A 41,974-nucleotide genomic window follows, 5' to 3' on the forward strand; every position below is an offset into this window, starting at 1 on the left:
ATTATTAGCAACAGTTGCACCTCTATCCACACAAAACTTAGGCGACCCAAATTTTTTAGCAGATTATGGTGTCAGATATGCCTATTCAACTGGTGCAATGGCAGGTGGAATTGCCTCAGAAGAAATGATAATTGCCCTCGGAAAAGCGAAAATTCTCGGTTCCTTTGGTGCAGGTGGTTTACCTCCAGAAAGACTCGAAGCCGCAATTAATTGTATCCAAACAGCATTACCTAACGAACCTTACGCATTTAATTTAATTCATAGTCCGAACGAACCAGCTATTGAACGTCGTGCTGTTGATTTGTATCTAAAATATGGGGTGCGAGTTGTTGAAGCATCAGCATTTTTAGATTTAACTCCTAATATTGTTTATTACCGAGTTGCTGGATTAGGATTAAATTCGAGTAATGAAATTGAAATTAAAAATAAAGTAATTGCTAAGGTTTCTCGTCGAGAAGTAGCAAGTAAATTTCTCCAACCAGCACCACAACGTTTACTCAAACAACTGATTGATCAAGGCTTAATTACCGAGTTTCAAGCATCATTAGCTGAGAAAGTACCAATGGCTGATGATATTACCGTAGAAGCAGATTCCGGTGGTCATACTGATAATAGACCATTGGTATCTTTGCTACCTTCAATGTTAGCTTTACGTGATGAAATTCAGACACAATATAACTATAAAAAACCAATTCGTGTTGGTGTTGCCGGTGGAATTGCGGAACCGCGATCGGCATTAGCTGGATTTATGATGGGTGCAGCATATATAGTTACTGGTTCAATTAATCAATCCTGTATAGAATCAGGGAGTTGCGAACATACTAAACAACTACTTGCACAGGCAGAAATGGCTGATGTCATGATGGCACCTGCGGCAGATATGTTTGAAATGGGAGTCAAATTACAAGTTTTAAAACGTGGGACAATGTTCCCGATGCGGGCGCAAAAATTGTATGAATTATATCGAGCATATGACTCCATAGAAGCGATTCCCTTAGCAGAACGTGAAAAGTTAGAAAAACAGGTTTTTCGTAAGACTATTGCTGAAGTTTGGGAAGGGACAGTAACATATTTATCACAGAGGAACCCAGAAAAATTAGCTAAAGCTGTTAATAATCCCAAATTCAAAATGGCTTTAATTTTTAGATGGTATTTAGGATTATCTTCACGATGGTCTAACTCTGGTGAAAAAGGGCGTGAAGTGGATTATCAAATTTGGTGTGGTCCAGCAATGGGTGGTTTTAATGACTGGGTACGCGGCTCATATTTAGCAGAACCCAAAAATCGCCGTGTTGTGGATGTTGCAAATCAGATTATGAATGGTTCAGCCTATTTATACCGAATTCAAAGTTTAAAAATTCAAGGCTTACAAGTTCATGGATTTTATTCTCAGTATTATCCAACAAGTTCGACTTTATAATTGGTGAAGCTAGAATTTACAATTTGGAGGTCAGAAGCATTAATAATATTTTTCTGACTTCTCAAGTCTCTCAAAGTAATCAAGTTTTGCAATGATACTTGTAGCCAATAAAGTTGTGAAGATATTCAAATATTGAATTGCGATCGCAGAAAAAATTCTAAGGTATTCATTCCTAATTACTATTTAATTAAAATTACTTAATTAGCTAGTATGCCTTAGCGGAAATAACGTCAATATTTATCTTGCTTGCAGACTTGAAGATAAATAAATTATTCCTTTGCATTTTGTACTCAAAATAATTCCTGATTAGCTTACATTTTAGAGGTAGGTAAATGATAGTTCCTAAAAAATTAGAGACAGCCGAAGATATTCAAGAGTGGATGGTGAAAAAGCTTGCTGAGTTACTAGCAGTTGAACCGGATACAATTGATGTTCAACAACCTTTAGAAAGTTATGGTTTAGATTCATCACGAGCAATGGTTTTAGTGACACAAGCCGAAAAAATGCTTGGTGTAGAAGTGTCTCCTGTATTGTTATGGCACTATCCAACTATTGAAGCTTTAGCACAACGTTTAGCTGAAGATTGTGAAGAAAATACATCCGAAGTTCAAGATACAAATGCTGCCAGTAAATCTAGTCCAACATTGAATTTACAAGCAGAAGCCGTTCTTGATCCTAGAATTTATCCAGCTTCATCTTATTTTGCTTTTACTTCTACACCCGATAATGTATTTCTAACAGGTGCAACTGGGTTTTTAGGGGCATTCATTATTTATGAATTATTAAAGCAGACAAATGCAGATGTTTACTGCTTAGTACGTGCTGCAAATCTTCATGCTGGCAAAAATAAAGTCAAAAATAATTTAGAAAAATATGGAATTTGGGAAGATAGTTTTGAATCTAGAATTATCCCCATTTTAGGTGATTTGTCGCAGCCACTTTTAGGTATTAGTCAAGAAGCTTTTGAAATGCTGGCTGCAAATATGGATGCTGTCTATCACAGTGCTGCCACATTGAATTATGTGTACCCTTATTCAGCCCTCAAAGCTGCAAATGTTTTGGGTACTCAAGAGGTTTTACGGTTGGCAAGTATGATTAAAGTAAAACCCATGCATTATGTTTCCAGCGTTGCGGTGTTTGAATCTCCTGCCTATGCAGGTAAAGTTGTCAAAGAAGATGATGATTTTAACCATTGGGAAGGAATTTTCCTCGGTTATTCACAGACTAAATGGGTAGCTGAAAAGCTAGTAAAAATAGCTGGAGAAAGAGGACTGCCAATTACTATTCATCGCCCTCCGTTAATTTCTGGACATAGCGAAACTGGGGTTGGCAATACTGATGATTTTATTAATTTGATGGTTAAAGGTTGCCTGCAAATAGGAACTTTCCCTGATGTAGATTACATGATGGATATGTCTCCTGTGGATTATGTGAGTAAATCAATTGTTCATCTATCACTACAAAAAGAATCTCTAGGTAAAGCTTTTAATTTACAACATCCACAACCTGTTCCATTAAAAGAATTGGTAAATTGGGTAAGTAAATTTGGTTTTGCAGTAGAAGTTATTCCCTATGAAGAATGGCAAAATCAGTTAGTTAATATCAGTTCTCCTGACAATCCTCTATACACATTACGACCATTTTTACTCGAACGTTGGTCAAAAGAACAAATCACAATTCCTGATTTATATTTGAAGGCAAAACGACCATTTATTAGCTGTGATGCGACACTTAAAGCACTAGCGGGTAGTAATATTGTCTGTCCACCTATTGACTCGAAGTTGTTTATGGTATATTCAGCTTTCTTAATTGAGTCTGGTTTTATTCAGATGAGTTAGGAGTACATAAAAATCGGGAAAAGAGGAAAATATTTGATTTTGATGTTTTTCCTCATCCCCTAAAAAAGTAATCATCTGTAAATTCTGAACAAATTATTGATCATATACCCGACTTCTAGTAAAAGTTGGGTATTTTTGTTTGAAGATTTACAACTGTTATATATTCTTTGTTGATTTCTCAAATATAGAAAATAAATGAAAATAAATAAAAATAATTTTAGCTATCGCCAATTTTTTTCCCTTTCATCAAAATCTTCGATCCAACTTGTTGTTTCTGTTTCTTGTGTTTGTTCTTGCTCTTTTACTCTGTTTAATTTATTTATCTTTCTACTTGGATATCTATTGAATATTTTCACGAGATATTGTGCAAGTTTTTGAGTACGACAAAAAATCATCTTAATCATTATTTTTTGGGTCTGGTATTTTCAGCAATTATTCATATTGCACAATATAATTCAAGATTATCAATTCGTAAATTGCTTCACTGGTATCAAGAAAGACATTGTTGCACATGATGTAATTCTTAAAAAATAGAAATTTTGGGAAGGCACAGTAAATTTACGCACAAAATAAAAATGTAACAAAATATAAAGTCATGAGAGTTCTGGCAATTCCGAAATATTTTCATCCACCTACTTACCTCCTTCCCCCTTTTACTCCTACTATGTCTATGTCTTGATAAATGTATAAATATGCCTCAGATTTACGTAAACCCAGTTAGCGGGGATGATGCTGCTGCTGGTACTCAACAAGCACCATTTAAAACGATCGCAAAAGCTCTACAACAAGCTAGTGCGGGTTTGACGATTCAACTTGCGGATGGTAATTACAATAGCCAAACTGGGGAAAAATTCCCTTTATTAATTCCTGGGGGAGTCAACTTAGTTGGTAACGAAAGTAACAAAGGAAGTAACGTGATTATTGAGGGTAGCGGCGAATTCCTCAGCCGCACCTTTGCCCGCCAAAATGTGACAATTCTCATGGGAAGTGGTGCGGAGTTGCGGGGTGTAACCGTAAGTAATCCAGCCACCAGGGGTACGGGAATTTGGATTGAATCAACCACTCCTTTGGTTGCTAATTGCAGATTAAATAAATGTAAGCGGGAGGGAATATTTATTACTGGTGAAGCTAACCCCCTAATTCGTGATAATATTTGTACAGAGAATGCCGCCAATGGAATTGCGATCGCAAAAAATGCTAAGGGTGATATTCGCAATAATGAATGTTTTCAAACGGGTTTTGGTATTGTCATCAGCGACACTTCATCACCAAGCTTAAATGGCAACAAAATCTATGAAAATCGTTCTGGGTTGGTTATTTCTAACGATGCGCGTCCTATCCTACGGAATAATATTAGCGAAAGAAATACTCAAGATGGGATGACTGTGATTGCGAATGCATTGCCTGATATTGGTATCATAGATAGTCCTGGTGGCAATATTTTTCGCAACAATGGGCAATTTGATGTGCAAAATGCTGGTGTGAATAAATTAATTTCGGTAGGAAACCAAGTCGAAGCAGCAAAATGCAAAGGTAATATTGAATTTATCGGGAATCAAGCGCCAACACCAACACCCGTACCAATTCCAGTTCCCCAACCTAACCCAACACCAACTCCACCGGAACCTATACCAGCACCAACACCAACCCCAGTACCTATACCCGTACCCGTACCCGTACCCGTACCAGCACCTAGCGAATTAACAGATATTAGCGGACATTGGGCAGAAGCATTTATTCAAGAATTGAATAGATTGGGCATCATCGCAGGCTTTAAGGATAGGACATTCAAACCGAATGCAACCATGACGAGGGCGCAATATGCTGCTTTACTAGTTAAAGCTTTTAACCCACAAGCAAAACGTCAAAGTATCAAATTTAAAGACGTTCCTGATAACTTCTGGGCTAATCAAGTTATCCAACAAGCGTACCAAGGACAATTCCTCTCTGGCTATCCAAATGGTAATTTCCGTCCCAACGAAAATATTCAACGGGTGCAAATTATAGTATCCCTCGTCAATGGACTGGGACTAACTGCTAATGCGGTAAAGTCATTAAAAAGTTTTGATGATCAAGGAAATATACCTGACTATGCCAAAGATGAAGTAGCAATAGCTACTGACAGTAGAATTGTTGTTAATTACCCCAATATTAAGCAAATCAACCCCACTCGCGAAGCTACACGCGCAGAAGTGACGGCAATGGTGTATCAATCTTTAGTAAATGCAGGTCGTGTAGCGGCGATAAACTCGCCTTATATTGCTTAGTGGATAATTTTGGTAAGGATTTTTGAGAAGCCGTATCCTCGCCTTTGAGCAGAAGTCGGGGATATGATATCAAGTCCTGTGAACCAGTTATTATTAATTTTTCTTGCATTGGTTTTATCGTCAAATCTTTTGATTGAGATGGAAATAAATGATACTTAATCAGATGTGCAAAGGTAAAATATATAACCATAGCTAGATGATTTTTTATCGAGTTCTTTGCGATAGGTTATGTATAAAGTAAACCTTAAAACCAAAGAAACCCGGTTTCTTAGATTTAAGTATCGAGCATCATCTGACTTTTTGATGAGAAACCGAGTTTCTCCCTGCGCGACTATCCTTAATATTTACTTTATAAATGATCTCTAAGTAAAATTTAAAGTATATTTAATCTATAAATCAAAAGATTAATTGTATATATCAATACATACAATTTTTGTTTTTCGTTACCAAAGAATGTTAAAAAAATGCGTATATTTTCTTCCTCTGTCTGAAATCAGGAGAATATCTATTGAAGCAAAAGTTACACAATGTTTAAATCACCAAGTTTTTTAACCACCAGGGTATAAGTATGACTACAAATCGAATTGTGTTTGTACAAAATAGTGTAATTAAGCAACAACCTATTGACTCCAGCCAATTACCAAGCAACCAGCGCCAAGACATACCTGCTGGTACCACCTTAGTGTTGCAATCCTACAGCATTCCTCCAGGTAGTAACAACCACTATAAAATTAGTCTTGATGATATTCAATTCAAAGGTTTGAGTAACTGGTTTGCATTTGCAAATCACGTACAAATAATTCAAGAACCAATTGTTCCGGAAACATCCGTCGAAGCAGTTATCGCCAAGCAAACCGATAAAACTACAGCCCAAATCAACGTCAACCGCAACACCTTAGGAACTCAACAAGGGTTTTTAAAACTTGTTTTCAATGTTGATACATTTATTAAACGCGCACCAGTTGATTCTCAGACTCTTAACGAACAATCTAAACAACTAATTCCCGCAGGTACAGAATTGATTCTAGCTACAAGTCTGCCGGATAATAACAATATAGTCAAATTTCCAATTCAAAGTAATCATGTAAAGTTCAATCTTTTCAATGTGGAAATCAAAGGTTTTTCGCAAGATTGGTATGCATTTATCAAGCATGTTGGGATTCAAAGGGTTGGATAGTATATTTTTTGATTTTTGATTCATTAATTGTTGTATATTCAGTTGTATTGTAGAGACTTTACATATAATGTCTCTACATATTTTTTATGATTATTTTTAGGATTGTGATGTAGTATTCTTAGCTCAATTAACTGATGATTAAACTTTCTCTAAACCGCTATTTCTCCCCATCTTCGCGTCTATTTTATCCTCATTATTTATCCTAATTATTAAGACGAATCTGATATTACTTACCCTTTTCCACCAGTAAATGTCACACTTTGAATAAAATAACGATTGAAGAATGCATAAATACCCAAGGCTGGTATAGTAAATATCATCGATGCAGCCATAATATAATTCCAAAAGCTGATATATTGACCTTTGAAAGTGTTTAAACCTAATGGTAAGGTAAACATTTCTGGGTCGAACAAAATTACTACAGGTAATAAAAAGTTATTCCAACTACCCATAAATACAAATACCGCTTGTGCTGCTAATGCTGGTTTTGCTAGCGGTAAAACTATACGTCTAAAAATACCAAATTGCGTTAATCCATCTAAAGCTGCTGCTTCCTCTAGCTCTTTAGGAAAATTGACAAAAAATTGCCGCATCATAAATATAAATGTTGCATTTACCATACTAGGAATTATCATTCCTTGGTAAGAATTTAACCAGCCAAAGGTTTTTAAAATTAGGAATGTGGGAATAAGTGTAATTTGTGCGGGTACTGCTAAAACTGTGAGAATAAGCAAAAACCAAAATCGCTTACCTGCAAAGCGTAATCTCGCCAGTGCATAACCTGCCATTGTGTTAAATAACAGGTTTAAAGCTGTGACACTAACAGCAATAATTATGCTATTAAAGAGCCAACGTAAAAACAATGGTTCTTGGAGAAATATTTGTTTGTAGTTATCAAGAGTAAAGTTTTTGGGGAAAAAATTCGATTCTCCGCTAGAAATTTCTGCGAGGGTTTTAAATGAGGCTGAAAGTGCCCAAAGAAAAGGAATAACGGTTATCACTGCGTAGAGTGTAAGCAGTGTATATAGTAGTATTTTCCAGATGGATAAATTACGAGGAGACATTTTACTATTTTAGAAATTTTATCAATATTTTGTCTCAATCAAGAAGCTTTATTATCTAGTAATTGGTGTTTACTAACTTGTATCTAATAACTATTGAATTACTTGCTCTTTTACCCAAGCTCTAAATGCTCGCATGACTTTATTTCTACCTTCAATCTTGGACTGCTCCAAATATTGTGGAATTACTTCGATAAGTGGAAGATTAGGAAATATTTGACTAAATTTAGATTCTACATATATACCATGCTGTAAAATATTAATTTGTAATTTACCTTTGACAAATCTCCATAATTCCGGTACTCCTAATGTTTGGTAAATACTTTTATGTGTACGAGATGTAACATCAATTTCTAGTGCTAAATCTGGAGGAGGAACTGTATTTAAGTCAATTCTATTTTTATCCCTCATGATAGATTCATTTTGAATGTAGAAACAATTATCAGGTTCTATCCCCTGACTCATCGATTCATTTTTAAATGTAGTGGAACCTAATGATAAAAATTCTATGTCAAGTTCTTCCAAAAGCACTTTGATAAAATCGCTAATATTTTCTTTACTCCGCTCGTGTTCAGGTAGTGGTGTCATAATTTCTAACATCCCTCTGCTATAAGCTACCCTTGCAGCACGTTTTTCTCCTAATTCTTCAAGAATTGTTTCAAATTCCTCCCAGCTAACATTTCTTAATAAAACTCGATGCCCTGGTGGTATCTCTAAACGGTTTAATTCAAGCAACATATTTCAATCCTTGGTGACTAGTTAATAATTATTGATACCACATCAATAATTTTTAGATATACTTGCCTATCTATGCAAAGTATTAAAGTAAAGTTACACTTTTTCACCGAAAAATCGACGTTGAATCAAAGTTGTGGTAATAATTATAATAGCTAGGAGAAATGCGATCGCAGCTCCATAACCCATTTGTAAGTTCCGAAATACCGCTTGGTATATCAGTAAAACTACTGTGAGAGTGGCATTATTTGGACCACCATTACCGTTAGAAAAAATGTAAGATTGGTCAAATAATTGAAATGTACCAATAATTCCCATTGCTAAGACGAAAAATGTCACCGGGCGCAACATTGGAATAGTAATATATATTAGCTGTTGCCACGGATTTGCCCCATCTAATTCGGCAGCTTCATAAAGCGATCGCGAAATATCCTGCAAAGCTGCTAAATAAATTACCATAAAAAATGGCGCAGTTGACCAGATATTCATTAGCATAATACCTTTGAGGGCAACACTAGGGTCGCCTAACCAGTTGTAAGTAGGTAATCCCAAAAAGGCAAGGAAATTATTTAATAATCCGTTACTGTTATATATCCACATGAAAATCAGCGTTAACACTGCTGAAGATGTAACAGTTGGTAAAAAATAAAGAATTCGCCACCAATTTTTCCCACGAATACCAGAGTTTAGCGTCACTGCTAAAATTAATGCCAAAATTGTTTGTGATGGTACCACAATCACCACATATTCAATTGTATTTCGCAACGCAATCCAAACGCGATCGTCTTCTAGCAAATGGCTAAAATTGCGAAACCCAACAAACTCGTATTCAATGCCGCCCAGTAAGCGAACTTTATGTAGTGACAAAAATACGGCGTAAAGAATGGGTAATACAACAAATATTCCCAGCACCAAAATAGTTGGTAGCATAAAACCGTAGGCAGTCAAATTTTCGCCCAGATGCAACTTGGCATTTCTTCGCCATCTTCTTGCTTCAACCACAGTTAACCTCCACACCCACCACGCACTCGATTAGCTATGAGGAAGGTAAGGTGCATGATTATCTATCCTACTCCTTTTGATAGAGGGATTGCAGGTAAATTATAGAAAGAGAAGTCAGAATAACCCGGATGAAATTTTCAAGCTGGATTCTGACTTCTGAATTTTCAATTCTATTTTGATAATAGGGATTATGGATTTCGATATGCTTGAATGAAAGTTTTCACAGAATTTCCGCAGAGACTCATCATTGCATCACGACGAATATGTTTATTTCTAACTTCAGTAATTAATTGAATTTCTAAAGTTTGATTTAACTCCAACATTTTTTGGCTGGGAACTGACTGTAAAGCTTTTTGAAGATTTTGCTGTCCATAATTAATCTCCGGACTAATTTCTAGCTGATGTACTAATTCTGTCACACTAACTCCAGCAGCAGCAGCTAATACCAGGGGCTGTGCCGATGCGCGAATAGTATCTATTTCATAGATTGTAAACAATGTTGATGCTAGCTTGACTTGCGAATAAAGGGACATGGCAACTTCTGATGATATTCCTGCTGTTGCGGCAAGTTTGCTATTAACACCCTTTCGCAACGAACAGAACTTAGATTCACTAATGGCATGTTTTGCCATCTTTTTTTTATCACCTCTCCAAGAAGAATCATTCAAAAAGCGCTGTCCCCACTCTCTACCATCTTCAATTGCTAAAGTCACCGTTTGTCTAATTACCTGCAACCTGATACCCGAATCGAAATTCATACAATTTAAAGTTGATATATCAAAAAAAATGAGCTTATGAGCTTATAATTCCCATTAAAGTGAATAAAATTAACGCCGCTTTAATTATTTATTTTTCTTGACTTTTATAGAAGTATCTAATATCAAGTTTGTGTAAAGTATGTTTCATTTTCCGAAACTGGGCTGACAAGTTTTGTAGGGAAAGGCTAAGTTAGTTTTGATGAATGGCGCTTCCTTGCAGCTATGGTAAAAGAATTAGCAATTCGCACTACAGGACTCATTAAGCAGTTTGACAGACATGTAGCTGTCAACGACATTGATTTGGAAATCGAAGCCGGTGAAGTTTATGGATTGATAGGTCCGAATGGTGCTGGTAAAACAACGTTAATTCGGATGTTAGCAGCAGCAGAAGAACCAACTGTTGGTGAAATCTTTATCAATGGCGATCGCCTTTTGCGCGATAAGAGTAATCCTACTCTCAAACGCCGTCTAGGATATCTACCCGACGACTATCCTTTATATGATGAACTCACGGTTTGGGATTATCTCGATTACTTTGCGCGACTATATAAGTTACGCGAACCTCGACGTACCCAAAGGCTACACGAAGTTTTAGAACTGATTCAGCTAGGGAACAAGCGTAATAGTTTGATTTCTACCCTTTCACGAGGGATGAAACAACGTTTAAGTTTGGCAAGGACTATTATTCATGAACCGATAGTATTGTTGTTAGATGAACCTGTTTCTGGTCTTGATCCGATTGCTCGGATGCAGTTCCGCGAAATAATTAAGGTACTCCAAGAAGCGGGAATGACGATTATAATTTCTTCCCATGTACTCAGCGATTTGGCAGAACTTTGTACATCTGTAGGAATTATGGAGCTTGGTTGTTTAGTGGAAAGCACTTCACTACAGCAACTTTACCAGCGTCTTTCGCGTCAGCAAATAGAGATTTCAACTCTAGGAAAAATTGATGAGCTATTAGGCGAATTGAAAAATAATTCGTTGGTTGATGAGTGGGAAATTCTGCCCACAAAAGATAAGATTCGGGTGAATTTTTCGGGAACACAGGAAGATTGTGCGGACTTATTACGAAGTTTGGTAAGTGCTGGAGTCCCATTGACTAATTTCCATTGTACTCAGGAAGATTTGGAAGCAATTTTCTTGAAATTAGGTCACAAACAAGCATCTTAATTTCATGCTGAATATCCAATCGCTGTTAAAAATTAGATGTTTTGGAGACTTAAATTAATGATGGGGAGTGTTTTTGAAAAAATAGGCGATCGCAATCCGCAATTTGTTCGAGAGGTCAAAGGTCGCCTCAAAACTTTCTCGATTGCGTTAACGTTTTTTCTGTCGTTATTGATGCAATTTTTGGTATATATCAGTAATCAAAGGTTTGATGATTCATTACAGCAGAATGTGAGTAATTGGGGAGGGATTTTCGCCTCTATCAATCTATTTTTGATTTTTTCTCTATTAGTTTGTGGTACTTATCAAATAATTAGTGACATATCTAGAGAAGAACATCGGGGAACATTAAATTTTATTCGTCTGAGTCCACAGTCAGAAGTGAGCATATTGACTGGGAAAATTTTGGGAGTACCAATTTTACTGTACTTATTTATTGCGATCGCTATTCCTTTTCATTTTGTTTCTGGAATTATTGCGGGGATTTCATTCTTTAATATTTTGGGTTTTTATATTATCTTAGCTAGCTGTGCTTGTTTTGTTTTCAGTGCTGCGACTTTATTGAGTTTAATGACACAAAATATATCATCAAATTCACAAGGATTTGTTGCTTGGTTAGCTAGTGCGATCGTTCTGGGAGTTTTAATATTTTCTTACTCTATTTCTGAATCCAATATCTCTCTAAATCATGCATTCGCTTGGTTATTGATTTTAAGCCCATTTGGCATAGATAACTATCTCATGGGTGATTTGGCTAATAATATAGCGACGATAGAGTTGAAACAATTACAGTTTTTCCAGATTCCAGTTGGTATAAATCCTCTAGTTTTAATTAGCATTTATTTAGTAAATTATGCTTTTTGGACTTGTAGTATATGGCACAGCATAAAACGCATATTTCGCAATCAAAATACAACAGGATTTAGTAAAAATTATAGTTATTTTTTTGTTGCAACATTACAGGTTTTATTGTGGGGATTCACTCTCCAAAATCAAAATTTTGAATCTAACTTTGATTACTCTAAAATCAGTCACCAAATACAACAAAATATACCCTTCTTTTTCTTGCTAAACTTAATGTTGGTGTATTGGTTGATGCGGCTTCTATCACCCCAACGTCAAGATATTTTAGATTGGTCACGATACCGCCATTTAAATCGACAGTATTATCAGGGTGAAAAACATTCTCTACTGAAAGATTTATTACTAGGAGAAAAAAGTCCTTCGCAAGTTGCGATCGCAATTAATTTACTATTGATAATAGCTCCATTTATTATTTACATAATTAACTCCCTATTTTTTGAGATTGATAAAATTGACAATCTTAATTTGAACATTCATCATATTAACCCATCCAAGTCATTACTCGCGATCGGTTGTTTTTTCGTTCTCACAATCATCTATGCGACAATTTATCAGCGATTAGCAATACTCCCAATTTCGCAACCCTTTTCCTTGGCAATGAGAAGTATTCTATTGTTAAATTTTATTCCCAGTTGTATTTTAATGATGATGAAAATTGACCCTAGTCAAAATCCAATTCCTTGGCTATTTTCTACTTTTCCCTGGTTTGGATTCAGCGCTAGTATTCCCATAATTTTTATTGCATTTTTGAGTGAAATTATGATTTTAGTTATTTGTAATCTGGAATTTATGAACTGGATTAGAAGAGTTGGTAGTTCCTCGACTAAGAAACTATCCACAGCATCAGGGTAATTGGCAAGTGATTAAAAATAAAAACGTTGATTTTGAATTAATTATATTCTTTGGAGATTTAAATCAATGATGGGGAGTATTTTTGATAAGATAGGCGACTGGAACCCGCAATTTATCCGGGAAATCAAAGGTCGTCTCAAACTATTTCCAGTTTTGGTGACTGCGGGTATATCTTTACTCGGTCAAATTGTTATATTCTTGATTCAATTAGGACAATATCCAGAAAGTAAATACCCAATCACTGCTCAATATTGTTTACTGGGTAAGGATTATCAGAAGCAGTTAAATGACTTATATAAAGTAGGAGATAAAATCCAAAAGCAAGTTTACTATTTCAGTAGTAAAGCGAATTTTGATTTAGAAAAGCTAAATGCAGCAAAAGAACAATTGAAATTAACTCAAGCAGAACAGAAGCGAGTTAATGATGTTATGTATGGTGGCAAATTTTTCTGCCCTATAGACAAAATTGATTACCAAGATTGGTGGCGTGACCATTGGGAATATATTTTTCTTTCTCTTAGCGTTATTTTTGTGTTTGCTTTGTTGGTTGGTGGCACTTATTTATTAATTAACAACCTTGCACAAGAAGAACGTCGCAGTACATTGAACTTTATTCGCCTCAGTCCTCAATCGGAAACGAGTATTTTGACTGGAAAAATTCTCGGTGTACCAATTTTAGTTTATCTATTTACAACTTTAGCAATTCCTTTACATGTTGTGTCTGGGAAAGCTGCGGGAATTGCATTTAGCCATATTTTCAGCTTCTACGTTATTCTCATTGGTAGTTGTATTTTCTTCTTTAGTGCAGCGCTACTATTTACTTTAAGCACAAAATTTCTAGGCGGATTTCAACCTTGGTTGGGTAGTGGTGCAGTTTTAGTTTTCTTGATGTTTACATTGACACTATCATCGTCAAGATTCTATCCAAACCATGGAGCAATATGGTTCACGATGTTCAGCCCCATATTCGCAGTTGAACATTTATTTCCCAACTTATTTGGTCGTTCATATTACAATTCCTCTTACAACTCCTCTTTACCATTCTTTGCTAATTTACAATTTTTTCACATTCCCGTCGGCTCTAGTTTAATTGGTTTAGTTGCGACTCATCTGGCGAACTTTGGCTTGTGGACTTATGGGATTTGGCAAGGACTCGAACGTCGTTTTCGCAATCCCAATACAGCAATAATTAGTAAATTTCAAAGTTATTGGTTAGTTGCGGGCTTACAAGTTTTACTCTGGGGATTTACGCTGCAAAAAAGCGATAACTATTACCCACCGTCGTATCTTGGTAAACATTCATATTACGAACTCAATTACCAAATCACTACTAATTTGCCGATTTTGCTCGCCTTTAACTTAGCCTTACTATTTGGGTTAATGTTAATTTTGTCACCACAACGTCAAGTAATTCAAGATTGGGCAAGATATCGTCATCATGGTGGTTCGGGTCGCCAAGGTTGGCAACATAGTCTATTTGGAGATTTATTATTAGGTGAAAAAAGTCCTTCCTTAGTGGCGATCGCCTTCAATTTAATTATCATGCTTGTCCCCGTTGCTACTTGGGTACTCCTGGCAATCAATTTGAATAGTCGTCAAAATAATATTTTAGATTGGCTCATTAATGATGCTGGCAGATTTAAAGTGTTTGTGGGCTTGGCAATGTTTTTTACCATAATGATGATTAATGCTACTATCACCCAGCGAATGCTGATCTTGAAAACCTCTAAGCGTTATTTTTGGGCAGTTGGTACTGTTGGTGCTGTGATGTTTTTGCCGCCAATAATATTGACAATGATCAACTTAACTCCACAAAAAAATGCTCTTCCTTGGTTAATGTCAATATTCCCCTGGGCTGGTTTACAAAATGCTAGTACAGCGATTGTTTTAACCGTATTTGTGTTTGAAGTCGCTATCTTAACTGGGTTAATTTTCTTACTGACTAAGAAAATCCAAAATGAAGGAGCCAGTGAGACGAAAGCGATGGGTAATTAAATACAATTACTCTCCAAAAGTCCCTAAATAAAAATTTACAGGAATCTAGGTATAAAATTCTAGATTCCTGTATTTTATGTAGAAATGAATTCAGTTAACTCAGATTAATGCAGATGCAAATTACTCAATCAATAATAATTCTTGCATCATAGTTTGAAAGCGAATATCATGGCGAATATCATCAAAATCAGCTTCAGTTTTGATCATTTGATAATATTGATTGGGACTACGCTGAATGGCTTGGCGTAAACATATTACCACCTGCTGAATATCTCCTTGCAGTGCATAGCAACAAGCTTTATTATACCAAGCAGAATCATCATCAGGTTTTAACTTCAATGCCTGCTCAAAAGAGGCGATCGCATTTTCATAATTGCCTAATTCATAGGATACCCAGCCATGACTATACCAAGCAGACTCATCATTGGGATTGAATTTTAAGACAATATTATAGCAAGCTAAAGCGTCTTCGTAACGTTGCAAATGTTCTAAAACATTACCGCGATTGTACCAGGCAAAATCATCCAAATAGTTAATTCTTAAAGCATTATCAAAACACATTAGTGCTTCTTCATACTGCTCCAGTTTGTCACACAAAACTGCACCGAGACTTAGCCAAGCATTTTGATAATTTGGCTTGATTTTCAATGCCTGTTGATATGCATTTATGGCTGCATCATAATACCCCAAATCGGTAAAATTATCTGCGCGATCGCACCAAACTAGATGTTCATTTACCTCGCTTGATAAAACTTGAAATTCACAAGCCAGTAAATCTTGTTCTTCGCCAGCATTAAGCATAAATTTCCACCCCAAGAGTTAATCCGCCTTAAAACTTGGTCAATATTGTTAACTTCAAATTTCCCCGATAGTTTCCGGAGCTTTTGACTTTGTCTTCTTTGAATATTTAAAGTTGATGGATATTATGTCGCCATTGCTGCACTTGAAACTGTATTTCTTTTGACAAGTATTTATCAAACTGTGGATAAATTGGCAACCTTGGTACTAGTTCCCAACCCTGAGTTGCTAAATCTTTTTTTAAGATTTCTGCCTGGGGATGGGAATAATCGGGATTTACTTCATCTTTAGGTGAAATCCCGCCTAAATCAGTTGCTCCAGCTTCTAAGCAGGCTATTAACCACTCTTGATTAGTAACTAAGTTAGGTGGTATTTGAATGACAATTTCTGTAGGTAAAATTTCCCGTGCTTTGGCGATGACTTTGGGCAATTCTAGTGGGTTAAATACTGATGAATGATAACTTTCCTGGCTGCCTGGACTGTAGGGTTGTAAGATAACTTCTTGAATATGATGGTAGCGTTTGTGTATCCGAGAAATCGCTTCTAAAGTATCTTCGCGATCGCTTTCTGTTTCGCCAATGCCGAGTAAAATACCTGTTGTAAAAGGTACTTGTAACTCACCTGCCCATTGTAATTGTTGTAACCTAGTTTCTGGTAACTTACTTGGTGCGTATTTGTGTACATTCTCTGACAATTTTGGGGTTATTTGTTCCAGCATTAAACCCATGGAGACATTAACTTGTTTCAGGGTTCGCATTTCCTCAAAACTCAGAATACCCGCATTCGTATGCGGCAAAAAGCCCATTTTTAGGGCTAATTCGCACAAATTATAAATAAGTTGAAACCACTCTTGACGGCGCGAGGAATGAGGGTGTACTTCTCCACTAAGTATGAGAATTTCACAGACTTGATGTTGATTTTTTTGATGCTGATTTTGTAAGTTTTGCAGTATATTTTCTGCCGCAGATAAGCTTATCCAAGGACTTTTTCCGGGTTCCGCACGAAAATTACAATAAGTACAGCGATTAAAACATTCGTAAGTCGGGACAATAGTGTAAGCAGGACTGTAGGTAATATACATAGATAATTGGCAATTTATAATACTCTGCTTTGCGTCTACCGCCTGATTTTGTTTACTGGGAAGAATCTCTCCCCAGTAAGTGGGCTAGCTCTATGCCCATTGCCCCAATTCTATATCTTGCTGTTTAGCGTAGATATTTTTCAAATGCTTTTTGACAGTGTTAATTGTAATATAAAGTTGTTCGGCAATTTCTCTATAAGAAAAATTTGCACGACGTAGCAACCATACTTCAGTTTCGCGCTCGGTTAAACCAAATTTCTTTGCATCTCTAATAGCCATATTTTGGCTAGACTCATTACAATCTTCAAGAGTCACAATTATATAGTTATTCTCGTTGTCATCAATTTGCAGCCATCGCGCCCGAATTCTCACTTTAATTGATTTGTTATCTACCTCAAGTTCCATAAAAATTTTTTCATGGGGGAAAAGTTCGCGGCTTTCAATCAAAGACTCGCAAACCTGCCAAATTTCTCTGGGGATAGCGTTTTCTTTGTTTTCGGGTGATAATTGCCAGCACATTTCGCGAGCGCATTCATTGGTATGAAGTAATTCACCTTCAGATGTGAGGATTAAAATACCATCAACGAAGCTTTCAATTACTGCCTGCAATAATTCAATTTGCGGAAATGGTAGCAATTTTTTACCATCAATATAGTTATGATCAGATTGCTTCTCAAAAATACTACTTTTGGTAGATTCTATTTTATTTTGATTATTATACGGGAATGGGAACATAATTTATCTCCTTTCAGACTGAACGTTTAGGACTAAATATTTCGGACTAAATATTTCGATAATGAGAAAAATAATTAATCAGAACTCAGATAGCTGCATTGTCTGTGCAGTTAATATGTAGCTGCAATGAGTAGCTGGTAACTTTTCCAACTATCTAGAAGCAGATTTAGGTGTAATGAATTTTGCGGAATTGGTCTGAAGTAGGGTGAAGTTTTGAGTAGTCGAGGAAAACAAGTCTGCGATTATGCATCTACCCAAGCATCTCACCAGTATCGAGCAATTCTTCCCTCCAGAAGAACAGCGCAAATATGTTTTGCAATTACAAGGAAAGGTTGGTTTAACACGTCGTCGGGCTGAATATTTTGTCAAACTATGGGCTTACTTGCTGCTCAAACAACAATACGAACTAGGTAAGCAGCCGAAATTACCCTTGACTCAACTCGATTTACCAGAAGGTTTTGTGGCTTGTACCCATCGAGAAGCCCAAGAACTCTTTTACAGTGAATCAGAACGAGGAAGCGATCGCGCCGCAGGTATGATGATTGATAAGCTGGTTGGTTTGGGTTTAATCGAAAAAAATTTTGATGGCAATAATATTTGTATTAAAGTACGTTGGCGACAACCACTTGTGCATCTGTCAAACCCGGAAATCACAGGCAAAAACTCCGAAACACTTCAACTAATTCCCGACGCATTTAATCCGAGAATCGACACCATACCCGTTGCTAGTTTCCTGGCTCATTATTACAACTGGATTAATAAGAAAAATACTATTGTTCCCCACCGCATTGCCCGCATTTTACGTACCTGGGCGAATCAATACCCGGCGGGAATGCGCGTACTCCGACATCCCGATACCCAAAATGCCGTCGCCTTCTATATTCTTTACCCTGTAGCTGCCGAATCAGAAGAGAATTTCTTTTTGCCTCCAGGAAAAAGTTTATATTTGAATACAGATGTAGAAATTGACCCAATTAAAATGGCGCAACCTGGGGATAGCTCATGCACCTCCCTACATGTGCGCGGTTGGCAAATCGATTTTCCCTACAAAAACCAAAACAGCATTCAACAATTATTAACAGATGCCAAGAAAACTTTAGATGTAGTGCAAAAGGACTTTCCCAACCTTTGCGACATTTATACTTTACCCATGCATCCAGCAGATCAACAGCTAGCATCCGCACTCGGCTTTCAAAATACTACCCCAGATCAAATGCGATCGCTTTGCTGGATGTATATTGCCCTCGACAAGTTTGTTTCAGTGGATATTGAGCGAGCGATGTCAAGCCTGAAATTTGAGTGAGGCATTCCCCGACTTGTGGAAAAATCGGGGATATGAAGATTAATAATTAGGGTGAACTAATCTATTTGTATGGATGTGGGACTACTGCCACCACTTGAACCGGGTGCGGTAAAAGCTAGGGATTTGCGGTATTGTGCATATAGGCGATCGCGCCAAGCAAAAAAGATGTCGTAATCGGGATTATTGACTAATTCGGGTACTCCTTTGCCTCTAATACCAATCGGTAAATCCAAATAATCTCCTTCGGGAAATTTCAATAATATAGATAAACCGGCGACAGCAAAGTCAGCTAAAGTAGGTTCGTCCCCAGTTAAATAGGGACTATCCTGCAATAACAGACATAATGCTTCCAAATCCTGCTTTAAATCAGCGATCGCACTTTTAATCGCTTCCTGGCTATACCCAACTCCCACTCCCAAAACTTTGAATACATCGCTGGGGACTCCTTCTACTAAAGTTCGGAAAATATCGGGTGTTGTTGTCGGTAACAAAGATTTGCGAAAATATTGGTCTTGGCTAATTGCACCAAAAAGAGCCTTACGTCCCTTGATGCCAATCGATTCATCAGCCCATTCCTCCATCATTAAGCATAAACCACGACGTTTGCTATCAGTAGGAATTAATGGGCGATCGGGATATTCTGCATCTAAATACTTAGCTATCTGCGTAGAATCAACAATATATTTACTACCATCTTTGAGTACGGGTACTTGCTTCTGCCCAGTGAGACGGAACAATTCAACCTGCCCAATTCCTGGGGTTACTTCTATTTTGCGATAGTCTAACCCTTTGTAATCGAGAAGCAAACGTACTTTCTCTGAGTATTGTGATAGTTCAAATTGGTACAACTCTAGCATTTGGTATTCCCTGTCATTGGTTTACTTGTAGATTTTACAACTTTATCTACATTCGACTCGATTTCACTTTATAATTATACGTTTGACTAATTTTTGCACAATCTGACTTTAGACTAATAACTAAAAATTAGAGACATAACACTGTTACGCCTCTCAAGGATGGACAAAAAATATTAGTTTTTATAATTGAGTCAAGATTGTTATATATTTGGTTTTAATTTTTGGTTTCCAAATTGGTTTCTAAAAATCATCCCAAATCTCGATATACAGTTTTACCATCACCTGGTAATATTGTTAGCGATCGCGGACTAATTTTTTCACCAATAGTAACTTCAATATCTCCATCCCAAATTTCAATTGATAATACTTTTTTATCGCTCCCTTGATAATCAAAATATTCGCATTTTTCGGCAGTCCGACGCATTGTTAAGCCTGTGCGCGTCATTCTTGCAGTCCCAGAATCCTCTAATTTATATATATCGCCAGCAAAGTTTAATTCTTGGGGAGGAATGGAAACATCCAGTTGGTTTGTAGGCTCAAGTAAGGAGACTTCAACAATATCATCTTCTTCTACCGATAACCAGGCAATTTTTTCATCATCTTGGAGAAGATATTCAAACCAAGAATATGCACCAACTTTATATATTAATTTACCTTCAACGACCCAATCAATCCCCAGATGTTGAATAATGTCACCTATTTCGAGGTTAAATATGGTGCATTCTGAAGGATGACGTTGTTTTGCTGCTAATTGTTTGTGATTTTTACCTTGTAAACTTGGCTGTTGCTGGATGACAAAATATATCACTGCACCAATAGCAATAGTTGCGATAATTCCGAATAGTAATAAATTCATTTTTTATATCTCCTGATGCAAATGAAAAATAGGGATGAAATGTAAACAAGTATAAATACTCAAAGGCTATGTATAAAGTCAACCTTAAGACCAAAAAACCGGTTTCTTGGATTTAAGTACCGAGCATCATCTAACTTTTTGATGAGAAACTAGTACAGTACGGCGGAAATGAAGCAACCATTCTAAAATGACAAAAAGCTTCTGAAATAAGCTTTATTCCTTCTGCCTTCTTACTTCTGCTTTCACGTACTAGGTTTCTCCCTGCAAGACTATCCTGAATATTTACTTTATAAATGGTCTCTAATTTAATTTAATAAGTTGAAGATTTAACTTGCATTTGATAGCGAACAATTACGGGGTGTGTCAGGCGATTTACGTCTGTGTTGCCAATTTCGATATCTTTGGGTAAATCAAATATATGTTGTAATAATGAATTTGTCAGATATTTTGTTGGCACTTCTAATTTGAGTTTTTTTATGTCTATATCTTGATGCGAGGCGAGGACAAATCCCCAAGGTCCAAAGGAAGGAACATCGACGACATAAGGATGTACTTTAAAACCTGCATGTGCAACTGTTGTCGCAATACAACTAATTACTTTTGGTGCAAAAAATGAACTCGATGCTTGGGTTACAAATACACCATTTTCTGATAGTCTGCTAGCTAAACGTCGATAAAATCCTTCAGAATATAACTTTGCTAGCCGTTCTTGGTCGGGGTCGGGAAAATCTGCAATAATGACATCGAATGTATCTTCTAATTCTGGAGCGCTCACGAATGCATCGGCGTTAATTACCTGGACACGAGGGTCTTTCAAAGCATTATTATTAACCTGTACTAACTGGGGGTAACGGGATGCAAGTTTTACCATCTCCGGGTCTAGCTCTATCAGTGTAACTTGCTCAACTCCTTGCCACTTCAAGACTTCGCGAATTGCCATGCCATCTCCTGCACCCAAAATAAGTACTTTTTGACGCTGTGGTACTGCACTCATGGCTGGATGTACCAAGGCTTCATGATAGCGATATTCATCGAGGGTGGAAAATTGCAAATCACCATCAAGAAATAAGCGTACATCTTTACCTTGACGGGTAAGGACAATTCGTTGGTAAGTTGATTGCACCCGCTTAATGATTGGTGCGTTATATAAATTATTTTCTAACTTGTTACCCAAGGGTATGGAGATAGGTGCAGATACTAACAACACCACACCCAAAATTAATCCCGTATATCCCCAACGTCGCATGTGTGGGAAACTACGAGCGATCGCAAATACCATAAATGCTGGTAAGGAACCCAGCACAAATGCTGTGGGAAACATGCCTAACCAAGGTAGTAGCAACAATGGGAAAGCTAGGGAACCAAACAAACCCCCCAAATAATCTAATGCTAAAACCCCTGCAATTGCTTCGCGCATTCCTTCAGCCAGTTCCAACATTCGCGCCAATAAAGGAACTTCTAAACCTGCTAAAGTCCCTAAAATGATCGTGACGACAAATAAACCTTGCCAGATTAAGCTACTATCAGTCACGAATAATGCGAACAGAATTAAGGGTAAAATTGCAGTTAGAGGTGCGATCGCGAGTTCAACACTAATCAAGGTTGATAATAAATCTTTTTGTAATTTTCTTCCTTTGGTGTCAACTGCAACAAATCTACTTAAGTATGAGCCAATACCCATTGCGGCTAAGAAGCCACCTACCGCAATCCCATAGGCAAGTGCTTGATTTCCCATTAAATAGCTAGCGAGATTGCCTAAAAGTAATTCTACTGCTAGCCCACTACCGGAAGAAACTGCCGCAGCTATAAGTAATAAGTTTCTTTGTTTTTTTGTAAAATTAATACTTTCATTTACAGTATTTCTCTGATTATTTTGGCTGCCATCTTGGCTATTAAAGATTGAATCATCATGGCTACTACTAACCCCCTGTTCCATAGTCAAATCCCAAATATATTTAAAGATAAACCTAAATAAAACTAGACAAACCTGACATCATTTCCCACTTCCAGGACCACCGCCTTGAAAACCTTCATAAGCAGAACGAGAAGAATAAAAAATCCAAACACCGTTAGAATTAGTTCTTCCTGAGTAGTTTGTTCCCGAACGAGAAGAATATTTACTGGTGTTAGAATCGCGTAATACAAGTGATGAACTAGAACTGGCAGCAGCAGTAATATTCGCAATCACAAAAATTACAGTTCCAACAGCAAGAATTTTAACAAGCATCTGTGTTTTTAACCTAAAATTCTAAAATTTAAAGTCAAGAAATCTAAAATCAATCAATCTAAAATAAATAGACGCACAAAACAGTTTTTTGGAAATTAATTACACAATCCCAAACAAATTAAGTAGTTGCCCCAATTTCCACAACATCTACAGGGAAAAGCGTGCGAGCGCCCTCCTTAACGATTAGCTTTGTTTGATCAATTGGCTCATCAGGATGTACTTCTACATGAAAACCATAGGAAGCCGCTTGTGGGAATACAAAGTATTTATTTAAGTTTGCAGTCGCATTCTTGAACTTGCCATCATCTTTGGTGACGCTGACATTTACCATTGCAGAGTCAGCAAAAATCTGTTCTCCGTAAGCATTATTAACAAATAGACAAACTTCTAGCTGAGGAGGTGTGGTTTCGTCAGCTTCAATTTCCACCTTAACTTGGACAAGTTTATTTTCTCCACCAACAGTTGCCCTTCCTGTGGGATCACTATCCATAATCTTTTCATTGATTACTTTTTTGCCACTTTTCTTAGCCACCGTCATTGTGATGATTGCCAGAAAAAATGATCCGATCGCACCAAACCATAAATTACCAGCATCCATTACCCCACTTTTGACAGTAACTCGAAAAGGCACAGGTTTATCAATTTCTTGTCCTTGGATAGTCCCATATTCCAGTAATGCGATCGCAACTGTCAATTTTTCGTCTTTCTTGGCTTTGACATCCATACCACCAAGGGTATCAGACTCATCCCAAGTTCCCGATTCCCCATCCTCATACCAGGTTCCCGTCTCTCTCCAGCCTTCCTTAATCCCGGCAGCGACAATTTTGCCGCTTTCGTCGAGAAGTTGGATTTCAAAGGTTGCCCACTCATTCACACCAATCTGGGCTTCTGCGTCTACACTCATCGCACCGAGGGAATTTGCACTTAACTGCACTGGTGCTAATTTGACAACTTCATCGTCGCTAGCAGTTATCGTTTTATACAGCAAAGTGCGTTGAAAAAATGGTGAGACAATTATTGTTAAAAAGCTTAACAAAAAAGCTCCTAAAGCAACATGTGCCCACCAATCGATAAATTTGCCAGTTTTTTGGCTTTTGATAGTTTCTCCCATACTTCGCCCTCAAAGTCTTAGCTAGTAAAGCTTATTTCCGTAATTACTAAGCATTTAGACCATCATAACTACTGAAATTACAAACAGCCTAGAGAATTTATACAAATATGTAAAATCTACCGAAATTTACGGAGTCATTTCGGAAAAATTCAATATTTTCAGTATAAACTCTGATTAAACTAATATATTTTTATAAAAATATACTTGATTTAATTCTGTATTTGAGCAAGCCGGGATATAATACTAAAAGTAAAAAATATTCGGACATCGCGCCAGCATTTTTTCTCTCAAGCATTAAAGTGATAAAAGTTCCGAAAACTTTACAGATATTTATCCCGATTTGCTTAACAAGCGTAGGCATTGTTATTTTTTTCAACTTGCGATCGCTTGATAATCATCAGCGAGCTAAGGTATGCGAACCTGATATTATGTAATCTCTGCAAATAGCGATCGCACAATCACCAATTGTTAATTTTTTCCTAGAATTTTATCCAAAGAGCGATAAAAGTTGCAAACTGAAAGTCTAGAGGCTTTACAAATTTCGGTCTTCAGATTTGAACTGAAGATTTGCCTTGTCTGGCTGATAAACACATTATCCCAGTCATTAGTTTAGGGTTTATTTTGAGGAGAGCGATCGCGGTGCTAAAAAATATTTTGGTAGCTCTAGACGATTCGGATATTGCAGACCGAGTTATGCAAAGTGTACATCAATTAATTTTACCCAGTGATGGTAAAATTATTCTCTGTCACGTGTTTCCGACATCAAATTCCGAGGCGGAACACCCAGCAGATCGTCCGTACTCAGAATCATCAACTATTTCCTACTTACAAGTTGAGAAGCAGTTACAATCATACCAGGCTGAGTTACCTGTAGATAGTGATTTAGAACTTGTAAACGGCAACCCGGCAGAAGAAATTATTCGTCTGGCGAATATTCATCAAGCTGATTTGATTGTAATTGGTAGTCGCGGTTTAACAGGAATGACGCGAATTGTCCAAGGTTCGGTAAGCAGTCAAGTTGTAGAAGAAGCTCATTGTTCGGTTTGGGTAGTGAAACCTGAATAGGTAAGTAATACTGGTAATATTCTTTACCTAGTGTAAAACACAAAAAATGGGGTTGCTCGACCTAGGATTTGGGTTTTGAGTGAGCTAATTTTTAACATTTCTCCGCGTCAGTCTTAATGATAAGTATTCAACCGGACATGATGAAGTCTACAGGGATGAAATGAGAAATATTGTTTGGATAATCTGTAGTGTTTGTGTTCTTTGTATCATTTGTTTTATAAGTGTGCTATATTTATTATCTTGACAAAAGCAGATTTTACTGCTCATTAAATTACAGCAATCGTCTTAATTTTTGCTTTGAGGCGATACACAGATAGCATGAAGTATCTACTAATTATTTTTTCTGTTATATTAATAGCACTAATATCATTTTCTTTGCCAGTAATTGCCCAAACAACTCATCCTTTCATCACCTCAGAGAAACAGGTAATTAATTCACAGAAATTGGAAACTTTTCTGGATAAATATGTTCCTGAAAATATGCAGGCAGATAATGTTCCTGGTTTAGTTTTTGCTTTAGTTCAAGACGGCAAAATTTTGTCTCAAAAAGCTTATGGGTATGCAAATTTAGAAAAAAAAATACCAGTCATAGCAGACAAAACATTATTTCGCGTCGCCTCTATTTCTAAGTTATTTACAGCCACATCGGTAATGCAACTTGTTGAACAAGGTAAGATAAATCTTCATCAAGACGTGAATCAATATCTGAAAAATTTTCAGTTAGATAAAAATTACCCTGAGCCAGTCACAGTTGCAAATTTGCTCACACATACAGGAGGACTTGATGTTAACTATATTGGAATGTCAGCACGTAATCCCAGCCAGTTACAGCCACTTGGAGAACACTTAGCAAAAAAGAAACCCCAACGCATATTTCCTCCTGGCAAAGTGACAGTTTATTCTAATTATGGAATGGCATTGGCTGGTTATTTAGTCGAAGTTATTTCTGGAGTTCCCTTTGCTGAATATATTGATAAAAATATTTTTCAACCATTAGAAATATACCATAGTAGCTTTCAGCAACCATTACCCAAAGATTTACAAGCAGATTTAGCAGTTGGTTACAAATACGATAACAATAAATATCAACCAATAGCTTATTCCTACGAACATCAAGCACCAGCCATTGCTTTAAACGCAACTGCGACAGACATTGCCCACTTTATGATAGCCCATTTACAACAAGGACGTTATGGCGATCGGCAAATTCTTCAGCCAGAAACAGTTGCGGAAATGCACAAGCAGCATTTTACTAGTGATTCGCGCCTTTCTGGTATTGCCTACGGTTTTCGTGAACAATTCCGTAATAATTTAAGAATTATCCGTCATAGCGGTTTAATAGAAGGTTTTGTCAGCCAACTTGTATTAGTTCCACAAGACAATTTGGGTATATTTGTAGCATGTAATTCTAATTCTTCACTCGACTCTAATTTAATTAAAGAAATTTTTAATCAATATTATCCCATCCCAGATAAACCTAGTTTAAAAAATGTTTTTAAAGAGAGCAATAAATCTCTTCGGCGTTTTCAGGGAAGTTACGTAGATACTATTACATCACAAACCACATTAAGTAAACTATTTTATCCTTACTATACTAATGTTGAAGTCAAAAATAATGGTATTTTAGTTTATGAATATCAAAATTACTTACAAGTTGAGCCACTTTTGTTTCAATCTATAGAAGGTGACAAATACATTGCATTTAAGGAGGATAAACAAGGGAAAATTAATTATTTGTTTGATGGAATATTTACACTTAAAAAGAACAATTGGTATGAAGATATTTTATTTCATCGATGGCTAATAATTGTATTTCTATTTATTTTTATTTCTACTTGTCTAATCCCACTCTTCAAAAAAATAGCAACTTTCAGTTTGCAATTAATTATTGAATTTTGTGATGACGATGTCAAAAAATTAAATTTAAACTTAAGTTTAAACTCCGATACAAAGCTCGCAACCTATAGAGATACAGATGCCAAGCATTCTGCAACCATGAATTCTTGCTACTTGTCTAAACCCCAGTCTGTAAGTAATCACCCTGCATCTATTACCTTTAGGCGAAATCAAGTATTACGTCCTATAAATTTATTTAAAAACTTGTTACATTTTTTACTGCAAATAATATTTACTCTCAGCCCCAAAAATAGTAAATCAAACATTTTACATAAAATTCTATTTTTAAATATTCAATTAATTAAAGCGAAAATAAGAAATAAATATACATATCATACAAAATATTTAGCAGTATTAATCAGCATATTAAACTTGATATTTATCCTAGCAGGTTTATTCTTTTTATCATTGAGAGACTTGGATTATTTTAACTTAATTTATGGAATCAATGCTATTTATAAGGCTTTACTTTACATTCCTTTGTTTACCAGTGGAATGACATTTATGCTAATGATTTCTACTTGGAGTTTATGCAATCAGAAAAGAGTTTTTTATCTTCATAAGCTTTATTATGCCATCATTACAATTAGCAATATAATATTTATTTTATTTATCAATTATTGGAACTTATTAGGATTAAAATTTTGATAGTTTACTACTAATTTTTCTCCAGGTATCTTAATTAAATTTACTGAGTATTATGAGCAAGTATTGGTTAATCTCTACAAAATTTTTAAAAGCTTGAGTTGGCGTTAAATACTCTCGCCAAATATTAATCAAAAAAGTCATATTATCACTTCTCTGATATAATTTGGTAAATTTAACTGGCTAAGATTGTATGATTTATTTGGTTAAACTATAAAAATTGTTTCGTCAATAGGTTTGATAAAAATTGGTTTGTATCCTAACAAAGTCCATAATATAAATTAAATGTATATTCAATGTAAATGCTGCTCAATAATCGTTATCGTGCAATCCAAAATTTAGGGAATGGTGGATTTGGTGAAACCTTCTTAGCAGAAGATACACAAATGCCATCGCATCGGCGCTGTGTGATTAAATTACTCAAACCAATTACGGAAAATCCGCAGATTTATCAAATTGTACAAGAAAGATTCCAACGCGAAGCAGCTATTTTGGAAGAATTGGGAGGAAGTCACAATCAAATTCCAGCTTTATATGCATATTTTCAGCAAGATGGGCAATTTTATTTAGTGCAAGAATATATTGAAGGAACCACATTAACTTCCAAAGTCAGACAAAAAGGCTTTTTTAGCGAGAATGAAGTTCAAGAATTACTTGCGAATTTGTTGCCTATTTTAGATTTTATTCATGGGAAACGCATCATTCATCGCGACATCAAACCTGACAATATCATTGTGCGACATCAAGACAACAAACCCGTACTAATTGATTTTGGTGCAGTGCGCGAATTAATGGGAACTGTGATTAATTCCCAAGGTTCAACAAAAAGTTCTATTGTGATTGGAACACCAGGTTATATGCCTAGCGAACAAGCCGCAGGTAGACCAATTTATTCTAGCGATTTATATAGCTTGGGGATAACAGCGATATATTTATTAACTGGAAAACAACCGCAAGAACTGGAAACTAACCCACAAACAGGAGAAATTGTTTGGCAAGAACATCTTAGTAATATTCACCACAATATTAATCCTAAATTTATAGCACTAATCGATCGCGCGATCGCATATCATCCGCGAGATAGATTTGCAAATGCCAGAGAAATGCTTGATGCCTTAATTGCCTCAGCCAATTCCATCATGCCAACACAATATCCTTATCTCAATAATCCCACAAGTATCTCAGACATAGCTGCAACTGAACATTTAATTCAATCGAATAAAAGCGCCAGCAATGGCGACAGCCGCCCCCAGAAAAATGATCATCAAAATATTGTCAGAGGTGGTTTAATTGGGGTTGGATTAGTGGGAGGATTAGTAATTGCTGGTGTCGTCTCAATCAATATCAAACAACCATCATCACCAACAGCATTAACAACAAATACTCCGCAAGAAAGTCTCGAATCTCCGACTCTAGCCCCACAACCCATTGATTCGTCGCCATCTCCCTCAGCCAGCATATCCAATAGCATATCAAATAATCAAACCTGGCGATCGCCCACAAATGAAGAAGACAATGATTATTCTTGGTTATCAGAAAGAGCCGTAACCGACGCAGATTTAGAAGGTAAAAGCGCTCTAGAATTAGACATTATGCGAAACTCTATTTTCGCACGTCTAGGTCGTGGATTTGAGACTCCAGGCTTACAAAGCTATTTCAATCAACAACCTTGGTATACTCGTCGATATTCACCACAGGAATTTGATAAATTAAAGCGTTTATCAAATTTAGAAATGCGGAATGTTATGTATATTAAGAAACATCAAACTCGATTTAATCTTTTACATTTTAGGTAGTGAGCGATGACAGTTGTTGACTAATTAAAAATTACTCTGATACCATGTTCGGCTAATCACTTACAATTAAAATTTCTCCGCCTCCCCACGTCCTTTAAGTCTCCGTGTCACTCTCAATGATAAGTATTAAACCAGACATGATATGACTCCTACCTCTTTCCCTTTCCCCTTCTTCGGTAGAATGTATGGGACACACCCTTGGACTGGCTAGTGAATGCAAATGCTGCTCAATAACCGCTATCGTGTAATACAGACATTAGGAAGCGGTGGATTTGGAGATACCTTCCTCGCTGAAGATACCCAAATGCCATCTCGGCGACGCTGCGTTATCAAGCAGCTAAAACCTATCAATAATAATCCTCAAGTCTACCAGATGGTACAAGAGAGGTTTCAAAGAGAAGCAGCAATCTTAGAGGAGCTGGGTGACGGAAGCAATCAAATTCCTCGTTTATATGCCTATTTTTCCGACAATACTCAATCAGGAGATGGACAATTCTATTTAGTACAAGAATATATCGAAGGGCAAACACTCAACGCCAAAATTCAAGCTCAAGGTGTAATGGAGGAAAACTCCGTCAGAGACATACTAATTAATCTCTTACCTGTACTTGATTATGTGCATCGTCGAGGTATTGTTCACCGAGATATTAAACCTGATAATATTATTATTCGTAAAGCAGACAATAAACCAGTATTAATCGACTTTGGTGCAGTCAAAGAAACTATCGGTACAGTCTTCACGCCCTCCGGGAATTCCACAAGATCAATTGTGATTGGAACACCAGGATTTATGCCCAGTGAGCAGTCGGTAGGAAGACCAATGTTTGCTAGCGATATCTACAGTTTGGGCATGACAGCAATTTACTTACTGACAGGAAAATTGCCACAAGATATACCAAACGACCCCGGGACTGGGGCAGTATTATGGCGACAATATGCACCCAATACGACTCCGGCATTCGCCATGCTGTTGGAAAAAAGCATCCAGTTTGCACCGCAACAACGTTTTTCGAGTGCCAGAGAAATGTTAGCAGCACTGCAAAACAGTTTTTCGGCTGCATCTATACCTACCATTGCTACCCAATCTCCCACATATAACATTCCCCAAAATTCCACACAACAAAATACAGTTCCCATCAATACCACGCCTAATAATTATCAACAACAAAACTCACGCCAAACAGTACCAGTTGCTGTCGCCAATTCTCCGCAAATTTCGTCTCCAATATCTAACTCAAGTAATACTAAAAACATCATATTCGGCTTATTAATTGGCGCAGGTTTAATCACTGGGGCAGTAGTTATTGCCTCTGCATTCAACAATTCCTCTCCAGAAGTTGCAGACAAAGAACTAAATCCCCAAAACACCATATCCAGTTCTCCAACAGCAGAAGCATCCGTAGAAACTCCAGAAGAAACACCCACAGAAGTTCCAGCAGAAGCACCAGTACAAATTTCCCAACCACAACTAACACGTCGTCCTCGCCCCATCATCCAACCACAGGAAACCGTACCACCCACAGCCATTGAAACACCAATTTTGTCACCTTCTCCCGAAGCAACCGCAACTTCAGAACCGACAGAAAGTGAAGCACCAGAAAATTCCACCCCTGAAACACCTGTACAACCAACACAAATCCCTCCCACAGCACCCCCACCACCAATAGAGAAGCCAATAGAAAAAACACCAGAAAAACCACCAGAAAAACAAATAGAGAAACCATCAGCCCAAGGATTTGTCGAAAATTACTACACAACAATTAATAACGGCAATATTCAAGCCGCTTGGAATAAGTTATCTCCAGCTTTTCAAAGGAATCGAAGATTACACCCACAAGGCTATGCTTCCTATACAGATTGGTGGCAAGGACAAGTCGCAAAAGTTGGTATCAATCAAGTCAGATTAGTCAAAGAAAGTACCAATACAGCAACAGTATACGCAGAATTAAATTATTTGCTGAAAGATGGACAAAATTCACCTGCCTCCGTGCGTTTTACTTTAGTCTGGGATGCTTCTAGTAATCAATGGCTAATTAGTGATGCAAAAAGACTTCGGGGTTGATTCTTTACCTAATTATGCCAAAGCTGCATCCAACCTACGGGGGATTGCGATCGCATTGTTCGGTTAATTGGGCAGCAAGCGATCGCCGAAATCGATAAAATATACTAAAATCACTTGTCTTAGCTGCATGATTCCTATAGTTATTGAACAATCGGGTCGAGGCGAACGCGCCTTTGATATCTATTCGCGGCTATTGCGCGAACGTATTATTTTCTTGGGGCAACCGATTGATAGCAGTGTGGCTAACTTGATTGTTGCTCAACTTCTATTTTTAGATGCCGATGATCCCGAAAAAGACATCTACATGTACATAAATTCTCCTGGCGGCTCGGTAACTGCTGGTATGGGTATCTTCGACACAATGAAATACATTCGCTCGGATGTGTGTACAATTTGTACGGGATTGGCGGCAAGTATGGGTGCATTCCTCCTCAGCGCTGGTACAAAAGGCAAGCGGATGAGCCTTCCCCATTCGCGAATCATGATTCACCAACCTTTAGGTGGCGCACAGGGACAAGCAACCGATATTGAAATTCAAGCTAAAGAAATTCTCTATCATAAACGTCGCTTAAACGAATATTTAGCCGACCATACTGGACAACCCTTTGAGAAAATTGTCGAAGATACCGAACGTGACTTCTTTATGTCGCCCGAAGAAGCTCAAGAATATGGTTTAATCGACCAAGTAATTGATCGCCATTCGGCAGGCAGTCGTCCGATGGCAGTAGTTTAACTCAGATCCCCCAGAGGCGATCGCACTAATTTCTACAACTGGGTTTGTTTCTCCTACGATAAAACCCAATAGCAGCAAATTAACTTGTTTGATTTGTCATCATGACAAGCAACTATATCCCCGATTTCTTCCGAGAAGTCGGGGGTATTAATATGTAAATTTTGATTAAGTGATCAAGGTCATTTTTCTCAGTTTGCAAGTATTCCATCTTTTTTTATGACTCATTGATACGGGAGAAATATTGTTTAATCCCTTTAAATTTTAGTATGGGTATCAGAATAACTTCATAAACCGAAGTATTGAAACGTACTGATACTTAAGCATGATTAGGAACTTTAATAAAATTTTATCAATGCTTCGCCAAATACATAAGCATTTTCGCTGAAAAATCAGCCAAAGTGGCATAGATTTGTAAAAAGAAAGACTTAAACTAGTCTCGAAGCCCAAGTATTTGGGAATAATTGTTTAACTAATGTATAAAGTGATATTCTCCAGTGTGACTGTGTGGAGTGTTTAAACTTATGGTCTCATCTATAATTCGGACTCAAAATGCTATTCGCGAGGGTTCTACTACTGATATAAGTAGTTTGGGAACAAGCGTAATCTCGTTGCCCACAACTGCCTTATTCGGAACCGATGGCATTCGCGGACGAGTCGGAGATTTGTTAAGTGCTCCCTTAGCATTACAAATTGGATTTTGGACTGGAATAGTTCTACGTAGCTATGGGGCAGTGGAAGGTCCAGTTGTGCTAGGGCAAGACTCTAGAAACTCCAGCGATATGTTAGCAATGGCTTTGAGTGCCGGATTAACAGCCGCCGGAGTTGAAGTTTGGTATTTGGGCTTGTGTCCGACTCCTTGTGTGGCTTACTTGACAAGTATTAGTCACGCTATTGGCGGTGTGATGATTTCTGCCAGTCACAACCCACCGGAAGACAACGGTATTAAGGTTTTCGGTGCAGATGGGATGAAGTTATCGAAGGATTTACAAGCAGAAATTGAATCCGGACTCCGAGGAATTACTACTCCAGTCGCACCAATAAGTAATTGCGGGCGGCATTATGCACGTCCAGAACTAGTATCAAATTATGCTGAAGCATTGAAAAAACCCTTACAAAGTAAGCTAAATTTCACCGGGATGAAAATAGTTCTCGATTTAGCTTGGGGTGCTTCCGTAGGTTTGGGGGCATCAGTATTCAAATCAATGGGGGCTGAAGTTATTTGTCTCCACAACACAGCTGATGGTGACAGGATTAATGTTAATTGTGGTTCTACACATTTAGACTTATTGCAAGCAGCCGTCCAAGAAAATCAAGCCGACATGGGTTTTGGTTTTGATGGCGATGCCGATAGAGTTTTGGCGGTAGATAATAGCGGACGCAAGGTAGATGGTGATTATATTCTCTATCTCTGGGGGCAAAGACTTCGCCAACAGCAACAACTCCCCGATAACTTAATCGTTTCCACAGTCATGGCAAATTTAGGATTTGAACGGGCGTGGGAAAAACAAGGTGGTAAGCTGATTCGGACTGCGGTAGGCGACCAATACGTTCAAGCCGAAATGTTTAAAACTGGGGGAATGTTAGGTGGTGAGCAGTCGGGACATATTTTATGTCGTCACTATGGGATGACAGGAGATGGTTTATTAACTGCATTGCATATTGCTGCCCTAGTACGGGAATGGGGAATTAGTTTAAGTGAACTAGTTGACCAAAGTTTTACCACCTATCCTCAAATATTAAAGAATGTGCGTGTTGAAGACCGCAACAAGCGCATGGCATGGGAAGAATGTGAAGAAGTCAGAAATGCGATCGCCGAAGCCGAATCTGCAATGGGAGAGGCAGGGAGAATATTAGTTCGGGCATCAGGAACCGAACCAGTAATTCGCGTCATGGTTGAAGCTGAAGATGCCCAAATTACCCAATACTGGGCAGAAACTTTAGTCGCAACAGTACAAGAGTACCTGGTAGATTAATTTTGATAAGTTAAACCTATAAAAAATCAGAACACATTCGCCAGCGCGCAATATCACGTCCTGATTTGGAAATAATTTCCAATAATTTTGTAAATATCCCTGATTTCTCTAAGAGGTCGGGGATATGTTTTTTGTTTTTCTTTTATTTATACTCATCAATAATAAATTTTACGTAAAAGCACTGAAAGCAATAAAATCCAGGGATGAATTAAAAATAATGCATTAAAACTAAATATTGAAGTAATAAAAATTACCCTTCCCTTGGCTCCTCTTTCATGGCAAAAAGTAAATCTAAATCCCAAAAATCAGCAAAAACACCCAAAACAGAAAAATCAACCCTTGACTTAAAAGAACGGCTAATTCAAAAACGCAAAGCAGCCCAAGCCAAAAAAGAACTTACTAGTATCCTTTCTACGGCTGTTGGTGGTGGGTTATTCCTAGGTTTAATCCTTTTCCTTGTTGGTGGCATCAAAGCTGCCGTTCCCGGTGTTCTCGCTGTGATTATCTTGTCACTATCCTACAAATACCCAAATTATGCCTTAATTGCCTTTATTATCTACGTCCCCATTGGGGGAACCATCACCTATTACATTGGCAATAGTCCCATCTTGCAGCTAGCTAAAGATGCCTTCTACATCCCAGCATTAATTGGCTTATGGCAAAACCTGAAAAAACGACGTTTACCCCTAATCATTCCTAAAGGAATAACAACACCCCTATTTATTCTCCTGGGAATCTGCATCTTGACGCTACTATTCGTCAATGGTTCACAACAATTTAACCCAACCCCCGCATCACCATTCAAACCAGTCCCTAAAGAATTTCCCCTGGGCATGGGGATTTTGGGATTAAAAGTATTTTTAGGTTACGTACCATTAATTGGTTGTTTTTATCACATAATCCGTAACAAAACAGACTTTTTACGAATCACGCGCCTGCAAATCGTGATGATTATTATTTGTTGCATCCTCGGTATAATTCAATACGCATTACTTTTGGTAGGCATTTGTGAAGGAACTAAAGATGCCGAAGGTGCAGCATTATTCAAAGCCACACTGGAAGCCCGTTGTTATTTTGGTGGTTCTTTAGTCTACAGTCCGTCACAGGGGATGATTCGTTTACCAGGAACCTTTGTAGCCCCTTGGCAATGGGCTTGGTTTCTCATTTCCAGTACATTTTTTTCCTTTGCAACTGGATTTTCTGACCCCTCACTCTTATGGCGCATCGCTGGGTTAAGTTCAATGGCAGTGGTATTTATTAATGCGGTGGTCTCTGGTCAGCGAATAGCCTTAGCCTTAGTACCGACATGTTTTATACTTTGTCTGCTACTGACGGGGCAACTAGCCAATTTGAAGCGTTTTATACCAGTTTTTGGAGGACTAGTAATGATTTTGGGAATTGCGATCGCGAGTAACCCCACAGTCATCCAAGAACGAACAGAAAGTTTTGTTAGTCGCTGGGAAGCTTCGCCACCTTATGAATTTATCACCTCACAGTTTGAAGAGGTGTGGAAAAATCTCGATGGTCCTCTGGGAAACGGCTTAGGACGTGCGACTAACTCAGCCCGTGCGTTTGGCAATACTAAACTTTTGGAAACATACTACCCGAAAGTCATGCATGAAGTCGGACTATTCGGCGTACTTGGCTTTTTAGCACTGGTAACAACTTTAACAATAATTTGCTTCCGTACCTACCGTTCAATAAAAAACCGTAATTTCCGCAGTTACGGAGCGGCAATGTGGGTGTTTATATTGTTTATTAGTTACAACACTTATTACTACCCTCTGGATGTAGACCCAGTGGCTGTTTACTACTGGTTTGCTGCTGGAATTCTTTTAAAATTACCAGAAATTGACAGGTTAGAGCGACTTCAGGAAGAACAAGTCGAAAGGGTGCAAGGGCAAAAAAGCAAACAAAAGAAATAGTAATTTCCGGAATTTACTCACCAATTACCATTAACGATTAAAATGACTTTACCTTCTATTTCAGTAATTATACCAACTTACGGGCGCGAAGAACCTCTACGCGATAGCATTGAAGATGTTTTAAAACAGGAATATCCTAATTACGAAATATTGGTTGTAGACCAAACTCCACAACATAAACCTGAAATTGAAAGCTACCTCACGGAATTAACAGCAGCGAACAAAATTAAATGGTTTCGGATTAATTGGGCAAGTCTACCTGGCGCAAGAAATTATGCAGTCAGACGCTCGACGGGTGAGATAATTTTATTTTTAGATGATGATGTTCGCCTTGAATCTGGTTTTTTAGAAGCACATGCCAAAAATTATCTGGAGAAAAGCGAAATTGGTGCAGTCGCAGGACGTGTTTTTGATCGAATGAAAATGGCTGACGCTTCTCAAGGACGGACGCAAGGAGATAGTAATTATAAAACAATTGAATATCTTCCTCCACAGGCAATGGATCCGGGAATTGCTTGGTATTATATTGATTTAGTCCATACGGTTAAACCCCAGGAAGTGTTAACAGCCAGGGGTTGTAATATGTCATTCCGTCGCGAACTTTTTGAAAAGTATGGTTTACATTTTGATGAAAGATTTCGCGGTAGTGCAGTGCGGGAAGAATCGGATTTTTGCTTGAGAATTCGTCAAACAGGATATAAAATTTGGTACGATCCAGAAGCACATTTAGTTCATTTAGGAGAGGAGACTGGTGGCTGCCACGATATCAGCACTCGTTCAACTAAATACCAAACGACTTTCTATCATAACCATTTTTTATTAGGCTTAAATAATCTCACATTTAGTCAAGCATTGCGTCTCTATGCGCGTTTATTTGACTGTCATGTTCTCGGTCGTCCTCCTTGTCATAAAAGTGGTTCTCCTCTCAAAATTTTGACTCGCTTTATCTTCTATACTTTAGGTTTTATGAAAGCCTTGGCGACTGTGATTCAATCAAACTGGAATGATGGACAGATTTACACTCACTTAGATGAGAAAGTTGGATTTTAAGTCGTTTTTTAATTGTTGTTAATTCACGATTAATAAATATCAATTAATGTTTAATAGTTGGGCAAACTATTGAATCATTGACTTATTTTTTGACCTTACTTGTCTGTGAATATATCTCTGTCAGCGTTGTTCCATTAACTAAATAGCCAATCATCAATTCATGAAAATCCTAGTAGCTAGTCATACATATATAGTAGACTTAAATTGTGAAAAATTACGGGCATTATCTCGGCTAGAATCAGATACGGAAGTAACAGTAGTTGTCCCCAAACGTTGGAATCCTGGCGGAGTCCAAAATAAAATCATTGAAACTCAATATCAAGATGAAGGTAGATTTCGCATAGTTCCAGCTTCCAACTTCAGCCAAAATCATCAAGGTTTACTGACATTTGGTGCGGATTTAATCTCAGTATTAAAAAAATATCGACCCGATATTATCCAAGTTGAACAAGGTTCTAAAGCTTTAGCTTATGCTCAAATGATTAGTTTGAATAAGCTTTTAGGATTGAATGCTAAAAATATCTTTTTTACTTGGTGGAATTTACCTTATGAACTAAATTTACCAGCATCTATACTGGAAAATTTTAATCTTAATCATACACACGGAATTATTTCTGGGAATCAAGATGGTGCGGAAATTTTACGTCAACGTGGCTACAACGGCGCTATAAAAGTTATGCCGCAATTGGGAATTGATGAAAATTTATTTGCTCCTAAACTACAACCAGAGTTAGCAGAAAAGTTAGGAATTAAGCTTGGGGAATTTATAGTTGGATTTGTAGGTAGATTTGTTCCAGAAAAGGGTATTTTAACCCTAATAGATGCTCTATCAAGTATCAAAAATAAGGATTGGAAATGTCTATTATTAGGTCGCGGTGAGTTGAAAGACGAATTGATGAAAAAGGCGATCGCACATAATATTCAAGATAGAATTATTATAGTTGAAAGTGTCGGGCATCATGAAGTTGCCCAGTATATTAATTTGATGAGTACATTAGTTTTGCCATCGGAGACTACTTATAAATTTAAAACTTTGACATCTGTTGGTTGGAAAGAGCAATTTGGACATGTAATTATCGAAGCAATGGGATGTCAAGTCCCTGTCATTGGTTCAGATTCGGGGGAAATTCCTCACGTAATTGAGAATACTGGAATGGTATTTCCTGAAGGTAATGCCGAAGCACTGGCAAATTGTTTAATACAGTTGATGGAGAATCCTGAATTAGCTCATAATTTGGGACAATTAGGCTATGCAAAAGCAATGTCAAAGTATACGAATAAGGCTTTAGCAAAACAGCAGTTAGAGTTTTATCGAGAATTGGTTAATGAGTAGTAATTAATTGGTCTTTGATATGGGTAAATAGGGAGCATCTCAAATGTGTAAATTGGTTTTTGTAGTAGGCTTCTAGCCCGCTTCCTGGATATTAGGGAGCAAGATGCTTCCATTACAAATTTTATTTTTGCAAAATTGATATACTCCCGGTAAATAGCACAAAAATCACTGATAATTAGCCCATTTAATAAATACAAGAAATCATTAATAATTGAATAGTGACCAAATTAATCTATGAAAGTTTTACAGATTATTCCCTCAATTTCCTTAATTTATGGTGGTCCCAGCCAAATGGTTTTAGGGTTAGCACCATCACTGGCAAAAGCTGGTGTGGAAGTGACTATTTTGACGACAGATAGTAATGGCGATCGCGGTCAAAAGTCTTTGGATGTTCCCTTAAATAAACCTGTCAAAAAAGACGGTTATGAGATTATTTATTTTCGCTGTTCTCCGTTTCGTCGCTATAAGTTTTCTCTTGATTTATTGAATTGGTTAAACAAACATGCCAATGGATATGATTTGGCACATATTCATGCTTTGTTTTCACCTGTTAGTAGCTTTGCAGCCAGAATTTGTCGTCAGCAAAAATTACCTTATATTCTCCGTCCCTTGGGAACTTTAGACCCTGCGGATTTACGCAAGAAAAAGCAATTAAAACAAATTTATGCAGCACTGTTAGAGCGTCCGAATATGGCAGGTGCAGCAGCTATTCACTTTACTAGTAATCAAGAGGCGAAAGTCTCGGAAAGGTTTGGAGTAAAAACCCATGATTTAGTTTTACCTTTGGGCGTTATACCTACTCAACCAGAAAAGATTAATCGAGAAAGTCATAATCATCTTCTTGATAAATTTAAAATCCCTCAAAATATTCCCTTAGTCTTATTCATGTCACGGATTGACCCAAAAAAGGGTTTAAATTTATTAATTCCGGCTTTAGAAAATTTACTTAATCAAGGTTTAAAATTTCATTTTGTCCTAGCGGGAACTAATCCCCAAGACCCCAATTATGAAGAAGAAATTCAACAGCAAATCCACAATTCCTTGTTGCATTCCCATACAACTATTACTGGTTTTGTCACCGGAGAATTGAAATCCGCATTACTAGAAACTGCGGATTTATTCGTCTTACCTTCCTATTATGAAAACTTTGGGATTGCCGTAGCCGAAGCAATGGTAGCAAGGAAACCTGTGATTATCTCCGACGGAGTCCATATTTGGCATGAAATACATAACAGTCAGTCGGGCTGGGTGACAAAAACCGAAGTTGAATCTTTAACCAACGCACTGCAAGAAGCTTTACAAAACCCCCAAGAATGTCAAAAAAGGGGACAAAACGCCCAAAACTATGCGTTACAGAACTATAGTTGGGATGCGATCGCACGTCAACTCATCCAGGAATATGAAAATATCATCAAAAAATCTTAGTCTTTCCGTAGAGATACATAAATAAAATTTTTGTAACTAACCACCAAAGCCCAATCGGAATACCGTGTTTTATGGCATGATGCATAAGTAGACACGTATGGCTTTGTAACTTACAGGGAATTCCTATGGCTCTCCGTTTAGGTGATATAGTACCCAACTTTACCCAAGCATCGACCCACGGTGACATCAATTTTTACGATTGGGCAGGCGATAGCTGGGTAATCTTGTTCTCCCATCCTGCCGATTTTACACCAGTTTGCACCACCGAATTAGGTACTGTAGCAAAACTAAAACCCGAATTTGATAAGCGAAATGTCAAAGCGATCGCACTCAGTGTTGATGATGTAGAATCACACAATGGTTGGGTTGGTGACATTGAAGAAACTCAAGGTACTGCATTAAATTACCCCATTTTGGCAGACCCAGACCGAACAGTTTCCACACTCTATGACATGATTCACCCCAATGCGGCTGAAACTGTAACAGTGCGATCGGTATTCGTGATTGATCCCAACAAGAAACTACGTCTGTCGTTTACCTATCCTCCTAGCACCGGACGTAATTTTGACGAGATTTTGCGCGTGATTGACTCTTTACAACTCACCGATAACTACAGCGTTGCGACTCCCGCAGACTGGAAAGATGGCGATGATTGCGTGATTGTACCCTCGCTGAAAGACCCAGAAGTGCTGAAGCAAAAATTTCCCAAAGGCTATGAAGAAATCAAGCCATATTTACGCATGACTCCTCAGCCAAATAAGTAAATCTGAATATTATTTTTTTCAAGGGTGGGCTTAATGTCCACTCTTTTGTTTTAGTAGTCATTAAATAAAGGTCTTAAATAGTATTAACAAAAAATGTATTTTGGAGTTGAATAAAATCAATAAATCGTGGAAGAAATAAAATTGATGGTGCGTTACTTTTTTTGTCGATCGCTTTGTCGTGGTTTCACACACTCCACCAGAAGATGATGATATGTTCGTTGTGAGCGAACCCCTTTGTCCCAATCGCGATACAAATTATGACTCTAAATTTATATTTTCTGCGACATGGAGAAACTACTTTTAGCCAAAGTGGTAATTTCTGTGGTGAAACTGATGCAGAGTTGACATCCGAAGGTATGCAGATGGCGCACAGTTTTGCCGATGTTTATCAAAAATTGAAGTGGGAAGCGGCTTATGTTAGCCCAATGAAACGCACAGTTGCCACCGCCAAGCCATTTTGTGAGGCGATCGGTATGGATATGCAGTTGCGTGACGGACTTAGGGAAGGTAGTTACGGCGAATGGGAAACCAAAAGTAAATCCTTTGCTCAGGAAAATTACGGCGAAAACTATATTAAATGGTTAACAGAACCCGCTTGGAATGCACCACGAAGTGGGGAAACTGCGGTAGAGATTGCTAACCGTTCGATGCCTGTAATTGCGGAAATCCAAGACAAATATCCCCAAGGTAATGTTTTAGTCGTTTCCCATAAAGCCACAATTCGGATTATGCTTTGCAGTTTATTGGGTATCGATTTGGGACGTTATCGCTATCGAGTTAATATATTGGTCGCGTCGGTAAGTATGGTTAAATTTGACGTTAACGGACCATTATTAGAAATATTAGGCGATCGCCATCATATCCCAGAGCATATTCGCTCTCGTCCGGGAACCTAATATAGAGTCATATCCGCCCAATCCCCAAATCAACCATGACTCAACTCAAAACCCAACTTACCCTGGAAGAATTTCTGGCACTCCCTCAAGGAGATATCGCCTATGAACTCATTAACGGGGAGGCAGTGCCGAAAATGTCACCAAAACGATTCCATTCCAAATTAACCCTTGTATTGGCTATGCTTTTGGTGCAATGGGCACAAAATAGGGGTGAGATAGGTATTGAATGGGCTGCGACTTTAAAGCGTAACGGTAGAGATTGGGTTCCTATTCCTGATTTACTTTACATTTCCTATGCTCGTTT

33 protein-coding genes (1 of these 33 running past the window's edge) are annotated in these 41,974 nt (G+C 37.5%); 21 read left to right on the forward strand and 12 right to left on the reverse strand.

Annotated elements, in window-relative coordinates; all coding sequences use genetic code 11:
• The 4 genes from VB733_RS17830 to VB733_RS17845 form a co-directional block, all read left to right on the forward strand.
• Positions 1 to 1,420 carry the 3' portion of a PfaD family polyunsaturated fatty acid/polyketide biosynthesis protein gene (locus tag VB733_RS17830; RefSeq protein WP_323341405.1) on the forward strand. The gene continues 245 nt to the left of window position 1, outside the view, so 1,420 of the gene's 1,665 nt are visible here — the last part of the coding sequence; its start codon lies off the left edge, out of view; its stop codon occupies positions 1,418 to 1,420.
• A 332-nt stretch (positions 1,421 to 1,752) separates the two neighbouring features.
• Entirely contained in the window at positions 1,753 to 3,258 is a 1,506-nt protein-coding gene (locus VB733_RS17835) for a thioester reductase domain-containing protein (protein ID WP_323341406.1), read from the forward strand.
• A 692-nt stretch (positions 3,259 to 3,950) separates the two neighbouring features.
• Entirely contained in the window at positions 3,951 to 5,525 is a 1,575-nt protein-coding gene (locus tag VB733_RS17840; RefSeq protein ID WP_323341407.1) for a DUF1565 domain-containing protein, read from the forward strand.
• Between the two features lie 568 nt (positions 5,526 to 6,093).
• Complete coding sequence (locus VB733_RS17845) at positions 6,094 to 6,702, forward strand: hypothetical protein (RefSeq protein WP_323341408.1); 609 nt, start codon at positions 6,094 to 6,096, stop codon at positions 6,700 to 6,702.
• 230 nt (positions 6,703 to 6,932) lie between these two features.
• Here the strand turns inward: VB733_RS17845 and VB733_RS17850 are convergent, their stop codons facing one another.
• The 4 genes from VB733_RS17850 to VB733_RS17865 all read right to left on the reverse strand — a co-directional run bounded on the left by VB733_RS17850 (position 6,933) and on the right by VB733_RS17865 (position 10,258).
• A complete protein-coding gene (locus VB733_RS17850) occupies positions 6,933 to 7,766 on the reverse strand; it encodes a carbohydrate ABC transporter permease (protein ID WP_323341409.1) in 834 nt (277 codons plus the stop codon).
• A gap of 90 nt (positions 7,767 to 7,856) precedes the next feature.
• Positions 7,857 to 8,501: a Uma2 family endonuclease gene (locus VB733_RS17855; protein ID WP_323341410.1), complete on the reverse strand. Its 645-nt coding sequence runs from the start codon at positions 8,499 to 8,501 to the stop codon at positions 7,857 to 7,859.
• Positions 8,502 to 8,594: 93 nt separating this feature from the next.
• Entirely contained in the window at positions 8,595 to 9,500 is a 906-nt protein-coding gene (locus tag VB733_RS17860; RefSeq protein ID WP_323341411.1) for a sugar ABC transporter permease, read from the reverse strand.
• A 188-nt stretch (positions 9,501 to 9,688) separates the two neighbouring features.
• The gene (locus VB733_RS17865; RefSeq protein WP_323341412.1) at positions 9,689 to 10,258 is read right to left on the reverse strand and encodes a hypothetical protein; all 570 of its coding nucleotides are present in this window, start codon (positions 10,256 to 10,258) and stop codon (positions 9,689 to 9,691) included.
• Between the two features lie 222 nt (positions 10,259 to 10,480).
• On the opposite strand from VB733_RS17865, the gene VB733_RS17870 reads away from it, so the two are divergent.
• The 3 genes from VB733_RS17870 to VB733_RS17880 all read left to right on the forward strand — a co-directional run bounded on the left by VB733_RS17870 (position 10,481) and on the right by VB733_RS17880 (position 15,139).
• Positions 10,481 to 11,431: an ABC transporter ATP-binding protein gene (locus VB733_RS17870; protein WP_323341413.1), complete on the forward strand. Its 951-nt coding sequence runs from the start codon at positions 10,481 to 10,483 to the stop codon at positions 11,429 to 11,431.
• Between the two features lie 57 nt (positions 11,432 to 11,488).
• Entirely contained in the window at positions 11,489 to 13,144 is a 1,656-nt protein-coding gene (locus VB733_RS17875; protein ID WP_323341414.1) for an ABC transporter permease, read from the forward strand.
• A 66-nt stretch (positions 13,145 to 13,210) separates the two neighbouring features.
• Positions 13,211 to 15,139, forward strand: coding sequence for an ABC transporter permease (locus tag VB733_RS17880; RefSeq protein WP_323341415.1), 1,929 nt, complete (start codon positions 13,211 to 13,213; stop codon positions 15,137 to 15,139).
• A 120-nt stretch (positions 15,140 to 15,259) separates the two neighbouring features.
• On the opposite strand, the gene VB733_RS17885 is transcribed toward VB733_RS17880, so the two are convergent.
• The 3 genes from VB733_RS17885 to VB733_RS17895 all read right to left on the reverse strand — a co-directional run bounded on the left by VB733_RS17885 (position 15,260) and on the right by VB733_RS17895 (position 17,753).
• On the reverse strand, positions 15,260 to 15,940 hold the full coding sequence (locus tag VB733_RS17885; protein WP_323341416.1) for a tetratricopeptide repeat protein: 681 nt from the start codon (positions 15,938 to 15,940) through the stop codon (positions 15,260 to 15,262).
• Positions 15,941 to 16,046: 106 nt separating this feature from the next.
• Positions 16,047 to 17,018: a 7,8-didemethyl-8-hydroxy-5-deazariboflavin synthase subunit CofG gene (gene cofG, locus VB733_RS17890; RefSeq protein WP_323341417.1), complete on the reverse strand. Its 972-nt coding sequence runs from the start codon at positions 17,016 to 17,018 to the stop codon at positions 16,047 to 16,049.
• A 90-nt stretch (positions 17,019 to 17,108) separates the two neighbouring features.
• Positions 17,109 to 17,753 carry a helix-turn-helix transcriptional regulator gene (locus VB733_RS17895; RefSeq protein ID WP_323341418.1) on the reverse strand — a complete coding sequence of 215 codons (645 nt, stop codon included), beginning with the start codon at positions 17,751 to 17,753 and terminating at the stop codon, positions 17,109 to 17,111.
• A 244-nt stretch (positions 17,754 to 17,997) separates the two neighbouring features.
• On the opposite strand from VB733_RS17895, the gene VB733_RS17900 reads away from it, so the two are divergent.
• On the forward strand, positions 17,998 to 19,056 hold the full coding sequence (locus VB733_RS17900; protein WP_323341419.1) for a hypothetical protein: 1,059 nt from the start codon (positions 17,998 to 18,000) through the stop codon (positions 19,054 to 19,056).
• A gap of 56 nt (positions 19,057 to 19,112) precedes the next feature.
• Here the strand turns inward: VB733_RS17900 and VB733_RS17905 are convergent, their stop codons facing one another.
• From VB733_RS17905 to VB733_RS17925, 5 genes are all read right to left on the reverse strand, one after another.
• Positions 19,113 to 19,913 carry a glutathione S-transferase family protein gene (locus VB733_RS17905; protein WP_323341420.1) on the reverse strand — a complete coding sequence of 267 codons (801 nt, stop codon included), beginning with the start codon at positions 19,911 to 19,913 and terminating at the stop codon, positions 19,113 to 19,115.
• A gap of 247 nt (positions 19,914 to 20,160) precedes the next feature.
• Positions 20,161 to 20,769, reverse strand: coding sequence for a DUF4178 domain-containing protein (locus VB733_RS17910; RefSeq protein ID WP_323341421.1), 609 nt, complete (start codon positions 20,767 to 20,769; stop codon positions 20,161 to 20,163).
• Positions 20,770 to 21,079: 310 nt separating this feature from the next.
• On the reverse strand, positions 21,080 to 22,705 hold the full coding sequence (locus VB733_RS17915; protein ID WP_323341422.1) for a polyamine aminopropyltransferase: 1,626 nt from the start codon (positions 22,703 to 22,705) through the stop codon (positions 21,080 to 21,082).
• A 57-nt stretch (positions 22,706 to 22,762) separates the two neighbouring features.
• Positions 22,763 to 22,996 carry a hypothetical protein gene (locus VB733_RS17920; RefSeq protein ID WP_323341423.1) on the reverse strand — a complete coding sequence of 78 codons (234 nt, stop codon included), beginning with the start codon at positions 22,994 to 22,996 and terminating at the stop codon, positions 22,763 to 22,765.
• 118 nt (positions 22,997 to 23,114) lie between these two features.
• Positions 23,115 to 24,107, reverse strand: a complete 993-nt coding sequence (locus tag VB733_RS17925; protein WP_323341424.1) for a hypothetical protein — start codon at positions 24,105 to 24,107, stop codon at positions 23,115 to 23,117.
• Between the two features lie 639 nt (positions 24,108 to 24,746).
• Here VB733_RS17925 and VB733_RS17930 point away from each other — a divergent pair.
• The 13 genes from VB733_RS17930 to VB733_RS17990 all read left to right on the forward strand — a co-directional run.
• Positions 24,747 to 25,172, forward strand: a complete 426-nt coding sequence (locus VB733_RS17930) for a universal stress protein (RefSeq protein ID WP_323341425.1) — start codon at positions 24,747 to 24,749, stop codon at positions 25,170 to 25,172.
• 375 nt (positions 25,173 to 25,547) lie between these two features.
• The gene (locus tag VB733_RS17935) at positions 25,548 to 27,716 is read left to right on the forward strand and encodes a serine hydrolase domain-containing protein (protein ID WP_323341426.1); all 2,169 of its coding nucleotides are present in this window, start codon (positions 25,548 to 25,550) and stop codon (positions 27,714 to 27,716) included.
• Positions 27,717 to 28,015: 299 nt separating this feature from the next.
• Positions 28,016 to 29,509 carry a protein kinase domain-containing protein gene (locus tag VB733_RS17940; protein ID WP_323341427.1) on the forward strand — a complete coding sequence of 498 codons (1,494 nt, stop codon included), beginning with the start codon at positions 28,016 to 28,018 and terminating at the stop codon, positions 29,507 to 29,509.
• Between the two features lie 214 nt (positions 29,510 to 29,723).
• A complete protein-coding gene (locus VB733_RS17945) occupies positions 29,724 to 31,571 on the forward strand; it encodes a protein kinase domain-containing protein (protein WP_323341428.1) in 1,848 nt (615 codons plus the stop codon).
• Between the two features lie 127 nt (positions 31,572 to 31,698).
• Complete coding sequence (gene clpP, locus VB733_RS17950) at positions 31,699 to 32,304, forward strand: ATP-dependent Clp endopeptidase proteolytic subunit ClpP (RefSeq protein WP_323341429.1); 606 nt, start codon at positions 31,699 to 31,701, stop codon at positions 32,302 to 32,304.
• A 521-nt stretch (positions 32,305 to 32,825) separates the two neighbouring features.
• Positions 32,826 to 34,277 (forward strand): phosphoglucosamine mutase, encoded by a 1,452-nt coding sequence (gene glmM, locus VB733_RS17955; protein ID WP_323341430.1) that lies wholly within the window; start codon positions 32,826 to 32,828, stop codon positions 34,275 to 34,277.
• Between the two features lie 275 nt (positions 34,278 to 34,552).
• Positions 34,553 to 36,202, forward strand: a complete 1,650-nt coding sequence (gene hpsL, locus VB733_RS17960; protein ID WP_323341431.1) for a hormogonium polysaccharide biosynthesis protein HpsL — start codon at positions 34,553 to 34,555, stop codon at positions 36,200 to 36,202.
• 42 nt (positions 36,203 to 36,244) lie between these two features.
• Positions 36,245 to 37,252: a hormogonium polysaccharide biosynthesis glycosyltransferase HpsN gene (gene hpsN / locus VB733_RS17965; protein ID WP_323341432.1), complete on the forward strand. Its 1,008-nt coding sequence runs from the start codon at positions 36,245 to 36,247 to the stop codon at positions 37,250 to 37,252.
• 160 nt (positions 37,253 to 37,412) lie between these two features.
• A complete protein-coding gene (gene hpsO / locus VB733_RS17970; RefSeq protein ID WP_323341433.1) occupies positions 37,413 to 38,585 on the forward strand; it encodes a hormogonium polysaccharide biosynthesis glycosyltransferase HpsO in 1,173 nt (390 codons plus the stop codon).
• 234 nt (positions 38,586 to 38,819) lie between these two features.
• Positions 38,820 to 40,010, forward strand: a complete 1,191-nt coding sequence (gene hpsP, locus VB733_RS17975; RefSeq protein WP_323341434.1) for a hormogonium polysaccharide biosynthesis glycosyltransferase HpsP — start codon at positions 38,820 to 38,822, stop codon at positions 40,008 to 40,010.
• Positions 40,011 to 40,135: 125 nt separating this feature from the next.
• Positions 40,136 to 40,774, forward strand: coding sequence for a peroxiredoxin (locus VB733_RS17980; protein ID WP_323341435.1), 639 nt, complete (start codon positions 40,136 to 40,138; stop codon positions 40,772 to 40,774).
• A gap of 257 nt (positions 40,775 to 41,031) precedes the next feature.
• A complete protein-coding gene (locus tag VB733_RS17985; RefSeq protein ID WP_323341436.1) occupies positions 41,032 to 41,670 on the forward strand; it encodes a histidine phosphatase family protein in 639 nt (212 codons plus the stop codon).
• A 35-nt stretch (positions 41,671 to 41,705) separates the two neighbouring features.
• Positions 41,706 to 41,974 (forward strand): Uma2 family endonuclease (locus VB733_RS17990; protein ID WP_323341437.1); only part of this gene is annotated, 269 nt, incomplete at its 3' end.

Source organism: Calothrix sp. UHCC 0171 (assembly GCF_034931845.1).
In the GTDB taxonomy this organism is placed as follows: Bacteria; Cyanobacteriota; Cyanobacteriia; order Cyanobacteriales; family Nostocaceae; genus Brunnivagina.

Excerpts from the sequence above, each read along its gene's own strand:
- hpsN (WP_323341432.1), top strand. The coding sequence starts at position 36,245 with ATGACTTTACCTTCTATTTCAGTAATTATACCAACTTACGGGCGCGAA.
- VB733_RS17880 (WP_323341415.1), top strand. The coding sequence starts at position 13,211 with ATGATGGGGAGTATTTTTGATAAGATAGGCGACTGGAACCCGCAATTT.
- VB733_RS17905 (WP_323341420.1), bottom strand. The coding sequence starts at position 19,913 with ATGCTAGAGTTGTACCAATTTGAACTATCACAATACTCAGAGAAAGTA.
- VB733_RS17845 (WP_323341408.1), top strand. The coding sequence starts at position 6,094 with ATGACTACAAATCGAATTGTGTTTGTACAAAATAGTGTAATTAAGCAA.
- VB733_RS17985 (WP_323341436.1), top strand. The coding sequence starts at position 41,032 with ATGACTCTAAATTTATATTTTCTGCGACATGGAGAAACTACTTTTAGC.
- VB733_RS17835 (WP_323341406.1), top strand. The coding sequence starts at position 1,753 with ATGATAGTTCCTAAAAAATTAGAGACAGCCGAAGATATTCAAGAGTGG.
- VB733_RS17855 (WP_323341410.1), bottom strand. The coding sequence starts at position 8,501 with ATGTTGCTTGAATTAAACCGTTTAGAGATACCACCAGGGCATCGAGTT.
- VB733_RS17840 (WP_323341407.1), top strand. The coding sequence starts at position 3,951 with ATGCCTCAGATTTACGTAAACCCAGTTAGCGGGGATGATGCTGCTGCT.
- VB733_RS17940 (WP_323341427.1), top strand. The coding sequence starts at position 28,016 with ATGCTGCTCAATAATCGTTATCGTGCAATCCAAAATTTAGGGAATGGT.
- VB733_RS17910 (WP_323341421.1), bottom strand. The coding sequence starts at position 20,769 with ATGAATTTATTACTATTCGGAATTATCGCAACTATTGCTATTGGTGCA.
- VB733_RS17885 (WP_323341416.1), bottom strand. The coding sequence starts at position 15,940 with ATGCTTAATGCTGGCGAAGAACAAGATTTACTGGCTTGTGAATTTCAA.
- hpsO (WP_323341433.1), top strand. The coding sequence starts at position 37,413 with ATGAAAATCCTAGTAGCTAGTCATACATATATAGTAGACTTAAATTGT.
- VB733_RS17865 (WP_323341412.1), bottom strand. The coding sequence starts at position 10,258 with ATGAATTTCGATTCGGGTATCAGGTTGCAGGTAATTAGACAAACGGTG.
- hpsP (WP_323341434.1), top strand. The coding sequence starts at position 38,820 with ATGAAAGTTTTACAGATTATTCCCTCAATTTCCTTAATTTATGGTGGT.
- VB733_RS17895 (WP_323341418.1), bottom strand. The coding sequence starts at position 17,753 with ATGTTCCCATTCCCGTATAATAATCAAAATAAAATAGAATCTACCAAA.
- clpP (WP_323341429.1), top strand. The coding sequence starts at position 31,699 with ATGATTCCTATAGTTATTGAACAATCGGGTCGAGGCGAACGCGCCTTT.
- VB733_RS17980 (WP_323341435.1), top strand. The coding sequence starts at position 40,136 with ATGGCTCTCCGTTTAGGTGATATAGTACCCAACTTTACCCAAGCATCG.
- VB733_RS17870 (WP_323341413.1), top strand. The coding sequence starts at position 10,481 with ATGGTAAAAGAATTAGCAATTCGCACTACAGGACTCATTAAGCAGTTT.
- cofG (WP_323341417.1), bottom strand. The coding sequence starts at position 17,018 with ATGTATATTACCTACAGTCCTGCTTACACTATTGTCCCGACTTACGAA.
- VB733_RS17875 (WP_323341414.1), top strand. The coding sequence starts at position 11,489 with ATGATGGGGAGTGTTTTTGAAAAAATAGGCGATCGCAATCCGCAATTT.
- VB733_RS17850 (WP_323341409.1), bottom strand. The coding sequence starts at position 7,766 with ATGTCTCCTCGTAATTTATCCATCTGGAAAATACTACTATATACACTG.
- VB733_RS17915 (WP_323341422.1), bottom strand. The coding sequence starts at position 22,705 with ATGGAACAGGGGGTTAGTAGTAGCCATGATGATTCAATCTTTAATAGC.
- VB733_RS17920 (WP_323341423.1), bottom strand. The coding sequence starts at position 22,996 with ATGCTTGTTAAAATTCTTGCTGTTGGAACTGTAATTTTTGTGATTGCG.
- VB733_RS17945 (WP_323341428.1), top strand. The coding sequence starts at position 29,724 with ATGCAAATGCTGCTCAATAACCGCTATCGTGTAATACAGACATTAGGA.
- VB733_RS17925 (WP_323341424.1), bottom strand. The coding sequence starts at position 24,107 with ATGGGAGAAACTATCAAAAGCCAAAAAACTGGCAAATTTATCGATTGG.
- glmM (WP_323341430.1), top strand. The coding sequence starts at position 32,826 with ATGGTCTCATCTATAATTCGGACTCAAAATGCTATTCGCGAGGGTTCT.
- hpsL (WP_323341431.1), top strand. The coding sequence starts at position 34,553 with ATGGCAAAAAGTAAATCTAAATCCCAAAAATCAGCAAAAACACCCAAA.
- VB733_RS17900 (WP_323341419.1), top strand. The coding sequence starts at position 17,998 with ATGCATCTACCCAAGCATCTCACCAGTATCGAGCAATTCTTCCCTCCA.